Origin of the sequence: Demequina globuliformis (genome assembly GCF_000975155.1) — a bacterium.
Classification (GTDB): domain Bacteria; phylum Actinomycetota; class Actinomycetes; order Actinomycetales; family Demequinaceae; genus Demequina; species Demequina globuliformis.
Window position 1 is genome coordinate 57,301 of sequence record NZ_BBRG01000001.1, and the last position, 56,777, is coordinate 114,077.

Sequence of the window (56,777 nt, forward strand, 5' to 3'; positions counted from 1 at the left end):
AACTGCTGGGAGAAGCGAATATCGCCCTCAACCATGTCGCGCATGTCCTTCACGCCGTGGCGGAACATGAGCGTGCGCTCAATTCCCATGCCGAACGCGAACGCCGTGTACTCGTCGGGGTTGATGCCCGCGGCACGCAGCACATTGGGGTGGGTCATGCCGCAACCGCCCCACTCGATCCATCCGGTTCCCGAGCAGGTCCGGCACCCAGAGTCATCGCCGCCGCACACAAAGCAGCGCAGGTCCATCTCCGCGCTGGGTTCGGTGAACGGGAAGAAGCTGGGGCGCAGACGCGTCACCGCATCGGGCCCAAAGAGGCTGCGCGCGAACGCGTCGAGCGTGCCCTTGAGGTGGGCCATGGTGAGGCCCTTGTCGACCGCGAGTCCCTCGATCTGGTGGAACACCGGGGTGTGAGTGGCGTCCAGCTCATCGGTGCGGAACGTCTTGCCGGGGCACACCACATAGATGCCACGCCCATCCTCGACGAGCCCATCCCGGCGCTCGAGCGCCGCGCGGATCTGCACCGGCGAGGTGTGGGTGCGCAGCAGCAGGCCAGCCTCAGGCGGGTCGATGAAGAACGTGTCCTGCATCTCGCGCGCAGGGTGATCGGGGTCAAAGTTGAGGGCGTCGAAGTTGAACCACTCCGCCTCCATCTCGGGTCCCTCAGCGACTTCCCAGCCCATTGCGACAAACGTGTCGCACATGCGCTCCTGCATCGCCTCGAGCGGGTGGCGTGCGCCCACGACGTGCCTGTTCACAGGCAGGGTGACATCGACGGTCTCTTCCACGAGCACGCGGGCGTCGCGCTCAGCTTCGAGTTCCTCTTGGCGGGTGGCGAGCGCCGTGTTCAGGCGGCCGCGAGCGGCGCCCATGGTCTTGCCAGCGGTGGCCTTGTCTTCCGGGGCCACCTGGCCAATCTGACGGTTGGCGAGGGTCAGCGCCGCCTTGTCACCCGTGTGCGCGAGGCGCGCTTCCTTGAGGGCGTCCAGGGAGTCTGCGGCGGAAATGTCCGCCAGGGCAGCGGCTACGGCCGCATCGACGCCAGCGGCGTCCAGTGGTGAGAGCTCAGTCATCGCTGCTTTCCAAAGAGCTGGTGCGGGGTCTGCGAGGAAGTCTACCGGCGCAGGCTGGCACGCATGGTGGGGCCTGGCCACGTGGGCCCAGGGGTTCTCCCTGGGCCTAGATAAACAGCGAAGGTGCGGTGCGCGGCGGCGCCACCGACTCCCCTGCCGGCGCGGCACGACGAGCCTGGGTGGCGGTGCGCGCGCTGGAGTTCATATGTTCAGGGTACAGGGCCGATGCCGCGGCGGCTTGCGCTGTGGAGTGGCACATTTTGGCTGGTGAAGCGCCGCTAGACAGCGAAATGGAGCCATCTGGCGGGATGTGGGGCGGGCTGGCGCTTAGGCAGCGCCGATGATCGAGGGAATCAGCAGCAAGATCATGACACCGGCCGCCGTGTTGATCAGCGGCAGAGCAATCCGTAACGCACGGGGCATCGGCTCCAACTTCACCACACGCACGGACATAAAGAACAGCACGAGGCCCAGGATGAGTCCCAGCAGTCCCCCGATGAAGGCCAAAAGTAGTGGCGCGAACATCACCGCACGCTCCACCGGCGAAGCGTGAGAGCCGAACGCGAACACCTCCTCGCCCTGCCATCCCAACTTTTGGAACCCAGGCAAGATGCCCGTCGAACGCAACTCACCCACGTCTCCCCCGCGCATCGGAATCCGCCACGCACCCTTGGTGCGGGAGACAGGTTCGCCGTCGAGCAGAATCGAGTAGAAGATGCCCTGGGCGCCGCGAATCTGCACTGTGCCCTGAGCTCCGGGCAAATCCAGATCGGTGATGTCGTGACTCATGTGTACCTCGTTTCCAGGCTGAGGCTACCAAGCCTGTGTTTCCGGGCCGTGACGGTGATGGAGCCTAGAGTTCGGAGGGCGTGTCGTCATCCTGGTCTGGGCCATACACGCAGCCCTTGGCGATGCGTTTGCCTCGCACCAACCGCGAGTCTGCCCGCGTCAGCAACTCGCCCAGGTCCAACGTGGTGTCGGGACCCACGAGTGCGATTCCAGCCGTGACCCCCACATCCGACGAGCCGGGCGTCTGGCGGTGGATCTGCTCTTCGATGGCCTCGCGCAGGCGTTCAGCCAACGCGAATCCATCGTCCACATGGCGCACCACATGCAAAGTCACAAACTCGTCCCCGCCAAACCGCGCGGCGACGTCGCGGCCACGCGTCGAGGCACGCATCGCCTCGGAGGTGGCGAGCAGGGCGCTGTCTCCCGCGTCGTGACCAGCGGTGTCGTTGAGTGCCTTGAAGTTGTCAAGGTCCAGCACCGTCGCCACCACAGCGTCCCCTTGTTCTGCCGCACGGTCCAACAGGCGTGTGCCCCGCCGGAAGAACTCCGCGCGGTTGATCAGACCCGTGAGCGGGTCACGGGATGCCTCGGAGTGCACCCGCCGGAGCGGGCGGCGCACACGCCACACCAGGAGCGCAGCCAGCACCGTCACGGCGAACGAGTACAGCGCGATCCAGCCCAGCATGTTGCTGAGGCCGCCAAGCCCGGAAGACAACTGCGAGTCGTCGGCCGTCATGTGGACGTACCAGTCGACGTTGTCGGTGGAGGGGAAGGTCTGGTCGAGGATCATGACGTCGCCGTCGCTCGAAAACTCGACCGTGTCGTTGCCCTCCGGACGACCGGACGTCGCGATGCCGAGATCGTCCGCGTACGGCACGGAGTCGTTGGCGATCACGTAGTTCTCGAACTCCTCGGTTCGAGCATCGGGCACGGCGATCACCTGAGATGTCGCCGACAGCACAAAGGCTTCGGCGCCGGCACCGAGGGGGAGATCGCTGAGCACCTCACCGAGGGCGTCCAGACTGAGGTCAGCGCCCACGACGGCCACGGGATCCCCTGTGGGCCGCTCACGCGCGGCGAGCGCCACAGACACGAGGGCCGCGTCGCCTTCGAAGGCGACGTAAGGGTCGGTCCACTCAATGTGCTGCCCCTGCTCGCCGGCGATGTACCACGGGCGGGTACGCGGGTCATAGGTGCTCTCCACGACGACCGCGTCGCCTACCTGTGTGAACACGCTGTCGTAGCGCACGGACGTGACCTCACCTGGCGCGGACGTATAGCGCGCGAGATACCCACCCCCGTCCCGCTCCACCGTTCCCACGGATCCGTCGGGCCAGCCGATGTACATGGCGCGGATATCCGGCGACGCCAACATCCGTTGATACAGGGAGTTGAGAAGTTCATCGTTCGACGGGGACTCGTCTCCGCGCGTGATCTGCAGCGCGGTCGTGACCACGGCGCTTTCCGCGAACTCCGCGAACCGTCCCACACGTTCAGTGGTGAGGTCACCAACGTAGGCGTACGTATCCAGAGCAGCGTCCTGCACCTGGCGATTCGCGGCGACGGCCATGACTGCCGTCGCTGCTCCCTGAACGACCGCGATCGAGGCAATGAGGACCAAGGCGATGAGATACCCGCGTGCGCGAGTAAGTCTCCAGCGCCTACGAATACCCATTAGTCGAGGATAGTCAACCGCCCCTGGGCGAACTCGCCAGTTTCGTGTGAGATTCCTGACTCACAGCGCCGCGGCGCGCTGCGCCTGAGCAGACGCGTACAAGCACACGCTAGCGGCCGTAGAGAGATTGAGGCTCTCCGCCCGGCCATAAATGGGAATGCGGACCACGTCGTCGACGAGCGCCAACTCGTCATCGCTGAATCCCCAAGCTTCGTTGCCGAAAACCCACGCCGTTGGCGCGGACAGGACCGTGGCATCGGCCCCCTGCTCGCCTAGCGTCATCTGGCCTGAGCCGTCCGCCGCCAGCAAACGCAGCCCCGCACTCGACAACGCCCCTAGAGCGTCTTCGTAGGGCAGGGACCGCACCACGGGAAGGTGGAACAGGCTGCCGGCTGTGGCGCGAATCACCTTCGGGTTGGAGATGTCGACGCTCTGTCCGGCGAGCACGACGGCATCTGCCCCTGCGGCATCGGCCGCCCGGATGACGGTGCCGGCGTTGCCGGGGTCGCGGACGTTGCTCAGCACGGCGACGAGCGTTGGCTTGGCAGCCACCACATCGTCAAGCGACGTGCCCGCGTCATCCATGACCGCAACGACGCCCTGCGCGTCGCGGCTCATGGCCTCAATGACCTCTGGGGTGGCGAGGTGAACGTACCGCTGCGCGGCGAGCGCACGCTGGGCAATTTCGGGGTGGCGCTCGTTGACCTGTGCGGTCAGGTACAGGTCGCGCACACGCTCGGGCGCGCACGTGACGGCTTCGCGCACGGACTGCGGCCCCTCAACCAGGAGCGCACCTGCCCGTGAACGCGCAGAACGCCCCGCAAGCGCGGCGACTTTCTTCACTCGTTCGGCCTTGGTGTTGGCCATCGTGAGCGACAAGTCTGCCGGCGATGCGGGGCGTTCTGTCATGCGATTCAGCCTTACGCGGCCGGGGCGTTCACGTCCTCGGGGAGCGCCTTCTTGGCGGTCTCCACGAGCGTCGCGAATGCGGCCTCGTCGCTAACGGCGAGCTCGGCGAGCATGCGACGGTCAACCTCGATCTCCGCAGCCTTGAGGCCCTGGATGAAGCGGTTGTAGGTCATGCCGTTGGCGCGAGCAGCGGCGTTGATGCGCTGGATCCACAGCTTGCGGAACTCGCCCTTACGAGCGCGACGGTCCCGGTAGCTGTAGACCATCGAGTGGGTGACCTGCTCCTTTGCCTTGCGGTAAAGGCGCGAGCGCTGGCCACGGTAGCCAGCTGCCCGCTCGAGGGTGCTGCGGCGCTTCTTCTGGGCGTTGACTGCCCGCTTGACGCGTGCCATGAGTTACTCCTTGCGTTAAACGGGCGTTACTTGCCCAGCAGCTTCTTGATCTTCTTCGAGTCGGCGTCGGACAGAATCGCGTCCTGTGCCACGCGGCGCTTGCGCGAGGAGGTCTTCTCCTCGAACTTGTGCACGTTCATTGCGTGAGCGTGCTTCACCTTGCCGGTGCCGGTGAGCTTGAAGCGCTTCTTGGCACCCGAGTGGGTCTTGTTCTTCGGCATGATCTGCCCTTTCTTGACATCAGGTCCGGCCTAGGCCGGACGCGTCTGTACCCGGCTTATTCGCCGGACGACTTCTTGGCGGCCTTAGCGGCTGCGCGTTCTTCACGCTCGGCCACCGCCGCGGCCTTCGCCGCGTCGCGCGCCTTGCGCTGCTCTTCCTTGGCTTCCGCCTTCTTCTTCAGCGGACCCAGAACGAGCGACATGTTGCGGCCCTCTTGCGAGGGCGCGTTCTCGACGACGCCGTACTCCTGGAGCTCGTCTGCCAGCTTCATCAGCAGGCGGCGGCCCATCTCGGGACGGGACTGCTCGCGACCGCGGAACATGATCGTGACCTTGACCTTGTCGCCGCCCTTAAGGAAGCGGATGACGTGGCCCTTCTTGGTCTCGTAGTCGTGCTCGTCGATCTTGAGACGGAATCGCATCTCTTTGATTTCCGTGTTGGCCTGGTTGCGCCGGGCCTCACGTGCCTTGACAGCCGCCTCGTACTTGAACTTTCCGTAGTCCATGAGCTTGACGACCGGGGGGCGCGAGTTCGGAGCGACCTCGACAAGGTCAAGCTCAGATTCCTGCGCCAGACGGAGCGCATCCTCGATGCGGACAATGCCGACCTGCTCGCCCTGCGGTCCAACCAAGCGGACCTCAGGAACGCGGATGCGATCGTTGATGCGGGGCTCGTTGATGAGTGGCTCCTTTTACGTGGACGTTGCGGTCTTAACTCCCCGGGCAAGGAAAAAGGCCCTCACCCGAACACGAGCGAAGGCCACCGTCACATCTTGATCAGGCACCCGCGGCTGCGAGTTCCCCACCAAGAGGTGGAACCCCGGCCCATCTGCTGGCCCTAGGGTGGGAGGTGGACTCCACTTGCGCGCCGGAAATTGTCTTCCCGGCCGGTCGACTCACAAGGATATCACGATGACTGACTCAACTCCCGCCAACGATCCCCTGGGCGCGGCTTCTGCCGACGCCGCCCGCGACATCGCGGACGTGACGGCGGTGGAACTTATCTCTACTGTAAGCGTTCATCTGTTGAGCGCCGCCGCGCTCCGGTGTGGATTGGCCGATGAAGGCGAGCAGCACCAGGATCTCGACGAGGCACGCACCCTCATCAACGCCCTGGCTGGTCTCATCACTGCCTCCGCCCCGGATTTGGGCGACACTCATGCCCGCGCACTGCGCGACGGGCTGCGAAGCGTACAGTTGGCGTTCCGGGAGGCTTCGGTCATTCCCGACGCACCGGGCGAAGGCCCGGGTGAGAAATACACGGGGGCCGTGAGCTAAATGGATCGAACTCCTCAGGAGACACCTTCCGAGGCCAGCGAAAGCGTTGGCAACGTTGGCGTACCCGAGGAGTCTGCCGAGTCGACTCAGGAACTCGCTCCGGTCCGGGATGAGCCCGACGGGTCACACGACGCAGAGCAAGACGCCACCGCCGGCTCTGCTGACCTCAAAGGCGGCAGCGGAACTCACCCCAAGGACAGCGACACCGGGCCTGTACGTGCACCATTGGGCACGGTGCCCATGACAGGCCCCATCCCTGTGGTCGGCGACGCCCTGCCCATCACCGGCGCGGTTCCCGTCATCCGGCCCATCTACCCCCCTAAACGCCGCCTGCCGTGGATCATCTCCACGGTTGCCCTCGCGCTCCTCGTTCTGGGCGGCGCGTACCTGGGCTGGAGAATGTACGAGGTCAATACTGAGTGGCAGGCATACGCCGCAGACCTCGAGGACGCCAACTACGAGCTGGGTTCCCAGATTGCCGTTGAGCAGGGAAACGTGATGGACAAACAGGCCGAGGTGGACCTGCTATCCGAGCAGCTGTCCACCTCGAATGACCGCTTGCTTGACCTCGCCGACGAGAAGGCGTCGGCCGTGGACGGCCAGGAGTTCAACGAACAGGTCATTGAGCAACTGCAGACCACGTTGAACCTCGGCACGGCCGCGACCGCCTCCCTCAACAGTTGCATCGACGGTCTCGAGCAGCTCAATGAGTACCTCGCCGCACCTGAGGACGAGTACGACCCGGAGGAAATCCAGGACTACGCGGACGGCGTCAACGAGCTATGCACCGACGCCAACTCGGCGACGTCCACCTTCCAGCGCTCGTTGACTGAGAGCACCACCGAATGAAGCGCCTCCTCGCCGCAGGACTCGCCGCTGCGCTGACGCTCGGCGGTTGCGCGGTCCTGCCCGCCTCTCCCGCACCCATGCCCACTGACTGGGTCCCAGAGCCCTCAGCCGAGCCCGAGCTCAACAACGTGGCGCTGTCCCCCGACGGCTTCAGCGCTGCACAACGCATGACGGTACGTGTGAGGAACATCGGCTGCGGCTCTGTCTCGACGGGCACAGGGTTCGCGCTCGACGCCTTCCACCTGGTGACGAACCGGCACGTGGTGTCGAACTCGCAGTCGGTCGAAGTCTCGACTCACGATGGCAGGTCCATCGACGTGGAGACCGCGTCAGTCACCACGGTGGCGGACATCGCGATCGTCACCACGGAGACGTCAATGGGAGGCGCGTTTGCGGTGCGGGCCGACGAGGACCCAGCCGCCGGTGACGCGATCACCGTCGTCGGCTACCCCAACGGGGGCCGCCTCACCACGACGACCGGCGTGGTGCTTGGCCCGGCTGAAGACCCGATTGGTGGGTCCGTCGGTACGGTCCTCGCGACCTCGGCCGTGGTGCAGCCGGGGTCCTCCGGTTCGCCCGTCCTTAACGAAGAGGGCGAAGTGGTGGGTGTCGTGTATGCGAAGAACGACTCTCACCAGAGCTTCATTGTCCCGGTCTCGACGCTCAACTCGCTGCTGGCACAGCCAAGTCTTCTGGTCCCCGAGCCTGCCGGCTGCCAGGGGTAGCGCGCTGCTTACGCCTGCGTGAGCTTCATTTCGACGCTGTCGACACGCTGCGCCACCACATCCGACTGGGCGAGTTCGCGCTGGACGCGCTCGAGGACCGCGTCAACCTCCGGACGGGTGAGTCCGGCCACCAGCGCCAACACCACGGCGACCTCGGCCCCCGCACCTGCTCGAACGGACACCGCCACGAGCGCACTGTCGAGGGTGACAGCATCCTGCACCGCGTCGACGATGTCGGGATGCACGGCCCCGTCCACCACGGCTGGTTTCCAGTCGTGGCCTTGACCAAGCGCCCATACCGCCGGCCGCGGGACGAGCACGGTCTCCATGCCTGGGTTGATGACGAGCGACGACCAGTTCTCGGCGATCGCGGCGAGTGCGGCGCGGGGGCCTTCTGCAGGAATCGGCCGAGCCTTGTCGTTCCACGCCTTGACGGCGTCGACGTCGGTGAAGACTGGCAGCGCGGCGCGCCCATCCGGCATCTGCACCGCGACCACACCTGTCGAGGCGACTGCGTCTTGCTCGAGCCCGTGCTCGCCCACAAAGCGCTGCTCCCCGGTAGCGAGCACAGGGATCAACACCCTGGCGTACGCCAGCGCGTCCACCACCTCAGCTAGCGGAGCATGTCCGTGCGAGTGGCGAATGAGCACCTGCGCGAGGCGGGCATCGGCCGTGCCGTCATCGTCAGAGAAGACGGACTCGGGAATCTCCTTCATGGGCTCATCACTCATGCCCCCGATGCTACGCGCCAGCAGTGACGCGGAGGCTACGGCCGGCCGGCGATGTCCAGGGCCTGCGGCAGGGTGAAGTTGCCGTTGTAAAGTGCCTTGCCCACGATCGCGCCCTCCACGCCGATTCCGGTGAGCTCTCGCAGCGCCGCAATGTCGTCCAGGCTCGAGATGCCTCCCGAGGCTACGACGGGACGGTCGGTGGCCTCGCATACCTGCCGCAGGAGCTCAACATTGGGCCCGGACAGCATTCCGTCTTTCTTCACGTCCGTGACGACGTAGCGCGCGCACCCCTCGGCATCCAGCCGCGCGAGGACGTCCCAGAGATCCCCGCCGTCGCGGGTCCAGCCGCGCCCGGAGAGGGTGGTGCCGCGAACGTCGAGGCCTACCGCGACGCGATCGCCGTGCTTGGCGATAGCCGCAGCGGTCCACTCAGGATTTTCCAGGGCCGCGGTCCCAATGTTGACGCGCGCGCATCCGGTGGCCAAGGCACGCTCGAGCGACTCGTCGTCGCGGATTCCACCGCTCATCTCCACCTTGATATCGACGCTCTTCACCACGCTCTCGAGCAGCGCAGCGTTCTCGCCACGCCCAAAGGCGGCGTCGAGGTCAACGAGGTGGATCCATTCGGCGCCGCCGTCGACCCAGTCCTGAGCCGCAGACAGTGGGTCGCCGTAACTGGTCTCGGAGCCAGCCTCCCCTTGCGTCAGGCGGACGGCCTGACCGTCGGCGACGTCAACAGCGGGCAGGAGTTCAAGGCGGTCAGCGGTGGTCATGGTCTCGCTTTCATGAGGGCCAACGTGGGGCGGCAACAGGGCCGATGCGCGTCCCAGGCTACCGGCACCGGCGACAGTACAGCGAAACATGGACAGTTCATCACTTCGTGTATTAACGTGTGCGCATGAGCACTGTTGACACTGCGCCCCCACATGGCGCCGGCCGCGTCGCGACCGCTGCCCATACTGCCGCCATGGCCCACCTGGGCCATGCGCTGTCCGACGCGACTCGGTCCGCGATCTTGTTGTCACTGCGCGATGGCGCCCAGTGCCCCGCCGACCTCGCTGAGGGTCTTGGCGTGAGCCGGCAGCGCATGTCCAACCATCTCGCGACGCTGCGCGGATGCGGGCTCGTTGAGGCCGAGCGAACGGGGCGCCATGCGCACTACAGGCTCGCGCACCTCGATGTCGCGGCGGCGCTCGACGCGATGCTGTCACTGGCCCTCGCCCTCGACCCCACCTGCTGCGACAACCAGGAGTGCACCTGCTGATGACAATGACGGCCCTCTCCCCCACCCGCTCCGCCCTGCTCAGGCGCCGCATCCGCTGGATCGTGGGTGCCACGATCGCCTACAACACTCTCGAAGCGATCATCGCTCTCAGCGCCGGAGCGGTCGCCTCCTCGAGCGCGCTCATAGGATTCGGGCTCGACTCCGTTGTCGAGGTAGGCTCCGCCGCCGCCGTCGCATGGCAGTTTTCCGCGCCCGACCCACGCAAGCGCGAGCACATCACGATGCGCATGATCGCCGTCGCTTTCTTTGCGCTTGCTGCCGTGGTGACGGCCGATGCCCTCCGCAGCCTGATCTTTGCCGCTCCGCCGGAGACCTCGACCGTTGGAATCTGGCTTGCTGCGGTGTCCCTCGCAATCATGCCCACGGTCGCCTGGTACGAACGCCGTACGGGAGAAGAGTTGGGATCCACGACCGCGATCGCCGACTCCCGTCAGCTCATCCTGTGCTCGTACCTGTCTGCGGCGCTGCTCGTCGGATTGCTGCTCAACTCGACCTTGGGCTGGTGGTGGGCAGACCCCATCGCGGCGATCGTGATCGCAGGCTTCGCCATCCGCGAGGGCCGCGAAGCGTGGAAGGGTGATGGCTGCTGCGCCACCTCAGGCGCGCTTCTCCACGCTGATGCGGAACCTGGCTGCGCCGACGACTGCTGCACTCCCGCTTAGCGCCCGCCGAGGGCATCGACAGACCCGGTCCCCCTCACTAGGGCGCGAACTCCATCGCGGAGTGTGACATGCCGCCTGGCGCACGGCAGTTACGAGCTGAGCGTCTGCACCCAATTTCGCAGCAACTGCAGCCCCGCCTCGCCTGACTTTTCCGGGTGAAACTGCGTGGCCTTCAACGCGCCGTTCTCGACGGCTGCGACGAACCTGTCTGATGCATCGGCCGTACCCGCGTGCGACCACGTCACCAACGGCGCTGCGAAGCGCCCCGTGTCTTCCGTGGTGCCCAGGGGGAACTCGCGCGCGGCGTACGAGTGCACAAAATAGAAGCGCTCGTTCTCCACGCCTGCGAACAACTCGGACCCCTCTGGCACCTCAACCGGCGCCCAGCCCATATTGGGGACGACGGCGCTGTGAAGTTTTTCGACCACGCCGGGCCACTGGTCAAGACCATCGGCCTCGCGACCGTGTTCGACTCCGCGCTCAAACATGACTTGGTGACCCACGCAGATACCGAGGACCGGCCGCCCACCGGACAGACGGCGACCCACAATCTGGTCGCCCCGGACCCGCTTGAGGCCTTCCATCACGGCCTCGAACGCCCCCACCCCAGGAACGACGAGCCCGTCAGCGTTCTCCGCGACCACTCGGTCGTCGGTGAGCACGACCCGTGCACCGACGTGCTCGAGCGCGCGAACGGCGGAGCGGACATTGCCAAATCCATAATCCAAGACAGTTACGAGAGGTTGTGCCACGACACCAGCCTAACGACAGCGTTAGGGTCAAAGGGACGGGGTCTCCCGCTACCAGGAGGTCGGCATGGACACTACGCAGGTTCTCATCATCGTGGCGGCAGTGGCACTCGTGCTCCTGCTCATCGTGATTGCTCTTCGCGTGAGCCGGTCCCGGAAGGTCAAGGCTATGTCGCCCGAGCAACGCGATCTGCATTATGCCCAGCGGGCACACAAGAAGCGCGTCGCAGAACTCAAGGGGGACTACAAGGCGGTCGAGAAGGACACCGAACGCGCCGTCAAGGAGGCGCGAACCCGCCTGAAGGACGCACTCGCGATCGGCTCAGACAAGGTGGATGCAGTGAAAGGCGTGGACGGCACCGTGACGCTCACGTCGACGACCCTCACGCTTCCCCACGGCGAACACGAACTCACATCCGACGTCACCGCGACGGCCACGACCGAGGGCTCCGCACCTGCGAGCGAGGGCGACGAGGACACGCGCCAGACAATACTCACCGTCACCCACGGCGGCGAGGCTACCGTGGTGCACTTCAAAGCCGACCAAGAAGACGCCGTGCGTGCCATGGCGGCCAAGATCAACTCAGCGGCCAGTCACGTGGACGAGGTACGTCGCCAGCGCGACGAGGCCACGGCGGAGGCGGAAGAAGCCATCTCGACCGCCAATGAACAAGCGACCGTACGGCTCAACGAGGCGCAGCGGGTCTACGATTCCGGAATCGCCGAATCAGAAGCGAAGGTCCGCGCGGCCGAGGACAAGGTACGCAAGACCCGCCTACGGTGACGGGCCCTCCAGGTCGATCGTCTAGGAGCCAGACCCGTCGGGGTTCGGGTCCGTCTCTCGCTTCATCTTTTCCATCGCCTTGTAGCGCTTCTTGGCGTCCTTGGCAGCCGACCTCAACTCCTTGAAGGCCTGCATCTTGCTCATGCGCGCCTCGAACACCTTGCCCGGGTGAGTCATGGCGAGCTCGTCCACCGTTTGCACACCGGTCATCAGCGTTTCCAACACCCCAGGGGCGTTGTCGAGCGCCAATCCTGGCGGTACCTTGCCGTGGTCCTCTCCTGCGAGCCACCGCGTGATGGTGATCTGCCCGGCACGGCGGTCCATCTGCAGCACCGGTTGCGTCTTCACGAACGCGGAGAGCGCCTGGCCGGCACGCGACGCACTCTCGGGGGACGTGTCATCCAGCATCACGAGCGCTCCCGCTGACGTCTCGATGCACCGTCCGCGGACCTCATTGAGCGAACACACCGCGGCGAGCAGGCGTCCATTGGCGACCGGGGTGAAGATCGCGCTCACGGCCTGCTCTACGTGGCGTCCGCTCTCCCCTTGCGGCGGCGCGGAGTCCAGGCCGGACAGGTCGTCAGGAATCTCGACGCCCTCGGGCAAGTCGTCGTGCTCGCCCGTCACAGCGCACCCTTGGTGGACGGGATCCCCTGAACCCTGGCATCGGCCGTCACCGCGAAGCGCAAAGCGCGAGCGAGCGCCTTGAACTGTGCCTCAACGATGTGGTGCGGGTCGCGGCCAGCCAGCACCCGCATGTGAACGCAGATGCCCGCGTGGTGTGCAATCGACTCAAGTGCGTGGCCCGTCAGCGAGCCGGCGTAATTGCCGCCGATGAGGTGCGTGGCCTGCCCCACTGGCTCACCTACGTGCACAAAGTAGGGCCGGCCGGACACATCGACCACGCACTGGGCGAGGGCCTCGTCGAGCGGCACCAAGGCGTCCCCAAAGCGGGAGATTCCCGCCTTCGTTCCCAACGCCTGCTTGAGCGCCTCCCCAATGCAAATCGCGACATCCTCCACCGTGTGGTGCGAGTCAATGTGAACATCGCCGGTCGCCTTAACCGTCAGGTCCATCAGCGAGTGCTTGCCGAGCGCCGTCAGCATGTGGTCGTAGAACGGCACTCCTGTGCTGATCTCCGTGATCCCGGAGCCGTCAAGATCGAGTTCGACCAGCACCTCCGACTCGCTCGTCTTGCGCTCGATGCGTCCCGTACGCGTGCCCGGGGCGGGTGCGTCGCTCATGCAGTGACCTCCATAAGTGCGCTGCGGAACAGCGCCATCTCCGTCGCGGTGCCGATTGACACACGCAGCCATCCTTCGGGCCCGGTCACGCGGATCAACACTCCCCGTGCCAAAAGCCCCTCAAACACCTTCTCACGGTCCTCGAACGGACCAAAGAGGCAGAAGTTCGCATCCGTCTCCGCGACCACATAGCCCTGCGCCCTGAGCCACTCGACGGTGTCGTCACGCTCGGCGCGAATCTCGTGCACCTGCGCTTGGAGCTCACGGTAATGGGCGAGCGCGGCGCGAGCGACGGCCTGCGTCACCGCACTCAGGTGGTACGGCAGGCGCACCACCCGCAGTGCATCCACGAGCGGCTCGTGCGCCACCAGATACCCCAGCCGACCGCCCGCGAGCGCGAACGCCTTCGACATGGTGCGGCTCACCGCAAGGTTGCGGTGCGTCGGGATCAATGTCGCGGCACTCGGGACACCGGAACGGCGGAACTCCGCGTACGCCTCATCGATGACGAGCACGCAGCCGCCCTCCACCTCCTCGGTGGCGGCATACAGCGCCCGCACCTCGTCGAGCGTCAGCGCCGTCCCGGTGGGGTTGTTCGGACTCGCGACGATCACCAGGGTGGGCTGCACCTGCCGGATCTGCTCAGTGGCGGCCTCGATGTCGATGGTGAAGTCCGCATTGCGGGGCACCGCGACGTACTCGGTCAGGCTGTCGCGCGCGTACTCCGGGTACATCGAATATGTGGGCGCGAAACTCATGATGGTCCGCCCAGGCCCACCGAAGGCCTGGTGGAGGTGCAGCATCACTTCGTTCGAGCCGTTCGCCGCCCAGATATTGCGAGCCTCAACAAAGTCCACGTGGCTCTCTGCAGCCAGGTAGCTTGCGAGGTCTTGACGCAACAACGTGAAGTCCCGGTCCGGGTAGCGGTTCAGCCCCTCGGAAGCCTTGCGCACGGCCTGTGCAATCGCGTCCACGACTACTGGCGGTGGCGCGTAGGGGTTCTCGTTGACATTGAGGCGCGCGGCGACCGCGAGTTGAGGGGCGCCGTAGGGCTCCAGCCCCGCGAGGTCGGGGCGCAGGGGCAAAGTCATGGTGGGCAGTCTAGTGGGGTGCGTGGAGCGGGCCGATGCCGGGGTTGCGCCGGGTGTCACCGGTCACCTTTACGGTGGGTGACATGACGGACAACTCGCCCGGCCCCGCTTCCGCGTTCGCCGACTCTTCTACGCCGGCCTCCGCGAGTGGCGAGGACCTTCGGGCCGACGGTGAAGCGGCGCTCAAGCGGCTCGTGGGGCGCGAGGACGCGCGCCTTCGAGAAGACCAGTGGCGAGCCATTGAGGCGCTCGTCGACCGCCACGCCCGTGCGCTCGTGGTGCAGCGCACTGGGTGGGGAAAGTCGGCCGTGTACTTTGTCGCGACTGCGCTGTTGCGCGCGCGTGGCGCTGGCCCCACCATCATCGTTTCTCCCCTGCTCGCCCTCATGCGCGACCAGATCGCGGCAGCCGGCCGCGCGGGCGTGGAGGCCGCCACGGTGAACTCGGCAAATGTGACGGAGTGGGACGACGTCCACGCATCCATCGCCGCCGGGGAGATCGACGTGCTGCTGTGTTCACCCGAACGGCTCAACAACCCCCAGTTCCGCGATGAGGTGTTGCCCCAGCTGGCCGCCAATGCCGGGCTAGTCGTGATCGATGAGGCCCACTGCATCTCCGACTGGGGTCACGACTTCCGGCCGGACTACCGCCGCATTCGCACGCTGCTGAGCGAGCTTCCTCACGGCATCCCGGTGTTGGCCACCACCGCGACTGCGAATGCGCGCGTGACAGCAGATGTTGCGGAGCAGCTCGGAGTCTCTCGCGAGGATGGCCTGTCTCGCGAGGATGTACTCGTGTTGCGCGGTGAACTCGATCGCGAGTCCCTGTCGCTCGGCGTGGTGCCCCTCCCAGACGCCGCGACTCGCATTGCGTGGCTCACGACGGCGCTGCCACAGATGGACGGGTCGGGGATCATTTACTGCCTGACCGTCTCCGCCGCGGAGGAAGTCGCGTCCCAGCTCCGGGGGGCAGGCATCGACGTCGCGTCCTACACGGGCAGGACCGAACCCACCGAGCGGGAGTCACTGGAAGAGGACCTCAAACACAATCGTGTCAAAGCCCTGGTGGCGACGTCTGCACTCGGGATGGGCTTCGACAAGCCCGACCTCGCATTCGTCATTCACGTAGGCGCGCCGTCGTCGCCCATCGCGTACTACCAACAGGTGGGTCGCGCGGGACGTGGCGTTGACCGAGCGGTCGTTGCGCTCCTTCCCGGGCCAGAGGACCAAGCAATCTGGGACTGGTTTGGCTCTCAGTCCTTTCCCGACGAGGACCAGGTACGCGCCGCACTAGGCGCGATGGACCCCGTCGCACCCATGTCCGTCATGGCACTGGAGACTCAGGTCGACCTGAGACGTGGCCGTCTTGAGGCGATGCTGAAGGTGTTAGACGTGGACGGTGCGGTGCGTCGCGTGAAAGGCGGGTGGGTCGCGACCGGCGCTGAATGGCACTATGACGCCGAGCGCTACGGGCGCGTTGCGCAGGCACGGCATGCAGAGCAACAGACCATGCTTGAGTACGAGTCGCTCACCGGGTGCCGTATGGCGTTCTTGCGCAGGGTCCTCGATGACCCCGACCTCGCTGACGACTGGGCCTGCGGCCGGTGCGACAACTGCGGTGCGCTCACGCTTCCCGGTGCGCCTACCTCAGAAGCAGTCACGGCGGCACGAGCAGACCTGGACCGAGTAGGCGTAGAGATCACGCCGCGACGCCAGTGGCCCAGTGGACTCGACCGCATGGGCGTGGACCTACGCGGAAAGATTTCATCCGGCGAACAGGCCGGACCAGGGCGCGCCATTGCGCGTCTGGACGGCCTGGGTTGGTCGGGGGCACTGCGCGAGCTTCTCGATACGCGCGATGCCGACGGCGCGGTGCCGGATGGGCCCACACCCGTCCTTTTACGCGGAGCCGCCACCCGGGTCCTCGACGAATGGGAGGACCTGTGGAGTGGATCCGGACTGACTCGCACCCGCACCATCGAGGCCGTCGTGGGCATCCGCTCGTTCACGCGACCCCAGCTACTCGAGCACCTTGCACCGGGCCTCGCACGGTACCTCGAGATCCCCTTTGCTGGTTGGCTCGGGGCGGCCCCCGGGCTTGAGGCGCCGGGACGTCACGACCTCAACTCCGCGCAAAGGCTCGCGGTCGTCTCGCGGCGCTTGGGAGTGGAAGAGTCGACGCGGGCCTCCCTCGGAGGACGCTCAGTACTCCTTGTTGACGACTACACCGACTCCGGATGGACCCTCACCGTGGGAGCGAGGCTACTGAGGCAGGCCGGTGCGCCCGCCGTGTACCCCTTCGTGTTGGGCGTGCGCTAGTTCTCGAGTCGCGCCTGGATCGCCTGTCCGTGCGCCGGGAGGTTCTCGGCATTGGCGAGCGCAATGACCTTGTGACCGATCGCGCTCAGCGCATCGGCGCTGTAGTTGATCGTCGACACCGCTTTTAAGAAACTGTGCGCGCCCAAGCCGGAAGCGAAGCGTGCCGTCCCTCCCGTGGGAAGAACGTGGTTCGACCCGGCCATGTAGTCACCCAGCGGCACAGGACTGTACGGACCCACAAAGATCGCTCCCGCGTTGCGGATGCGCGCCGCCACGGCGTCGGCGTCGCGCGTGTGAATCTCAAGGTGTTCCGCACCATAGGCGTCCGCTACCTGGATCGACTGCTCAAGGGAACCGGTCAGGATGATCGCGCTCTGACGCCCCGACAGTGCTTCCTTGGTGCGTGCCAAGTGCGTCGTCGCGTCGACGAGGCCCAGCAGCTCCGTCTCCACGGCATCGGCCAGTTCCTGCGAATCCGTGATGAGCACGGACCCCGCCATGGGGTCGTGCTCCGCCTGGCTCAACAGGTCTGCGGCAACGAAACGCGCGTGTGCAGAGTCGTCCGCGATGATGGCGATCTCCGTTGGGCCTGCCTCGGAGTCGATGCCCACCACGCCGTTGACCGCGCGCTTAGCCGCGGCGACGTAGACGTTCCCTGGCCCAGTGACGACGTCGACGGGATCGCACAGGCCCTCGACCCCATACGCGAGCATGCCGATCGAGTGAGCGCCGCCAACGGCGTACACCTCGTCAATCCCCAAGAGTGCGCACGCGGCCAAGATTGTTGGGTGCGGCTGGCCGCCGAACTCCCGCTGCGGTGGCGTAGTGACCGCGATGGACTCCACTCCTGCCGCCTGCGCCGCGACTACGTTCATGACGACCGAGCTGGGGTACACAGCGAGCCCGCCCGGGACATACAGGCCTACGCGGCCCACAGGGATCCAACGCTGGCTCAGCATTGCGCCGGGCGCTACCTCTAGCTCAACCGCCGGCGGCACCGTCGCTTCGTGGAAGGCGCGCACGCGCACAATGGCTTCCCGCAGCGCATCGACCACCGCAGAGTCGAGGGTGTCCAAAGCGGCTTCGATGTCCGCCGCGGGAACCCGCAGGTGCTCAGGGTTGACGCCGTCGAACCTCTCGCCGTACTCGCGTAGCGCCGCTTCGCCACGCTCCCGCACGTCTGCGAGCATCGGCTCAACGACGGTGAGCGCGTGGCTCACGTCGACATCCGCGCGGGGCACGATGTCGAGAAGTTCACGGGCGCTCGGGGTGGACTCACGGAGATCGATGCGGCTCAACACACTCGCGAGTCTAGTGTCCCCTCCGCCCGTCTTCCCCTGGCCGTACATACACGGCGGGGTTCTGAGCCTTGGGAGGTCCTGGCCGTCACTTCTCGTCGGCGTGTTCCGCCTGCGCGGGATTCTAGTCGTCCAGATAGCGCCTGACCGTGTCGCGAATCGGCTCGATCAAGGTGTAGATCTCTTCAAGGCTGTCGATGGGGACACGGGTCTCGTTCTTGTTCTCATCGAATACGCCCACATACTTCTGACTCTTGTTGTTAAACCACAAGCGAGCGATTGGGCGTCGGTTATTGTCATCGAGAAGAATCGCGAAGTAGCTCTTCGCGTCTCGGTGAGCGATCCGCTGTGGCTTAACCTCGCTGCATGCGATCGCCTTCACAATTTGGTACCCCTCGAGTTCCTCGAGCGTAGTTTCAATGTCAGAGGCCGTATCCAGATCTCCTTCGGCAACGGCCTGACTGGTCACCGCCTCGGCACTGTGGCCGTCTGGCACGGCGCCCGCAGACTCGGCGGCCGTTCCCCCGCCAGCCCGCAATGCTGTCTTCAGTCGATCATTCACCCGTTCGTTGGTGTACTGCACAAGCGCCTTAGCGACAAGGCCGCTGAACTGTGCTCGAACATCCTGAGTTAGACGGCCCTCATACACCTGTGACGCGAAGTGCTTGACAAAAGCTTCGGAGGGCTCGCGAAACTCCGCAGATACCGCCCGCTTCAGAGCACCCACATACTTCAGCTCCTCTGCCGCGTTAATCACCGAGGTCAGGTCGAAGGAATCCTTGGTCAGCTTCCTCAACTCAGGGACCAACGTCGGGTCGATGTCGAGCATATCCAACACGAGGAAAGGCCGATCATCCATCTTGTTTGGGCTGTCAAGGTCAGTGTAGAAGTTGTATACCTGCCCGTTCGTTAGAACCGCAATGCGCGCGTTGGTCACCGAGAAATAGCGGAAAAGCTGTGAAGCGTGCTCAATTTTCAACGGACCCGTGGTGGGCTTGCACTCAATGAGCATTTGAATCTCACCATCGCGAAGCACCGCATAGTCGACTTTCTCGCCGCGCTTCGTCCCCACATCAGCAGTGAACTCCGGTACCACTTCGAGCGGATTGAAGACGTCATAGCCGAGGACTGACGCGATGAAGGGCATTACAAAAGCGTTCTTCGTGGCCTCCTCAGTCTCGATTGCGTGCTTCTGTTCGCCAATTTTCTTTGCGAGTGCAGCGATGCGCTCTTCGAAGTCCATTCCATACTCCCTCAACGTCGGTATCCAGGACCATACCGTTGACGTGGTCGGCCAGGCAGCAGGACACAGGGGATAGACCAAAACGTTGAACTGTCGCAGAGGCCCTGAACAGGATTGCTACAGTGGCCCGATGCAGACCTTGTGACTCGCTCAGCGCACCGCCGCGCCGACCATTTCCACTCACAGAACAGGACTGCCATGACCCATCTCCCCCTGTCCGGACGGACCGCACTGGTCACCGGAGTTTCCCGCCGGCGAGGCATTGGCTACGCCGTCGCGTCACGACTACTCAAGGACGGCGCCTCCGTCTTTGTGCAACACCACCGTCCCCACGACGAGGCACTGCCGTGGGGCGGCGACGACATCGAGGCGCTGGTCGGCGAACTGTCGGCGATCGCCACCCCGGGCGCACGCGTGGGCCACGTTCCCGCAGACCTCAGCGACCCCGAGGCGCCACACGCCCTCGTGACGCGCGCCGCGACGCTCACGGGCACGCTGGACATCTTGGTGTGCAACCAAGCCAAGAGCGGCGACGACGGCTCCATCCACGACATGACCGCACAGCGCCTGAGCGCCATGTGGGACGTCAACACGCGCGCAACACTCCTAATGACGAGCGCCTTCGCCGCACTTCACGGTGGCGAGGCAGCTTCGGCACGCCCGGGAGACCGTGCGGACCGTCAACCGCTCGTGGCGCCAACGGGACGGGTGGTCTGGATGACGTCGGGCCAGGGCGACGGGCCGATGCCCGGTGAGGTCGCATATGCGGCGTCCAAGGCCGCGCTCGCGGGGGTGACCGCGACGGTGGCTGCCGAGCTGCTGGATCTTGGCATCATCCTCAACACCATCAATCCCGGCCCGGTCAACACGGGGTACCTCGACGCCGACTCCACCGACCGCGACTTGGGGCCGATCGACGAGTGGCGGCAACGCACACCATTCGGGCGATTTGGCGAGCCAGCAGACCCCGCGAACCTCATCGCGTGGCTGGTCTCAGATGAGGGCGCATGGGTGGCCGGTCAGGTCTTGAAGTCTGACGGCGGGCTCAGCCTGTTCTAGCAGCACCGCACGCTTGTGGCACCGCACACTTGTGGTACCTCGCGCTTGAGGCACCTTGCGACTGGTCCGCCTCGGACATCCCCAGAAACCGACGGCCAGGAGCCGCCGACCCCTCAATCCCCGCCGAGTATGTTCGGCCAGGCGGAAAGGGCGGGCGGCTAGGTCGCGAGGCAGCTAGGACCGAAGGCAGCCTTCAAGTCGCCATACAGCGCGGACGAGCGCGAGACCCTGAACTCGTCCCCGAGCCGCATCGTGATCGAGTCGCCCGCTCCGGTGAGCACCATTCGCACCTCGATGTTGCCGGGGTTAGCCGCGAGGATGGATTTCAGTTCTTCCACGAGCGCGGCGTTGACGCGCGTGGCCGGCAACGTGATCACCAACGGAGACGTGTCTTGCACCTGGAGGTTCGGCACGCGCACGTCGACGGCAGAAAACTGCAGGCCGCCATCGCCGCGTTCACGGGCCCTGACCTTGATCGCCAACACCGCGTCGTCAGTCAGATCGCGCGCGTAGGTCTCGTAGGTCTTCCCGAAGAATGAAATCTCAGTCTCTCCGGTCAGGTCCTCGAGGGTCACAATCGCGTAGGCGTTGCCGGACTTCGCGACACGACGGTCAACCCGGGTCAACAGGCCCGCGAACGAGACTTGCGATCCGTCGGCCACACCTGCGGCGGGCGTTGCATTGAGAATCTGATGCGACGCTTCAGAGCGGATGATGTGGTCGAGCCCCGACAGGGGGTGGTCAGAGACATACAGACCAAGCATGTCGCGTTCCAAGTTGAGTTTGGTCTTCTTGTCCCACTCTTCAAGGTCGGGGACGGACACCGTGACTCCCCCGCCCAACTCGTCGTCGCCGCCAAACAGATCGAACTGACCGGTCGCCTCTTGGCGCTTCACGCCCACCACCGAGTCGATGGCCTGCTCGTGGATCGCGTTCAGGGACCGGCGCGAGTGACCGAGCGAATCGAACGCTCCTGCCTTGATGAGCGAGTCGATGGTGCGCTTGTTGCACACCTGCGCGGGCACCTTGTCGAGGAAGTCCTGGAACGAGGTAAACGCACCCTTGTCGGTGCGCGCTTTGATGATGCCCTCCACGACGTTCGTGCCGACGTTACGCACGGCAGAAAGCCCAAAGCGCACATCGGTGCCGACTGCGGAGAAGAACGCAATGGACTCGTTGACGTCCGGCGGCAGCACCGTGATGCCCATGCGGCGACACTCTGCGAGATACATCGCGGACTTGTCCTTGTCCGCGCCTACCGAGGTCAGCAGTGCTGCCATGAACTCGGTGGGATAGTGCGCCTTCAGGTAGGCGGTCCAGAAGGACAACACTCCATAAGCGGCGGTGTGCGCCTTGTTGAACGCGTAATCCGCGAAGGGCAACAAGGTGTCCCACAGTGCCTTGATGGCAGCGTCGGAGTACCCGTTGGCCTTCATCCCGGCTTCGAAGGGCTCGAACTCCTTGTCGAGGATCTCCTTCTTCTTCTTGCCCATCGCGCGTCGCAACAGGTCTGCGGCTCCGAGGGTGTAGCCGGCCACGATCTGTGCGATGCGCTGGACCTGCTCCTGGTAGACGATGAGCCCATAGGTGATGCCCAGCACCTCGCGGAGCGGCTCGTCCAGTTCCGGGTGAATGGGCGCGATGGGTTGGCGGCCGTTCTTGCGCTCCGCATAGTTGGTGTGCGAGTTCATGCCCATAGGACCGGGCCGGTACAGGGCCAGGACTGCGGAGATGTCTTCGAATGTGTCCGGCTTCATCTGGCGCAGTAGCTGGCGCATCGCGTTGCCATCAAGTTGGAAGACGCCCAGGGTGTCGCCGCGTCCCAGGAGCTCGAAGGTCTCCTTGTCCTCGAGCGGGAGTTCCTCGAGCACCAGCGGGGCCTTGCCGTTGTGCTCGATGTTGTACAGCGCGTCGTCAAGGATCGTGAGGTTGCGCAGCCCCAGGAAGTCCATCTTGACCAGCCCCAGGCCCTCGCAGGTGGGGTAGTCGAACTGGGTGATCACCGCGCCGTCCTGCTCGCGACGCATGATGGGGATGATGTCGATGAGCGGGTCCGAGGACATGATCACGCCGGCCGCGTGCACGCCCCACTGCCGCTTGAGTCCCTCGAGACCTTGCGCGAGTTCAAAGACCTGTTGGGCTTCGGGATCCGCCTCCAAGAGAGCACGGAAGTCCTGGCCTTCGTGGTGCCGCGCGTGCTTGGGATCGGTGATGCCGATAAGCGGCATGTCCTTGCCCATGATCGCCTCGGGGTATGCCTTCGTCAGCTGCTCACCCACCGCGAACGGCTTGCCAAGCACACGAGCGGCATCTTTGAGCGCCTGCTTGGCCTTGATGGTGCCGTAGGTCGCGATCATCGCGACCTTCTCCTCGCCGTACTTATCGCTGACGTAGCGGATCACTTCGGAGCGCCTGCGCTCGTCGAAGTCAATATCGAAGTCGGGCTTGGACTCACGTTCGGGGTTGAGGAAGCGCTCGAAGTACAGCTGATGGACGATGGGGTCGATGTCGGTGATCTTCATCGCGTACGCGGCCATCGATCCCGCACCGGATCCACGTCCGGGCCCCACGCGGATGCCGTTGTCCTTCGCCCACTGAATGAAGTCGGCGACCACCAGGAAGTAGCCCGGGTAGCCCTTGCCGGCGATGACCTCGATCTCGAAGTTTGCGCGCTCTTGCACCTCCGCGGGAATGGTCTCCCCGAAGCGCTCGTGCAGTCCCTTCTGCACTTCCTTCACGAACCACGAGTGCTCGTCTTCGCCCTCGGGCACGTCGTAGACCGGCATGTAGTCGGCCTTGGTGTTGAACTCGACCTCGCACTTTTCTGCGATCTCGAGCGTGGAGTCGCAGGCCTCCGGTAGCTCCCGCCACAGCTCCCGCATCTCAGCGGCGGACTTGAGGTAGTAGCCGTTGCCGTTGAACGCGAAGCGCTTGCCGCCCTGGTCATAGGTGGGCTCGTTGAGGTTGGAGCCCGACTGCACGCACAGCAGTGCCTCGTGAGCGACAGAGTCGTCCTTGCGCACGTAGTGCGAGTCATTGGTCGCGACCAGTGGCGCCCCTAGTTGGTGGGCTAGGCGCAGGAGATCCTCGCGCACGCGCTTTTCAAGGTGGAGGTCGTGGTCCATCAACTCCACGTAGAAGTTCTCCGCGCCAAAGATGTCCTGGAACTCGCCGGCCGCCCGCAGGGCTTCGTCGTATTGACCCAGCCGCAGGCGCGTTTGGACCTCTCCTGACGGGCACCCGGTGGTCGCGATGATCCCATCGGAGTACCGCTGCAGGAGGTCGCGGTCCATGCGGGGCTTGTGGAAGTGACCCTCGAGCGAGGCGTAGGAGGACATGCGGAACAAGTTGTGCATGCCGGCGGTGTTTTGGGCCCACATGGTCATGTGGGTGTAGGCGCCGTTGGCAGAGACGTCGTCCTTCTCCTGGCCGCGTTCGCCCCACTTCACGCGCGTCTTGTCCTGCCGCGCGGTTCCTGGCGTGAGATATGCCTCGACACCGATGATCGGCTTCACACCGTGCTGTTGGCCCTTGGCCCAGAAGTCGTACGCGCCAAAGATGTAGCCGTGGTCCGTGGTCGCGATGGCTGTCTGACCCAGTTCCTTCGCGTGCGTGAAGAGGTCGTCGAGCCGAGCCGCGCCATCCAGCATCGAGTATTCGGTGTGGACGTGGAGGTGCACAAAATCGCTGCCGGGCATGGCCACGATTCTAGGGCCGTCCACCGACATGGCAGCCCGACAACCGGCACTCGGAACCGATTGGGGGACCGACACGCCCGCGACCGTCGGCCTTCACCCGCCGCGACCGGCGTGTCGCCCCATCCGTGGCGCGAACTGTCCAGGGGGTGAGCCTGAGACAATGACGAGGTGAGTCAGTCCCCGTCCCGTCCTCGTCGCGCGCGCCGCGAGCGCGACCCGCACCGGCGCATCGGCCCTCGTGAACTCGAGGCGGCCGCCCAGGCGCGCCGGGACGTGACGCTCGCCCCCCTCACGTACCCGCCTGAGTTGCCTGTGTCCTCCAGCAGGGAAGACATTGCTGCCGCGATTCGCGACCACCAGGTCGTGATCGTGGCGGGCGAGACGGGATCCGGCAAGACCACCCAGTTGCCTAAGATCTGCCTCGAACTCGGCCGGGGCCGCGAGGGACAAATTGGCCACACGCAGCCCCGCCGCATCGCCGCGCGTTCCGTCGCCGAGCGCATCGCGGAGGAACTGGGGACCACCCTCGGTGACATCGTCGGCTACCAGGTGCGCTTCACCGACGAATCCTCAAGCACCACCCTCGTCAAAGTGATGACGGACGGCATCCTGCTCGCTCAGATTCAGCGCGACCCTGACCTACGTGCGTACGACACGCTGATCATCGACGAGGCCCACGAACGTAGCCTCAACATTGACTTCATGCTCGGGTATCTCACAAACCTGCTCCCCCGCCGCCCCGACCTCAAAGTCATCATCACGTCAGCGACTATTGACTCGCAGCGCTTTGCACGTCACTTCGCGCCAGGAGGTCCGCTTCCGCCATTACCAGCGGATGCGGCCGATCCTGGGGCAGGTTCCGCATCTGCGTCACCGGATACTGACGGCCAGGAGCCCGCTGGGGAGGATTCCCCGCCGAGCATGTTCGGCCAGGGGGAAGGGGCGAGGACGGCGCCGGTCGTCGAGGTCACCGGGCGCACCTTCCCGGTTGACATTCGCTACCGGCCCCTTGCTGGCGAAAGCCGCGGCGATGAGGTCGACCAGGTGACGGGCATCGTGTCCGCCTGCGATGAGCTCATGGCCGAGGGGCCGGGTGACATCCTGGTCTTCCTGTCAGGCGAGCGCGAGATCCGCGACGCGGCCGACGCTCTCGAGGGTCACCTGGGTCCGCGAGCGCGCGACCTCAAGCACCCACGGGCCGTCGAGATCATCCCGCTCTACAGTCGCCTCAGCGCCGCAGAGCAGCACCGTGTCTTTGAGCGTCACTCCACCCGTCGCATCGTCCTGGCCACCAATGTTGCGGAGACGTCGCTGACGGTCCCTGGCATCCACTATGTGGTGGACCCTGGCACAGCCCGCATCTCCCGCTACTCGAAAGCGACCAAAGTCCAACGGTTGCCCATCGAGCCCATTTCTCGCGCGAGCGCCAATCAACGTTCGGGCCGCGCCGGTCGCATCGCGGACGGTATCGCCATCCGCCTGTACAGCGAAGAGGACTTCGAGGGTCGTCCCGCCTTCACGGAGCCGGAGATCCTTCGCACGTCGCTCGCGTCCGTGCTCCTTCAGATGATCGCCGTCGGCGTGGTGTCCTCCCCTGACGACGTCGCGGCGTTCCCCTTTGTCGAGCCGCCGGACACGCGGGCCATCCGCGACGGCGTGAATCTGCTGACGGAGCTGGGCGCGATCGAGGTCCGCGACGGCGCCACGACGCTGACGTCAACGGGCCGGTCACTCTCGCGTCTCCCGATGGATCCGCGGGCCGCGCGCATGGTCGTCGAAGGTGCCCGCCACGGCGTTGCGCACGAGGTGGCCATCATCGCGGCCGCCCTCAGTATTCAGGACCCGCGGGAGCGCCCCGCAGAGCACCGCGAAAATGCGGACGCCCTTCACGGGCGTTTTGCGGACCCGACCTCTGACCTGTTGAGTTACCTCAACCTGTGGGAGCACCTGCGTGATCGCCGCGAGGCACTGTCCGGCAACGCCTTCCGCCGGGAGGTGAAGGGCGAGTTCCTCAATTACCTGCGCATCCGCGAGTGGCAGGACGTGGTCACACAGATTCGACAGACCGCCAAGCCGCTGGGCATCACCATGAAGCGCCACGAGCCTCAGGCTGCCGAGGCTGACAAAGCGACCGCGGTGCGCTACGTGTGGAACGAGGAGGCCATCCATCGATCCGTCCTCGCTGGCCTCCTCAGCCAAATCGGTATGCAGGTCACACACGACCCCAAGGCGTCCGACTTCACCCACCTGCGTGGCGGCGCACGCGAGGCCGCGATACGGCGCGCCAAGAAGGCGGGCCGCAACGAGTACCTAGGCTCACGGGGCGCACGGTTTGCCATCTTCCCCGGCTCTGCGCTGTCGAAGAAGCCGCCGTCCTTCGTCATGGCGGCGGAGCTTGTCGAGACCTCTCGGCTGTGGGCCCGTGACGTCGCCGCGATCAAGCCGGAGTGGGCGGAGGAGCTCGCCGGGGCACTCGTGAAGAAGACGTACTCCGAGCCCGTGTGGTCCGCCAAGCGCGGCGCAGCGGTCGCCACGGAGAAGGTGCTTCTGCACGGCGTGCCCATCGTGACTGATCGCGTGGTGCTGTGGGGCCACACCCATCGGGAGGAGGCGCGCGAGCTGTTCATTCGCCATGCCCTTGTAGCCGGCGAGTGGCGCACCCACCACCACTTTTGGCGCGACAACCAGCGAATGCTGGCGCAGGCAGAGGAGCTCGAGGCGCGGACTCGCTCACGCGGCCTGATGGTCGACGAGGACACCCTGTTCGACTTTTACGACGAGCGCATCCCTGACTCGATCGTGGCGCAGCGCCACTTCGATCGGTGGTGGAAGGACACGCGACGGCACGACCCGGATCTCCTCACGTTCTCCATGGCAGATGTCGCGCCAGCCCACGAGGAGGTCGATACCTCCGCGTTCCCCGACCGGTGGCCCCAGGGAGACCTGTCGCTGCGCTTGACCTATCAGTTTGAGCCAGGCACGGCGGCCGATGGCGTCACCGTGCACATTCCTGTCGAGGTGCTGGCGCGCGTGGTGCCCGACGGCTTTGACTGGTTGGTCCCCGGGATGGCGGATGACCTTGCGACAGGCACCATTCGCGCGCTTCCCAAAACCGTGCGCCGGCTCCTTGTGCCCGCGCCCGACACGGCCAGGGAGGTGGTGTCGTGGCTGGAGCGCGAGACTCCTACCTGGGAGGACCGCGCACGCGCGGCAGACATGGCCGAGCCGTACTCCGTGGCGTTCACTCGAGCCGTCCGAGCCATCCGCGAGGTCGAGATTCCCGACAGCGCGTGGGAGGAAGCGGCTTCGCGTCTCTCTCCACACCTGCAGGTGACGTTCAAGGTCGAGGACGGCACGACCACGCTGGGAGAGTCCACCTCCTTGCTCGCGCTCCAACGCCGCCTGGCACCTGAGGCCCAGGCGGCTGTCGCCGCCGCAGTCGCCACCCCCGCTGGGGTCGCACACCGGCGCGCGGCGGGCGGCGCCGATGAGAGGAACCGCGAGCACCGGGCCGATGCCAACGCACCCCACGCACGGGGCTCACGGACCGTGGCCGGTGACCTGGAAAAGACGGGACTGACGTCGTGGCCTGTGCTCGGCTCGGAGGCGGCTTCGCACGCCGAAGCCCTGCCGCGGGAGGTGACAGTTCAGGTGCACGGCGCGACCGTGCGCGGCTATCCGGCGCTCGTGGCCGAGTCCGACGCCGTGTCGCTACGCATCCTCGCCGACGCCTCACAGGTAGAAGGGACTCACCGGGAGGGCGTGCGCGCCCTGCTGCTGAGTGAACTCGCGCTGCCAACCAAACGGATCACGACCCGATGGTCGACGCAGGATGCCATGAACCTGGGAGCATCCCCCTATCCGTCGACTGATGCGCTCGTCACCGACCTTCATCGCGCCGCGCTGGTGCGGTTGACCAGCGGCGACCACGATGTCTCGCGGGTGACCACGAAGGCCGACTACGAGCAGGTGCGTGCGCGCGTGCGCGATGCCCTCGAGAGCGAGGTCCATGCTGTCGCTACCGTGGCGTCGGCCGCCTTGGCCGCCCACCGCGAACTGGAACGCGACATCTCCCACGCGAACTCCTTCGCATTGCTTGCGACGGCCACCGACCTGCGCGCCACCACGGGCGCGCTCATCACCGATGGCTTTATCTCCCGGACTCCGCCGCTGTGGCTCGGCCACCTGGAGCGCTATCAACGCGCCGGCAGCGCACGCCTGTCTAAAGCCTCAACGGACCCTCACCGCGACGCCGTGCTGGCCGGTCAGGTGCGCGACGTGGAAGACACCGTCAAGGGCGCACTGGAAGCGTACGAGCGTGGCCGGCCTGACCCTCAGCGCGCCGCGCGGCTGGAGCGGGCGAGGTGGCTTGTCGAGGAACTCCGCGTCTCGCTGTTCGCCCAATCTCTTGGCACGAGCGAACCCGTGAGCGCGAAGCGCATTCTGAAAGAACTGGCATGACACGGTCCTCGGCCTCGACGCGCGGGTCGAAGGCTGTGGCGCCTGGCTGGCTGCAATGGCTCGAGACCCTGACGGCCATGGCGGGCCTTGGGGTGGCGGCGTGGGCGTGGTTGACGAGCACCGGCGGCGTGATCCATAGCCACCCCGCCTACTTGGTGTTGCTCGTCGCCACCGCAGGGGTCTCGCTCATGGCGTGCACGGTGCCGCTCATGCGCGGCCGGCGGCCGTCAAAGCGGGGTTGGCCACGCGCGTTCCGGGTGTGCGGTGCGATTCTCGCCGTCGCGTGGGTCGCGTTGATGGCTTGGCTGCGCCCCTTCAGCGCGATCGAGCCCGCGCTGGAAGCCATGCGGTCGGACGCGGCCGTGTCCGTCACGGAATCGGCCACCACCATCACCTTGACGCCCGCGGCATCGACCGCAGGCACGGGTGTGCTCTTCCACCCTGGCGCGTTGGTCGACCCACGAGCCTACGCCGCGGTGTTGCGCCCGCTCGCGGAGGCCGGCCACACAGTGATCATCACCAAGGATCCACTAGGAATCGCCTTCCTCAACACCGGCGCGCTTGATGACGCCCGGGGCTCCCACCCCGACGTCGCCCAATGGGTCGCGGGCGGTCACTCTCTTGGCGGAGTGGTGGCATCGATCGAGGCTGACCGCGACGATTCCCTGACAGCCGCTCCTGCGACGGGGCTACTGCTTTTCGCGTCGTATCCCGCGGCCGACCTCTCACGCACGCTCACCGCGAGCGTCGAGTCCATCTCCGGCACCGAGGACGGGCTGTCCACGCCCACCGCGATCCAGAACTCACGCGGCGATCTGCCGGCCGCCACCGACTTCACGATCATTGACGGCGCGAGCCATGCGCAGTTCGGTGACTATGGCCCGCAGCCCGGCGACGGGGTGGCCACGATCACCGACGATGAGGCTCGGGCGCGCATCAGCGACGCGGCCGTGACCTTCGTCAACGCTCAGTGAGGTCCTTGTACGCGTCCCTATGCCAGATGCCCTCGTCGAGATAACGCGGCCCATGGATCGTGTAGCCGAGTCGTTCGTAGAACGCGATGGCACTCTCTTGAGCCGACAATTCGACGCGAACTGACTGGGCTACGGCGTGACGCCGCAGCGCCTCACCCTCAAGCGCCTCCATCAACGCCCGTCCGGCGCCCGTTCCCCGAAGGCGAGCGGTGACCGCCAGGCGCCCAATGTGGACGGTACCGGGGTCCATGGAACCGTGACCGGTCCCCTCACCGTGGGCGGTGTCCGTGTGCGGCGCAAGGAGGCGACCCGCACCGCTAGGGACCCCGTTATCGTCGTAGGCGACCAGATGCACGGTGCGCGGGTCGTCGTCCAAGGCATCCCGTTCGCCTTCAGGCGACACGCCCTGCTCACCGACAAAGACGGCGAACCGCACCGCCATCGCGTCCTCGAGCTGCGCCGCATCCGCGACGGTCACAATCCTCACGGTCAGCCTCGTAGCAGCGCCAGCGCGGATGCGAGGTCCTCGGGATATGGAGACGTCACTCGTACCTCATCGCCGTGGGCGGGATGCGCAAATGCCAGCTCCCGCGCATGCAGCCACTGCCGTGTGAGCCCCAAGCGCTTCGCCAAAGCAGGGTCAGCACCATAGGTGAGGTCGCCTACGAGCGTGTGACGCATGGCAGTCATGTGGACCCGGATCTGATGAGTGCGGCCCGTCTCCAGGTGCACTTCGACCAAGGAGGCTGCCGGGAACATTTCGAGCACCTCGTAGTGCGTGATCGAGGGCTTGCCGTCCTGCATCACCGCGAACTTCCAGTCCGACCGCGGGTGCCGGCCGATGGGGGCGTCGATGGTGCCTTCCGTGGGGTCCAAGTGGCCCTGCGCGACTGCGTGGTAGATCTTCTCCACGGTGCGTTCCTTGAAGGCGCGCTTCAGCGTCGTGTACGCGATGTCCGAGCGGGCCACCACCATCAAACCCGAGGTTCCTACATCCAGCCGGTGCACGATGCCTTGCCGCTCCGCGGGACCCAGCTGCGACACCGTCACGCCTGCCGACGCGAGCCCGCCCACCACGGTCGGTCCGGTCCAGCCTGGGCTGGGGTGCGCGGCGACACCGATGGGCTTGTCGACCACCACCACGTCATCGTCCTGGTAGGCGATCGTGAGGCCACCGGGAAACTCTGGCTCAGGGCCGGCCTCGCGCTCATCGGGGAGGTCGACGGCGAGAATGCCATCGGCCACACGGTCAGACTTTGCGAGCACCTTGCCGTCCAAGAGGACGGCGCCATCGGACAGCAGCTGCGCGGCTTTGGTGCGACTCACGCCAAGCATGCGCGACAGCGCGGCATCCGCGCGCTCGCCTACGACGGCATCGGGGACAGGGAGGTATCGGGTATCAGCCACGGTCCCCATTGTCCTGGGTCGCGGCGTCAGACGACGCATCGGAGTCGTCACCGTCGCGTGATCGCTCCTGAGAGGCAGCCTGGGCGCGGCCCGCCGGCGCCAACAATTCTGTCCCACGCATGCTCAGCACAAGCACCACGACCGCAACGCCCACGATGGCGATGTCAGCGACATTGCCCACAAACCAGTCGTTGTAGTTGATCATGTCAACGACGTGGCCTTGCCCAAAGCTCGGGTCGCGGAAGAGCCGGTCGATCAGGTTACCGACGGCGCCACCGAGTCCAATACCAAAGAGCGCGACAGCCAGAGTGGACTGTGCGCGCTTGGCGTACACAATGATGCCGACCGTGATGGCGAGCGCCACAAGGGTCAAGACCCACGTGAAGTTATCGCCAAGCGAGAATGCCGCGCCGGAGTTGAACACCAACTGGATCGACAGGAAGTCGCCCAGAACCTCGTGTTTCTCGTATGGCTCCAGGTTGTTCAAGGTCCACTGTTTGGTGGCTTGATCAACGAGAACGACCGCGAGGGCGACCAGCCAGAAGGCCGGTCGCCAGGTCAACGACGCTCCTCGCGCTGCTTGCACGTGACGCAGTGGGTGGCGCGCGGGAACGCCTGGAGGCGCGCCTTCCCGATGCCCTCGCCACACGACACGCAGGTGCCGTACGTCCCCTTCTGGACCCGACGCAGGGCATCAACGCTCTGCTCGAGCATGTCGCGCGTGTTGTTGACGATCGACATTTCCTGCTCGCGCTCGAGAGCGGACGAGCCGATGTCGGCCTGGTCGTCGCCGGCGCCTTCAGACGTGTGGAGCAACGCGTCCAGTTCGTCTTCCACACCACGGTATTCGGCGACGAGGCGCTCAACGTCGTCGTTCAGCGTGGTGACGATTGCGCGGAGCTCGGCGAGCTTCCACGAGTCGTCTCCCTCGCGCACTGCAAGCTTCTTGGCGTCGCCGGCCTTGAGTTCGGCCGGGTCGATCACGATAACCGTGACTTCTGTGCTGGACATGCCCATCCTCGTTTCGAGTAGTGACGCGAGACTAGTCCCCTTCGGACGGCTGCGCAAAGCGCCACGCCCCACACGTGAAAGCGGCGCCGTCACCGGAACAATCTCCGGTGACGGCGCCGCGTCACTTTTCGTGCGTACGCACGGTGGACTTACTTGGCGTCCTCGCCGTTGTCGGCCTGGAAGCGCGGGGTGTACTGCGAGGCACCCCACGGGGTCGTGGTCTCGTCGACACCACCTGCGCTGGGCGAGCTAGCGGGGCGAACCTGCGCCCACGGGCTCGGTGCGGGCTCCTCGGTCTCACCCTGCTCCTGCACCTCAGGCGCGGGCTCATTGGCACTGTCCTCAACGGCGTCGGTGGCCTCGTCCGATGCGGATGGTGCGGACACCACCGAGGTGTCGGCCGCAACCGCGTCGGCCGTGCCCTCGGCAGCGAAAGCCGAGGCAAACGGGACGCGCTCAGGCGTCGCGTCCTGAGCCGGAGCGTCGGCTGACCCGCTCGAGCCGTGATCGAGGTCACCCAGCAGGTTCTCGAGGTAGCCCTTGAGACGCGAGCGGTAGTCGCGCTCGAAGCGGCGCAGATCGTCGATCTTGCCCTCGAGCTCGGTGCGCTCGGAGGCGAGCTCGTCGAGGCGGCTCTTCGCGTCCGTCTCGGCCTGACCCACGATGGACTCGGCCTTGACCTTGGCCTCGTCGATCAGACGGTCGCGCTCTGCCTCGCCCGCGGAAACATAGTCATCGTGCAGCTTCTGCGCCATGGCAAGCATGCCGGTCGCAGTCGGCGGCGTGGGGTCAGTGGCCGCCTGCAAGAGGTTCTCGCTCTCGCTCGGCTCTGCGGTCGCGGCCGCAGGCGTCGCGGCCTGTCCGGCCTGCGCCTGAGCGAGACGCTGCGCGAGGTCGTCGCGCTCCGCAGTGAGTGCGGTCACCGTCTGTGCGACCTCGTCCAGAAAGTCGTCGACCTCGTCCTGGTCAAATCCTTCGCGGTACTTCGTCTTGGAGAACGCCTTATTCAGGACGTCCTCTGCAGTCAGCAGTGCCATGTGTCGACCACCTCGTGTCACGCCCGGGCCGCAGGTGCCGACCCAGACTGGTTGTACTTCACTTTATATACGTATCGGCACAAGCATGAGCCGGCCGAAGAAGATTCGCTACGTGAGCCTCATGATGACCTGGCTCAGCAGTCCGTCGACCACGATGCATCCGATGAACAGCACCAGGAATGCCAGGTCCAGCTGGACGCCACCCATGCGCAGCGGTGGGATCACGCCACGGAGCGCGCGCAACGGCGGGTCAGTCACCGTCAACACGGACTCAACGACCACGAGCATCACGCCCGAGGGCCTCCAGTCGCGGGAGAACACCATGACCCAGCTGATAATCATGCGCGCGAACAGCGTCAGCATGAACAGGTACAGCGCGAATTTCAGCGCGGCAAGAATGAAGACCACGCAGTGAGCCTAACGGAGTCAGTGCTCGTTGAAGAATTCGCTGTCGACGCGAGCCGGGGGCTCCTCGTCGATGCCAATCTCCACGTGCGCGGGCGACAGCAGGAACACTGCGGTCGTGACGCGCTCAATCGAGCCGTGCAGACCGAACGACAGACCGGCGGCAAAGTCGACAAGGCGCTTGGCGTCGCCGTCGGACATCTCGGTCAAGTTCATGATGACCGGAACGCCCTGGCGGAACGCTTCGCCGATCAAGCGAGCGTCGTTGTAGCTGCGGGGCTTGACGGTCTGGATGCGGCGCAGGTCGTTCTCCGACACCGACGAGGCCGCGCGTCGGTTCTCGTGACGCCCCCGGGCCTCCGCCTTTTCGCGCACGTCGGAGACGTCGTGCAAGTGCGTCACAGGAGCGAGCTCCTCGTCCGCGTAGTCATAGTCCTCGTGCTGCGACGTGTCGAAGCCGAGGTACTGGATCGCCTTGCGCATGGCGCTCATGGCCCGCTCCTTACCCGTGTCTGCCTGGTGGTTGCTCTCACGGTACGGCTGGCGCGAGCACCCATCCGGGAGCGACACGCCGCGCACCCTCAAGGGTGGACGATCACCCCGGCATGACGGCCGGTCACGCCGTCGCGTCGGTGCGAAAACAGGCTCTCGTCCTCCCGAGTGCACAGGGGCACTCGGACAATGGCGGTGACGCCCAATTCCCCGAGCCGCGTTTCCACTGCACGCGGCAGATCCAAGGCTGGCGTACCCCAGGACGTCGTCGAGAAGGCCGCTCGGTGGCGCGCTGACACCTGCTCGCGAAGGTCGTGCGGAACCTCGTAGCACCGACCACAGATCGCCGGGCCAATGGACGCACTAAGGGTGTCGGACGCAGCGGCTCTGCCACGCACATCGATGAGGGCCGCCATGGCGGCGTCGATGGCGCCTGCGTAGACGCCGGGGCGGCCCGCGTGAATCGCCGCCACAGCTCCGGATGCCGCGTCGTGGATCAGCACCGGGACACAATCCGCGGCGATGGCGCCAAGCGCTACACCCGGCGTGGTGCTGATCAGCACGTCCGCGGGCGGGGGCTCGGCGCCCACCTCAGTGACCCATGCGACCCTCACGCCGTGGGCTGCGTTGAGAAACGTCACGGGAGCCCCCGCGGCCTCGCTCACTACCCGCCGGTTGGCGACGACCGCTGTGGGGTCGTCGCCAACGTGGGTGGCGAGGTTGAGGCTCGCGTAAGGTTCCTGTGAATGCCCGCCGTCGCGCGTCGTGAAGAAGGCGCGGACCGGCAGACCCGCGTCGATCACGACTTAGCGCAGGAAGTCGGGGATATCGAGAGCATCGGCTTCGCGGGTGCGGGCCTTGCTCACGTCGATTGCGTCGGTCTCCGGAGCCGGCTCGTCCGCGTCGATCGCCTGCGGCACGGGGGCCGCAGCGGGTGCGGTTGACCGCTCGACCGGGGCTTCGACGGGTGCGGTCGCGGCGGCCTGAGGGGCAGGGGTCGCCCCTTCGATGCCGCCGAGTGCACCCTCGTGCTTGCGCACCGTGGGCTGCCCCCCATCGAAACCTGCGGCGATCACGGTGATGCGCAGCTCGTCACCGAGCGAGTCGTCGATGACGGTTCCAAAGATGATGTTGGCCTCGGGGTGGGCGGCCTCGCGCACCAAGCGCGCTGCGGTCTCTACTTCCTTGATTCCGAGGTTGGTACCTCCGGCGATCGACAGCAGCACACCGTGCGCGCCCTCAATCGACGCTTCCAGCAACGGCGAGGCGATGGCGCCCTCCGCGGCCTGGAGCGCGCGGCCTTCGCCGCGTGAGGAGGACACGCCCATGAGGGCCGTGCCCGCGTCCTTCATCACGGACTTCACGTCATTGAAGTCGACGTTGATGAGGCCGGGAGTGGTGATGAGGTCGGTGATGCCCTGGACTCCGCCTTGCAGCACCTGATCGGCGGCCGCGAACGCACCCAGGATGCTGAGTTCGGAATCGGAGATGTCGAGCAGGCGGTCATTCGGGATGACGATGAGGGTGTCGACCTCCTCGCGCAGGCGCTGAATGCCCGAGTCCGCCTGGTCGGCGCGGCGGCGACCTTCGAAACCGAATGGACGGGTCACCACGCCGACGGTCAGTGCGCCTAGGCCGCGTGCGATCTTGGCAACGACGGGCGCGCCGCCGGTGCCGGTTCCGCCGCCCTCGCCGGCGGTCACGAACACCATGTCCGCGCCCTTGAGCGCCTCGGCGATCTCGTCCTCGTGGTCCTCCGCCGCCTGGCGCCCCACCTCGGGGTCGGCGCCGGCGCCCAGGCCGCGGGTGAGTTCGCGACCGATGTCCAACTTGACGTCAGCATCAGACATGAGCAGCGCCTGAGCGTCAGTGTTGATCGCGATGAACTCGGCCCCCTTGAGGCCAACGTCGATCATGCGGTTGACGGCGTTCACGCCGCCGCCGCCCACGCCGACGACCTTGATGGCGGTGATGTAATTCTGCGGTGCGGCCATGAGCCCTCTCCCAACCTTAACCTTCTACTTGAAGGTTATAGTTATGTCAACTAGTTCCACCGATGACGGTACGGTCCGCCCCCGGCTTTGCCGTGCACCGCGCCGCGCGTGTCGCGTGTTGGAGCCCCACGCACTTGCCGTCTGCGCGCGAACGCGCCACAGTGGCACCCATGAGCGCAGGCGCGTCCCACGACCACCAGCCCGGCACTGGGCCTCACCTGCGCGGCGCACGCATCACCACCTACGTCCTCACCGGCATCGGCGCCATCGCGGCCCTCGCCTTCTATCCCCTGTTGCCGGACGCCATTCCCATTCACTGGGACGCCACGGGGACCGCGGACAGCTGGGGTTCGCCGGTCATGATCGTGGTGCTGGTCGCGCTGTGGGTCGGCATCGTGATCGGTGTCGACGCCCTCTCGCGGCGGCCTCACATCTTGAACTACCCCATGGAGGTCACGAAGGAGGCCGCACCGCGCCTGTATGCCTCTGCCACTCGCATGCTGGTGTGGATGAACGTGGGACTCACCGTGTTGTTCGGCTCGCTCGTCCTGCAGTCGTACGGGATCTCGGCGGCGGTCCTCACCGGGGCGGCCGCGCTCGCCATCCTCGTGGCACTCGCCGTGGGCCTCGTCCGCATGCTGCGGGTGCACACGCGCTAGTCGGTCGCGACGGTGGGCAAGGTGGGCGCGGACACGTCGATGACTGTCGCCCCCTCAGCTTCCTCGGAAGCGAGCAGCACCTCAAGGACATCGGCCTTCACTGCGGATGCCTCAACCGACCCCCACTCCACGCGCGGACCGTCACGCAGCACAAAGTGGATCGAGTCCTCCGTGTCTGCCTCAACGTTCTCGATGCTCTCGCGCAGCGCCACCGGAGTCTGCTCCAGGACTCCTAGCACGCCGGAGAGGATCCGCTCGTGCTCCTCTCCCACCGGCACCCGGACCACGGGCAAGTCGGCGGGCGCGTCCTCGGACTCCGACACCTGCTCCCCCGTCTGCGTCACCAGCGCGAATCCCTCGTCTGCTGGAATCGCGGCCACCGGCTCCGATGGCGTGAGGGTGACACGCAACCCCGTCGGCCAGACCTTTTCCACCTGCGCAGCACTCACCCCCACAATCTCGGTGAGCTGGTTCTCCATGTGCGAGGTATTCAAGGTGGCCAAGGCGACGCCGTCAAAGGCAGCCACGACGTCATCGACCTCGACCCGGTCCACGACGCTACCGAACCCTGACGCCTCGACCGCATCCGAGTCGAACTCGAGAAACGGCGACATCAGCACCACATACGCTGCGCCGGCTGCGGCGCCCGCAATGGCCAGCCGCTTGCTCCAGCGAATCGCGCGGACCCGCCGCTCGACCGAGCGCCGCTCCTTGAGACGCTCCTGCATGCGCAGAGTCACCACAGCGCTCGACAGTCGGGTGCTCACGCGGGCCCATGGAGTCCCGACCGTGGTCTGCTCCGCGGCTGCTGGCACCGTGCTCGGCGTCGGATCACCACCGCGCGTGCGCTTCAGCGACCGCGCCCACAGTCGCAACCGGCCCGCGCGGGGCGCGGCCTGAGCGGCTGGAGACGTCGTGGGTACCGCGCGTGAGGGGGCCGATGCGCCGGACGACGCGCGCGAGGAGCCCGCTGGTGTGGACGACGCACGTGGGGCGGCGGCCCGCTTGGCCGTCCGAGTGGCTCCCGTGGCCGGCCGCGCATCAGTGCGCGCCTGGGTAGTGCGCGGCTGACTGGAGCGCGCCTGAGTGGCGCGCGGCTTGGCGGGGCGAGGCGTCGAGGGTCGCTGGGCGGCTGGGCGCGCACTGCGCCCCTGCGGCTCCGAAGCACCGGTGCGGTGGCCCGAGGACCGCGTGGTCGAAGGGGCAGGCGGCCGCCCCGGCGCCTTTGGACGGCGCGCGTCAGCCATCGGTGGTCTCCCGCGCGCGCAGGGCCTCGAGAATCCACTCGGCCGCGTAGGTGACCGGGCCAGACCCGACAGTCAGCACAACATCGCCGCGGTGTGCACTGGCCACCGCCTGGTGGGCTGCCTCGCGCAGGTCTTCGACCACCACCGCACTCGACGAGGCCGGTACGGTCATGTGGCTCAGGATGCTGTCAGACGTCACCCCAGGAATGGGGTCTTCGCGATCCCCGTGCACGCCAGCGATGATGATGTGCGCATCCTCGATGGACAGGGCGTTCGCAAAGTTTGCCGCGTGCAACTGAGTGCGGCTAAACAGCGCGGGCTGGAACAGGACCACGAGGTGGCCGGCGCCGGCCGCGCGGGCTGCGCCGAGCAACGCTGCTACCTCAGTCGGGTGGTGGGCGTAGTCGTCAATGACGCGCACGCCGTCGGCTTCACCGCGGAACTGATAGCGCCGCCCCGTGCCTCCGAACGACTCCAAGGCGCGGGCTGCCTGGGTCGCGTCGGCCCCGCTCTCGACCGCAGCCGCCCATGCCGCGGCGGCGTTGAGCTTCATGTGGTCGCCCGGCACGGGCACGTGGACCTCGTAATCGACGCCGCCGCGCGACCATCCCGTGTCCGTGACAACCACGTCTGCGTCCGAACGTCCGTAGGACACGACGGTCACGCCAGCGCCCCGCGCGCGGCGCGCAATGGTCATGGCGGTCGGGTCGTCCGCGCACACCACGAGCACGCGGCAATCTGACGCGAATGTGGTGAAGGCCTCGTGGAGTCGCTCCACCGTCCCGTAGTGATCCAAATGGTCGGGTTCGACATTCAGCAGGATCGCCACGTCCGGGTGGTAGCGCAGGAACGAACCGTCCGACTCATCGGCCTCCACCACAGCGACATCAGACTCGCCCGCATAGCCACCGGCGACCGCGCCTTCAATACCGAACACGCGCGCACCGACAGCGAAGGACGCGTCGATACCTGAGCCGTGAAGGGCGTGCGACACCATCGCGGAGGTCGTGGTCTTTCCGTGAGACCCGGCCACCGCCACCAGTCTACGGTCGTCAAGGGCCCGTGCCAGAGCTTCGGAGCGGTGGACCACCTCGATCCCCCGCTCGCGGGCGCGCGCCAACTCGGGGTTTGTCTCGCGCACCGCCGTCGAGATCACGACCTGGTCCACATGCTCCACGTTGGCCGCATCGTGGCCGATCGTCACGTTCATCCCGGCGTCGCGGAGGGCCTCAAAGTAATGACTCACGCGCTGATCGCTGCCGGACACCTCGTGTCCGGCGGCAGCGGTCAGCCGTGCCACGGCGGACATCCCGGAACCGCCGACGCCAATAAAGTGCACGCGGCTCACAGCGCCTCCTCCACCAGGTCCGCCACACGCGCGGCACCGTCGATCATGGCGAACTCCGCGGCCGCCTCCTTCATGTCGTCGGCGTCCGGGCCACCAAGCAGCATCCGTTCGGCCCCCAACTCCAAGACCACCGGCGACAACTTCGCATCGTCAATCATGGTGGCGGCGCCCGCCTCGACGGCGGGAACGGCGTTGAGCGCTTGTTCGCCATTGCCGTGCGGCAATGGCACGTACATCGCTGGCAAACGCATCGCGGTGACCTCGGCCACCATCCCCGCGCCCGCACGGCACACCACGGCACCGGCCGCCGAATACACCGTCGCCATATCGTGGCTGTACTCGTCGACGCGGTACATGTCCCGGTGTGCAGCGGACAGATCGCCTTTGGCGCGCTCGGCTTCCTCCGATTTGCCGCGTCCCGTGATGTGCCACACGTGCACGCCGTGGTCCGTCAGGGTGGCAGCAGCCGCAGCAGTCGCTGCGTTGAGACTGGCGGCGCCTTGTGACCCTCCCGTCACAACGAGGACGGGGGCATCAGCTGGCCACCCGAGCGCCTCACGCGCTGCAGCGCGCACGTCTCCTGCCACAAGCGGATCGCTCAACGCATCTGCAAGTTCGCGGACATGGGGCATCAACGGCATGCCTGTCAGCACCCCGCCGCGAATGGGGGTGTCGGGCAAGGTGGTTCCCACGTGCGTGGCCCAGCGCGCTCCCAGCTTGTTGGCGAGGCCGGGGCGCGCGTTCGCCTCGTGAATGATGATCGGAATCTTGCGCCGGCGCGCGGCAAGGTAGCCGGGCGTCGAGACAAAACCACCAAAGCCCACCACCGCCTGCGCTCCGGTGGCGTCGATGGCATCCTCCGCGGCGCGCACTGCGGCGCGCAGTCGGCCAGGTAACCGGAACAAATCCGCTGAAGGCCGACGCGGCATGGGTACCCGCGGCACTACGTGCATCTCGACGCCGGCCCTCGGCACGAGGTCAGCCTCGAGCCCCTCTGCGGTGCCGAGCGCGGCGACCCGGTGACCGCGTTCGCGCAGTTCAAGCGCCGTCGCAAGCATGGGATTGACATGGCCGGCTGAGCCTCCGCCGGCGAGCAGCACGCTAGCCACGGCGGCCTCGAGACATGACGGCGACCGACCGGCGCAGCACGCTGGGTCGCGCCGCGAAGGCGGCCTCCGCCCCTGGCTCTCGGCGCGCGAACGCCATCAGGATGCCAATGGCAGCGAGCGACATGATCAAGGAGGATCCTCCGGCGGAAATCAAGGGCAGGGGCACGCCGGTGACCGGCAGCAGACCAATGACCACGGCGATGTTGACAAGGGCCTGGCCGACCAACCAGGCGCCCAGTGCGGCTGAGGTGATCTGAACAAACGGATCGGTGTGGCGCTGGACCAAACGGTTCACGGCCACTGCGAGCATGCCAAACGCGATCAACACCAACAAGGTGCCGAGGAGCCCAAATTCTTCGCCAATGATCGCGAAGGCAAAGTCGGAATCCGCGACGGGAAGGTACCCGCCCCACTTCTCGCGACTCATGCCTGGACCCAGGCCCCATAGTCCACCAGATGCCAGCGCCCACAGGCCGTGGATCGACTGCATGCCCACGCCTTGCGGGTCGGCCATGTCGGGGTTGAGCCACGCGTCAATGCGCGCCGACCGCGACTCGCCCACGGTTAACGACGCGGCGATCAGCGCCGCTGCGCCCAGCGCACCGATGCCAAAGTAGCGCTTGGGCGCGCCCGCGACCCAGAACGCGGCCGCCACCATCATCACGATGACGAGGGTGGTGCCGAGGTCCTGACCTAGCATCACCAGGCCAATCACGCCGAGCGACATCAGGCCGCCAGGCATCAGAATGCCTTTGAGTGTCGTGAGCTCTTTACGGAACTTCGCGAGCACCACGCCCAGGTAGAGAGCAATGCCCACCTTGGCCATCTCGGACGGCTGAAAACTCATGGGGCCCAGGCGGATCCAGTTGCGGTTACCGCCCACCGACTCACCCAGGAAGACGACGGCCACCAGCAGCGCCATCGAGGCGTACAGGATCCACGGTGCCGCACGTTTCCAGAACGCCAGGGGCATGCGGGAGCCGACGACGAGCGCGCTCAGGCCGAGCACAAGGGCGATGGCTTGGGTAACGAACAACGAGTAAGGCGAATTGTCGCCGTCGATGCGCAAAGCGGTCACCGAACTCGCGGACAGCACCACGGCAAGGCCCACCAGAACCAGGATCGTGGTGGCGGCGACGATGAGGTAGTAGGTCGCGACAGGTGAACCGGCGGGGTCGGCGGCTGAGGGGCGGCGTCGAGATGCCGTGGCCGTCATAGACGCCTCCTAGTCGTTCAATGCCCCCACCGCTTCCGCGAAGGCGTCTCCTCGGTCCGCGTAACTACGGAACTGATCAAAGGACGCGCAGGCCGGTGACAACAGCACGGTGTCCCCGGGCCTGGCGGCCGCTCGGGCCGCTTGCACAGCCCTGACCATCACAGTCTCCCCCGGCTCGATGCGAGTCACGGGGATATCCGGCGCGTGTCCCGCCAGCGCGCTAGCCAGTGGCTCGGGATCCTCGCCAATGAGCACGACCGCACGGACGCGGCCCCTCACCTGGGCAACGAGGTCGTCGAACTCCTGACCCTTCGCCTGCCCGCCGGCGATCCACACCACCGACTGGGGGCCTTGACTACCAAACGCCGCAATCGCTGCGTGGGCGTTCGTCGCCTTAGAGTCATCCACCCACGTGACGCCGTCGAGTGTGCCGACCAGCGCCGTGCGGTGCGCATCGAGCGCGAAGCCGCGCAAGCCGTCGCGCACCGCCTCGGGACGCACGCCGAGGGCACGCGCGAGTGCCGCGGCACACAGTGCATTGAAGACGAGGTACGGCGGCACTGCCCCACCCACCAGGTGGCGCAGGTCGTCGACCTCGCCCAATTCGATCGCGCTGCTACGCCGGTCGTCGTGAAACGCGCGGTCAGCGAGGACACCCTCAACAACGCCCAGTTCCGACCGACCTGGGGCACCCAGAGTGACTCCGACCGCTCGGCACCCGTCCACGACATCGGCCCCTTCGACCATAGCCTCCGTGACCGGATCCTGAGCGCCGTAGACGCACGCCACCTGCACGCGCTCGTACACGCGCGCTTTGTCCGCGCGGTACGCCTCCACGGACCCGTGCCAATCAAGGTGGTCCTCGTCGACATTCAGGCACACGGCCGCGTGCGGAGACAGTGTCGTCGTGAAGTGAAGTTGCAAGCTCGCGATCTCCACCGCCACGGCGTCGCGCTGCTCACGTGCTGCCGCGATGACGGGCACGCCCATGTTCCCGCAGACCGCCACGTCGACGCCGCCGGCCGCAAGGATGGCGCCCGTCATCTGCGTGGCCGTGGTCTTGCCGTTGGTGCCGGTGATCAATACCCACGGAATCCCTGGCACGCGCACGCGCCACGCGAACTCCATCTCCGAGACGACCTCGACGCCCGCATCTTGGGCGGCACGTACCCAGGGATGGTGCGGAGCGAAACCGGGTGAGGACATGCACAGGTCGAACGAAGCGACGTCGACCGACGCGAGATCGGCATAGTCGGCCTGTGCGGCGTGCGGGTCGACACTCACGGCGTGGGCCCCGAGTTCTTGACACGCCTCGAGCGCCGAGCGCCCAGCGACGCCAAGGCCAAGGATCAGGACCCGCTTGCCCGCGATGTCCGTCAACGGCTGACCTGTCATTGACCCGCGGGTAGCGTCGCTACCCATTCCGCATAGAAGAGTGCGCCACCCACCGCTGCACAGAGCGCAGCGATGATCCAGAATCTGATGACAATCGTCACCTCTCCCCAACCCATGAGCTCAAAGTGATGATGCAGGGGTGCCATCTTGAAGACGCGTTTACCGCCCGAGATCTTGAACCAGCCAATCTGGATCACCGAGGAGGCCACGATGATCACGAAGAGGCCGCCGATGATCACACCGAGCAGCTCAGTGCGCGACATGATCGTGATGCCGGCAATCGCACCACCCAGCGCGAGCGAGCCCGTGTCTCCCATGAAGATCTTCGCGGGGCTGGCGTTCCACCACAGGAACCCAAAGCACGCGCCCGCGATGGCCGCTCCCAGGATCGCGAGGTCACGCGGATCTCGCACTTCGTAACACTGGGACGACGCTGACGTAAAGCCACACCATTGGTTGTACTGCCAGATCGTGATGAGCGTGTAGGCGCCAAAGAAGATGAGGGCGGCTCCGGTGGCGAGGCCATCGAGGCCGTCCGTGAGGTTAACCGCGTTTGACCAGGCCGTAATCAGAAAGTTCGACCAGATGATGAACAGGATCAGGCCAACGGCGGGCCCCCAATACGCAAGGTCGATGACCGTGTCGCGCAGGAACGAGATCGCCGTTGAGGCGGGAGCGTCGCCGTGCTCGTTGGGGAACTGAAGCGCCAGCACACCGAAGGAGATACCCACGACCGCCTGACCCAGAATCTTCCACCGGGCACGCAAACCGAGCGACCGTTCCTGACGGATCTTGATGTAGTCGTCGAGGAAGCCGACGAACCCCAGGCCAACGATCAGGAACACGACGAGCATCGACGACGCGTACGGCGTGCGCCCCGTGAGGAAGTTGCCTCCCAGCCAGCCCGCAAGCAAGGCCAAGATGATGACGACGCCACCCATCGTCGGCGTTCCGCGCTTCACAAGGTGCGAGGCGGGGCCGTCATGACGAATGAACTGCCCGTACTGATGCCGGGTCAGGTAGCGGATGAACAGAGGTGTTCCCAGCAAGGCGATCACCAAAGAGATGCCGCCCGAGAAAATCACCGCTCTCATGCAGTTGCTCCCACCAAGTCGTCAGCCAAGCGCCACAGCCCGGTGCCGTGGGAGCCCTTGATCAAGACGGTGTCGCCGCCGATCACGCGCTCCTCGAGGAACTCGCGGGCCTCGTCAATGGTAGCGACGAACGCGGCCTCGTCTCCCCACGACCCCTCTCTGACGGCGGAGACGTACGCGGCACGCGCACCCGCGCCCACCACGAGGAGGTGATCGATGCGCAGGCGCACCGCGTCGAGCCCCACTTCCTCATGGGCGGCGAGCGAGGCCTCCCCCATCTCCAACATCTCGCCCACGACGGCGAATGACCGACCCGCATCTGCGACGTCTTTGAGGGCACGCAGCGCGGCCCGCATCGACTCGGGGGATGCGTTGTAACTGTCGTCAAGGATCCGTACGCCGTCTGGCCGGATGGTCAGCGCCATACGGTGTGGGCTCAGCGGTCGCGCGTGGCCGACCAACTCTGCCGCGTCCACGAGCGTGCGCCCGGCTTCAAGCGCGACGCAGATCGCAGCCAGCGCGTTGGTGACGTGGTGTTCGCCCACGAGCGACATCGACACGGGCGCCACCGCTCCGCCTGCGACGGCCGCGTCGAACGTGGGCCGTCCGGCCTGGGCCGCCACTCGGGAAGCGGTGACGGTACGACCGGTGCCGCCGACGCCGAAGGTCACCAAGCGTCGGTCATCTGCGGCGAGGACGGGCCTGGTCGCCATCGCGGACACGCGTGGGTCGTCGTCGTTCAGGATCGCGACGCCGCCAGGCACCAACCCGTCGAGCAGACTTGCCTTTTCCTCGGCCAACGCCTCGGGTGATCCGTAGCCCCCCAAATGAGCCGTGCCGACAGTCAGCACCACCGCGACGTCTAGGGGCGCAATCGTGGTCAGGTATGCCAGGTCTCCCGGAGCGGACGCACCCATCTCCAGTACCAGGAACTCGGTCTGGGGCTCCGCACGCAAGACCGTCAGCGGTAGCCCAATCTCATTGTTGAAGCTGCCCTGCGGGGCAATCGCCTCTGGCAACACCTGCGCGAGCAGGTCCTTGGTGGTGGTCTTGCCGTTGGAACCCGTGATACCAATCACGCGGATGTCACCCTCAGTGCGCAGCAACGCGAGGTACGCCCGCGCCAGCGCGCCGAGCGCGGCCACTACGTCATCGACCAGCACGTGCGGACCCGCAACCGGCTGGGACACCAAAGCAAGGGTCGCACCCAACTCGAATGCGCGCGGCGCATACTCGTGCCCGTCCACGCGCTCCCCCACGAACGCCACGTACAGCGCCCCAGGGGTCACGAGGCGTGAGTCCTTCTCGACACTCGTCACGGTCGTGTCAACGTCGGCAATGAGCTCTCCGCCAACAGCGTTGGCGATCCATTGCGCGGTCAGCGCCCTCATGCCTGGTCCTCTCGTTCGGCCACCATACGTGCGTGTGCCTGCAGGTACGCGTCGCGGTCGTTGTACCGGTGAAACACGCCGGCGATTTCTTGGGTGGGCTCGTGGCCCTTGCCCGTCACGATGACCGTGTCATCTGGCCGCGCCAGCCGCAAAGCCGTCTCCACCGCGAGCACGCGGGGCTCGACCTCGTGCACGTCGGCCAGTCCCGGCCGCTCCTTCTCGATCCCGGCGCGAATCGCGGCACGCACTGCGGCGGGATCTTCCGAACGGGGGTTCTCGTCTGTCAGCACAATGACGTCAGCCAGTCGCGCCGCGATCTCGCCCATCACCGGCCGCTTGCCTTGGTCGCGGTCGCCATCCGAGCCGAAGATCAGGATGAGGCGGCCAGGCGTGATGGGCCGCACGCCTTCGAGCGCAAGCGTGAGCGCATCAGGAGTGTGCGCGTAGTCAACGATCGCGAGGGGGTCCACGTCGGAACGCTCGATGACGCGCTCCATGCGACCGGGGACGCCGTGGGCGGTCGCCACGCCTTCGATCGCCTCGACGATGGGCACGCCCGCGGCCACGGCCGCGGCGATGGCTACCATCGAGTTTGAGACGTTCACGAGGCCAGGAAGTGGCGAGAATGCCTGATGTTCGGAGCCTTCCGGATCGGTGAACACAAAACGCGAACCGACGCCATCGAGCCCGATGTCTGCCTGCACTACCGTCCAGTCCGCTGGATGTGGATCATCAACGTGGGTCGACACGGTCTGCGCTGGGATCTCGACGCGCGCCGCCAATGTGCGACCCCATTCGTCGTCAACATTGATGATGCCTATGTGTGCGCGCCCCGGAGCGAACAGTTTCGCCTTCGCGTCGAGGTAGTTCTCCATGGTGCCGTGGAAGTCGAGGTGGTCCCACTGCAAGTTCGTGAAGACAGCGACGGCAAACTCGACGCCCGCGATGCGCTCGAGCGTGGCGGCGTGTGAACTGACCTCGGTGACCGCAGCGGTGACGCCGTCCTCACGCATGCGTGCCAGCAGCCCGTGCAGGACTGGAGACTCGACCGTGGTGCGCGGCGACTCCATGGCCTCGTCGCCAATGCGCAGCTCGACAGTGCCCATGATTCCCGTGTGCTCATGCACGCGCGCCAGCGCGTTCTCGATGAGGTAACTCGTGGTGGTTTTGCCGTTGGTGCCCGTCACCCCGACAAAGGTCAGGTCGCGACTGGGGTCCCCGTAGATCTGTGCAGCCGCCTCGCCCATGGCTGCACGAGCATCGGCCACCACCAGCACGGGTCCTTCGACGCCGGCGTCGCGCAACAGCGCCTCGCCCTCCGCGTCCGTGAGGAAGGCCGATGCGCCGCTTGCGGCGGCATCGGCCCCAAAGCGCGCGCCGTGAACCGTGAACCCAGGAAAGGCGCCAAACAGGTCGCCCGGTCGCACGTCGCGCGAGTCAACGCTCGCGCCCGTCAACACAACGTCATCGCTTCCGGCGGGCGCGTGCGCCCCGCAACGTTCAGCAACCGCGGCGAGCGTGGTGGGCACCGCACGCGCAGGTCGCAGCACCATGTCTGCCACTGTCACTCCCAGGTGGTCGGGTACATCTCCTCGGCAGGTCCGGACGGGGGAACCCGCAAGGACTGCAAGGCAAAGGTTGCCACGTCGGAGAACACGGGTGCGGCTACCTCGCCGCCCCAGATCGAACTTGCGGGGTCAAACACGATGACCGACACCACAATCTCGGGGTCGTCAGCCGGAGCCACGCCCACGAACGACGCCACGGTTGAATCGAGCTTGCCCGACGGCCCAACGGCCTCCGCGGTGCCAGTCTTGCCGGCGACGCGGTACCCGTCGATCTTGGCCAGGCTTCCCGTTCCGGATTCGGTCACATCTTCAAGCATCAACATGACCTGCGCCGCCGTCTCCTCCGAGACCACACGCTCGGGCTCGACCGTCTCGGCCTCGGTGAAGACCCCATCCTGGTCAGTGAAACCCTTGACGAGCGACGGCTGCACGCGCACGCCTCCGTTGGCCAGAGTCTGGTACACCTGCGACGTTTGCAAGGCCGTGACGGCGACGCCCTGGCCGTACAGAACGGCGTACTCGGTGCGGCCGTCCCAGTCTTCCCAATCGCGCAAGATGCCAGGTGACTCGGTGGGCATGCCCACACCAGTACGCGTGCCAAAGCCGAACTTCTCGAGGTACTCGTAGCGCTGCGCCTCCGACAGTTGCTCGCCAATCTGCACCGTCCCCGTGTTGGAGGACGACACCATGATCCCCGAGGTCGTGAGCTTTTGGGTCTCGTGCTCGTGCGAATCCTTGAAGGTCTGTCCGTTCTCGGTGGTGTACTCGTAGGGAACGGAGAATCGGCTCGTGGGCGTCACGAGGCCTTCCTCAAGCGCAGCTGCCACCGTGATGGCCTTGCCGGTCGAGCCTGGCTCAAACACATCCTCAACGGAAGCCGCTCCGCGATCGGAGGCGTCGGAGGCACCAGGGTCGTTGGGGTCCACGGTCTTTGAATCCGCGAGTGCGAGGAACTCGCCGGTCTTCACAGTCTGGACGGTCACGATGCCCTGGCGGCCGCCCGTGGTCGCGAGCGCCTCGGCAAGGCGCTCCTGCGCGTAGTACTGGATGTCGCGGTCGATCGTCAGCACCACGTCCTGGCCCGGTGTAGCCGGGTCCTCATCGAGCACTCCCGTCGGGATGACGGTGCCTTGCCCGCCACGCTCATAGGTCAGCGAGCCGGGCTGGCCGAGCAAGACGGATTCGTAGGACTTCTCGACGCCCGCCAGGCCCCAGTTCACCCCGACTGCGTCTTCCTTGCCGCCCACGAAGCCCACGATGTTGCCCGCGACGTTGCCGTTGGGGTACTCGCGCTCCGACACCGGCTCGTAGTCGATGCCCGTAATGCGCTCTTCGCTGATGAGGTCCCACGTTTCCGGGGTGACGTACTTCGCGATGTACTGGAAAGTCTTGTCACCCACCAAGTCCGCGGCGAGTTCCGACTCGCTCACGTCGAGAATGGGTGCGAGGATTCGCGCGGCGTCGAGTGCGCCCTGCGCCACGACCTGACCGTTTTCCGTCCGCTTCCACTCGTCAGCGAGCTTCTGCTGGTTCACAAACACGTGATAGCGCTGCGCTGAGGTCGCCAAGACAGTGCCGTTGCGATCCACGATGTCAGCGCGCTGCGTCTCGATGGTGGTGGTCGCTAGCCGGTTCTGCAGCGCCTTAGCCGACAAGTCCTCGGCATTGACCACCTGGACCATGACCAGCCGCACCGCGAACACGGCGAGCACGATGAACACCACGAACAACACCGCGCGCTGGCGGTTGACGGGGTTGCCTATTCGCATGGCGGGGGCCGACGCCCTCGCCTGCTGTGGACGTCGTCCCTGAGGGCTGCGTACTCGAGCCGACTCCTGCGCGGCGGGACGACGGCGCTGGCTTGGGCGCGGCCCCGAGGCGCGCGGCGGCTGACGGTCCGTCATCAGTCGCCCTGGTGCAGGACGGTGGAGTCCTCAATTGAGATGAAGCCACTGGCCGACGCAGGCACCATTCCGAGCTCCTCTGCCGCAGATGCAAGGTAGTTGGGCGCGGAGAACGACTCCAGCTCGCTCACGAGCGCCGCCTGTTGCTGATGAAGCGAAGCAATCTCGATCTTAAGGTCGCGTCGCTCAAATGCGCCTTGAGTCATCTGCGTGTTGATCAACAGCACGGAGGCCAACGCTGCCAGCACGATCGCCACGCAAGCGATGGCTAACGGGGCAAGCGACCGCGCCTGCTCAGGCGCGGCGACGGCATGCAGGTGACGACGGGGTGCTGGCGCGCTTGAGGCACCACGGCTACGCGAAGGCTGACTCGCACTGACAGGGCGGGACTGTCGAAGGGGTGCGGCGCTCATGATGACCTCCTGTGGCGCGTGGTGGGAGTGGGACGGGTGCGTTCAACCGCTCGCAGGCGGACGGGCTTGGAGCGGGGATTCGCGTCTGCCTCGTCTTGCGAGGCCTTTTCGGCGCCTCGCGTCAGCAGGCGCAGGTAGGGCTGGTCCTCGTCGGGCACGATCGGCAGGCCCGGCGGCGCGGAGGACGTCGCCCCTTCCGCGAAGACGCCCTTGACGATCCGGTCCTCAAGCGAGTGGTAGGACATGACCACCACCCGCCCGCCGGTGTTGACCGCCTCGACGGCCGCGGGGATGGCGCGTTCGAGGATCTCGAGTTCGCGGTTGACCGCGATGCGAAGTGCCTGGAAAGTGCGCTTGGCGGGGTTGCCGCCTTTGTCTCGCGTCGCGGCGGGGATGCACGCACGCACAATGTCGACAAGTTCCGCACTGCGCTCGATCGGGGCCGTGCTGCGACGCGCCACGATGGTCTCCGCGATGCGCCCGGCGAACCGTTCCTCGCCGTAGACGCGCAAGATGCGCGCGAGCTCCTTCTGGTCGGCCTCGCGCAGCAAGTCCGCGGCAGTCACGGTGTCCTCGGAGTTCATCCGCATGTCCAGTGGCGCGTCCTGCGCATAGGAGAAGCCGCGCTCGGCCTCGTCGATCTGCAGCGAGCTCACGCCCAGGTCTAGCAACACAGCGTCGGCATGTGAGACGCCAGCGGCCGCGACAGCCCCGGCCATGTCGTCATACTCGGCGTGGTGAGCGATGAATCGATCCCCAAAGTGTGCGAGCCGCTCGGACGCCAGCGCGATCGCCTGCGGATCGCGGTCGATGCCCACCACGCGGGCGTGGGGGCACTGCGTCAGGATCGCCTCAGTGTGGCCGCCCATTCCTAGCGTCCCGTCGATGACGACTGAGCCCGGGTGCTGAGCGGCAGGTGCGAGGAGGTCAACGCAGCGCTGCAGCATCACCGGCTGGTGTCGAGAAGCCGCGTCCGACATGATCCCTCCTTCCTGTCGCTGCTGACCGTGTCTCCCGGTCTCCCTCCGGCTCTCTGGCGGGGGGAAGTCCGCCAGAGCCGCGCGGGAGGAGGCCGCGGGACACGGGTCACTTACATGGCGTCGAACACCTCGGCCGCAGTAGCGGCGTACTCGTCCTCGCCTCGTTCGAGGTAGTCCTCCCAGGCCTGGGCATCCCACACCTCAACGCGGGAACCCATGCCCACCACGGCGACGTCCCGGTCCAGGCCGGCGTACTTGCGTAGAGCAGAGCTCAGCAAGATGCGCCCCTGCTTGTCGGGGATGTCATCCGAGGCGTGACCCAGGAAGTTACGCAGATAGTCCCGAGCGCTCTTGTTCTCCAGCGGCGCGCGTCGCAGGCGGTCGTGAACGACTGCGAACTCGTCGAGGGGAAACAAAAAAACGCACCGGTCCAGCCCGCGCGTGGCGACCAGACCCGACGCCAACCGCCCGCGGAACTTCGCGGGCAGGATCAGTCGGCCCTTGTCATCGAGGCGAGGCGTGAACGTGCCGAGGAAGACCCCAGTGGGGCCCAGACCGTGCGCCAGTGCATCTGACACGCGATCACCTCCTCAGCGCCACGACTCGCCCGATGCCCCCACTTTACTCCACTTCTCCCCACTTTGGGCGAGAAATCACGCGAATCTCAGCAATTCGAGCTCGAAAGTGCAGGTAGACCTCCAGATAGCGCGGTGGGGGGATTTCTCAGCCAGGGGGCACTTCATCGCGCGGCACCCTGTTGCCACGCCCGGAAGTCCCCTAGGCTCGACGAGTACGACGCAAAGGAGCCCTCCATGACCGTGACCCCACCCACCGCGGCCGAACTCGAGCAGGTGCAGCGCTTCACCAGCGCCATCGAAGAGTCGATGAGCGCAGTGGTCGCGGGGCAAGGGGACGCCATCAGGGCGATCATCACGACGGTGCTGGCCCGCGGGCACCTCCTCATGGAGGACGTCCCCGGGGTGGGCAAGACGACGCTGGCGCGAGCGTTCGCCGCGAGCATCGACGCCTCAGTGGGGCGCATCCAATTCACCCCTGACCTACTCCCCGCAGACGTCACCGGGGTCAGCATCTACCGCTCCGACGAGCACGCTTTCGAATTCCGTCCTGGACCCGTCTTCGCGCATGTGGTCATCGCGGACGAGATCAATCGCGCTTCGCCCAAGACTCAGTCCGCGCTCTTGGAGTCCATGCAAGAACGCGCCGTGACTGTCGACGGCACCACGCGCGCGCTGCCTAACCCCTTCACCGTGGTGGCGACTCAGAACCCCATTGAAATGGAAGGCACCTACCCCTTGCCTGAGGCTCAGCGCGATCGCTTCATGGCTCAGATCTCTGTGGGGTACCCCAGCCGCGAGGCGGAGATGGACATGCTGATGGGGCGCGACGGCGGGGTCGACCCGCTTGCGGCGATTGTGCCGGTGGCACACACGCAGGATGTCACCCTGGCCATCGGCACAGCCAACAAGGTCCACGCCTCGCCTGCCGCCAAGCAATACATCCTGGACCTGGTGGGCGCGACCCGTGAGCATGCGGCCCTGCGCCTGGGGGCGTCGCCGCGCGCTTCCCTCCAGCTGTTGGCGGCCTCCCGCGCCACGGCCGCCCTCCACGGCCGCGGCCACATCATCCCCGAGGACGTGCAAGAACGTGCAGTGGCCGTCCTCTCCCACCGGCTCCTGCCCTCCCACGAGGCCCGAGTCGCGGGGCTGTCCACCCGGGACATCGTCGAGGAGATCGTGCGCGCGACCCGCGTCCCAGGGACCCCCCGCATGAACACCCGCGAAGCCGTCGCCGCCCGCCCGTGACATGACCTCCGCGCAACCTGCTCGCCAACGCCGCCTCACTCCCACCCGGCGCGGCACCGGCGTCGCCATCGCAGCTGCCACCATGCTCATTCTCGGCATTGGCTTCGGCTCTGCCGCACTGACGTACCTAGCCGTTGCCACGACCGCTGCGGTGCTCGTCGCATGGGTCTGGGTCGCCGTGATCGGGATCAGCCTGCCGAGCCGGCTCGCACGTGTGTCGCGGGCCATCGGTCCGCAGCACGCCATGGTGAACGTCCCCGCGTTCGTGACAACATCCATGACCGCGACACGCTGGAACGCCACATCGCACATGCTCATCCGCGGCCTCGGGGTCAGTGAACAAGCTGCTGCGGAGATCACCGGCACTGCGCATCAACGCGCCGCCGTCACGCGTGGCGAACGCGCGCTGACACTGACCTACCCGATTCGCCCCACCCAGCGCGGCTGGTGGACGCTGGGCCCGTGCATGGTGGCGACGACGGACCCCTGGGGACTCGTCAACGCAGAATGCTCGGTCGGAGCCACCGACACCGTGGCAGTCTGGCCAGCGGTGGTGGACCTCGTCGACGTCGCCCGCGCCGTGATGGGAGTCTCGGAGCACCGCTCTACGGGGGTCGTATCAGCTCAGGCGGACGATTCCTCGCTACGCGAGTATCGACAGGGCGACGACTTGCGGCGGGTCCACTGGGCATCGTCCGCGCGGCGTCAGACCATGCTCGTGCGCCACGATGAGCACGAAGGCAAACGGCCTGCCACAGTCATCCTCGACTTGCCGGGCTCTGCCGCCGCAGCGGAATGGGCGATCTCCGCCGCCGCATCCATCGCCTCTGCCGTCCTGGAAACCGGACATGAGGCGGTGACCGTCGGCGCCGGGCTCAGCCACGACCCCAGCATTGCGGCAACCGGTAACGCTGAACGCGAGCGCCTCCTGGACTCCTTGGCCGCCTTAGAGGCGCGTCCGATTGACCGCGTCGGCGATCCGACGGGGAACGTGGGGGACGCCGCGGCGATCGCCGCCGACCGTGAACGGTATGGAGCGGTGACGTTCGCCATCATGGGAGCGCCCCCAGAGGCGGCGCTCGCCGACTTGGCGCGTCTGGGCCACTCCGGATCCGCGTGGGCCGTGATCGTGGACACCGCCGCGCGCGGGACACAAAGCGCCACTGACGCACTGCGGGCGGCCGGTTGGCGTGTCGTGGTGGCGAACCCGCACGAGCCCGTCGGGCGCGCGTGGCAGCTTCTTGCTGGCGAGGCGGCACACGCATGAACGCGCCGCGAGACGGGTGGATGAGCGCCGCCGCGACCCTCTCCATCGCGGCCGCCGTCTACCTGAGCCTTGGTGCACTCTCCGGCTGGATCAACGTCGATGACCTGCGCGGCGTGGCCGCTGCTGTGCTCGCGATGACCGCCGGCGTCGTCGTGGCGGTGCGTGCGGTGACACGGTCTCTGTGGTGGCCAACGGCCGCCGGCCTCATTGCCGCGACCGTGATCTGCGTACCTGTGTTCACGATGCACGATGACGGGGGCCGCCAGTGGCTTCCTACTCCCGGCGCCCTCGCTGACCTCGGGCGCGTGTTCGCCGAGGGGCTGACGTATGCGGGAGCCACGGTGGCGCCCGCCCCCGTGGTGCCACCGCTCGCACTCGTGATCCTGGCCGGGCTGATTCCGCTGTTCCTTGTGGCGGATGCCCTCGCGGTAGGTGCGCGGTGGGTGGCAACGTCAGGCGTGGTCCTGCTCGCGCCGTGGCTACCGGCGATTGTCATGGAGCACGTGGTCCATATCCCATCGATGCTGGCGGCGTTCGGAGTGTGGCTCATCGCGCTCGGACTCTTGCGCCGGCCGAGCGCGATCCGCTCCCGGGCACCGGTGGCCGCTCCCCTGGTGACTGCCACGGCCGTGATCGCCGCCGCGCTCGTCGTGACACCGCTGCTTGTCAGCGGTCCCGGGTGGGACCGCCTGCCCCGGATCTCCAGCGCCGGCGGCGCGAGCACCACCACCCGCCTGAGCGTGGAACTCGACTTGCGCGAGTCACTGGGGGCGCGCTCCACGTCGCCCGTGCTGCAGTACACGAGCGACGGCGGCCAGCCGGACGCATTCAAGCTGCGCACGCTCACCGACTTTGACGGCACGTCATGGGAGCCCGCGGCGAGTTCGCGGTCGGAGCGACCCCGCGAGGGTGACGTCGTGTGGACCGTGCCAGTCGACAACCCTGCGGACTATGAGGCGACGACCGTCACTGTCGAACCCGTGGGCGCCGCAGAGGAGAACATCCCCTTGCCGAACGCGCCCCGATCGATCGCGATCGATCGCGCGTGGGATTACGACGCGGCGCTCGACGAGGCCACGCTGGCACGAGGCCGCATCACCGGCGCCACCTACTCAGTGTCGCTGCTGGACGACTTTGTGACGGGCGAGCGACTCCTGGCTGCGGAAGATGGGATCGGAACCGACAGTGACGATGTGGGCGAGCGCTACCTCGCCATTCCCGACGCGATGGATGCCGAGCGCGTGGCGACACTCGCGCAGGAGGTGACGGCGGAGGCCACCAGCCGCTACGGCACCGCGGTGGCTCTGCAGCAGTACCTGCGCAACCCGACGACGTTTACGTACGACACCTCGGTTGAGCCCAATACCGCGGATACGGTGAGTACGTTCCTCGATACGCGTACGGGCTACTGCATTCAGTTCGCCACCGCCATGACCATGATGGCCAGGACGTTGGACATTCCCGCGCGGATGGCGGTGGGGTACTTGCCGGGAAATCAGTTGGGGTCAGGCACGTACGTCGTGGACGGATCGCAGGCTCACGCGTGGCCCGAGCTTTGGTTTCCCGGCGCTGGGTGGATCCGCTTTGAGCCCACGCCCGCCGTCCAGACGGGCTTTGCGCCCACCTACGCTTCGAACTACGCCGTCGAAGCGGCCTCAGGCGTCGAAAGCGACGCCGCGGACCCCGTGGCACCGGCCGAACCCGAACGTCCCGAGGAGACTCAACAGCCGGAGCCGGAGCACACCGGCGCCGCGACGTCACCGAACGATTCCACCACTACCGCGGCCCCCTGGTGGCTCCTTGCCATCGGCGTGGTGTTGGTGGCGGGAGGTGCAGCGTGGGCCCTGGCACGGCGTTCAACGGCCGACGCCGCGCTCGACGACGCCGACGCGATATGGGCAGGCCTACGGCGCCGGCTGCCCGCCGCCGCCCGGTGGCCCGAGTCCATGAGCCCCGCGCAGGCCGTGCGCTTTTCGTGCGACGCGCTTGCGACGGAGGGGCTGCTGTTGCCGGCCAATGCCAGGGCGGCCTTTGAGACGCTCGCGCAGGACGTCATGACACACCGCTACGCCCCGGATCCGTCGACGGTGGCGCTGTCGCACATGCGGGCCTGCCGTGATCAGGTCCTGCACGGCGTCAAAGCGGCCGCTCGGACGTCTAGCGGCGCTCGCACCTAGCCCGCGCACCGCACGGGCGCCAACGCACAAAACCCCGGCCACCTGGGCCGGGGTCGTGCTACGAGGTCGCGGTGAGTGTCGCGGGCTTAGAACTCGCCGTTCTCACGCCTGCGGTCAAAGCGGTCCTCGAACCGCTGCATGAAGTCCTTGTTCTCCTTCGCGGGCTTGCCTTGCGGCGCAGGACGCGGCTTCGCGGCGTCGGATGCCTTCGGCTCTTCCTTCTTCCCGCCGGCCAGGAGCGTCCACAGTGCAACGCCCGCCATCAGCACAAAGCCCACGATGCCCAGGATCGGCATCTGGAAGGCCACTCCGGCCACGACGATACCGAGGCCGGCGATGACGCCGACGATGCCCAAAATCACCCGCGTGGGGGTGTGCGAGGAGCGGTTCATGGCACGGTGAAGCGTCGCGTCGCTACCGAGCTCCTGCTCGAGCTCGTCGAGTACGCGCTGCTCATACTCAGAAAGCGGCATGATGCCCTCCTCCAACACAGTCTGTGGCGTAGACCCTAGTCTAGTTCGCGTCGCCCTCGCACACTAGTCCTCCTGCCGAAAGGCCCCCGTGACTCCACGATCCAGTTCTGAACGCGTCGCCGACGGGGTTGCTCGCGGCGTCACCATCCCCACCGCGAGCGCAGAAGTTCGGCTCGAGGACGAGCCTGATGGGTCAACGACTGTATGGGTGGGTGGAGTTCCCAGTTCGTCCATGCGCCCTGAAAAGGATGTCCTTGACTTCGAGTACATGCGCCACGAGGCGGCGGTGGTCGACGCATGGGCGAGGCCTGAGCGGTTCCTCGCGCTGCACGTGGGCGCGGGCGTGTGCACCTTGCCTCGCTACCTCGCCTACCGCTACGACGACTCGCGTCACATCGCCGTGGATGTGGATGCCGACTTGCCGCTCCTGGCGCGCCAGTGGTGGGACCTCCCGCGCGCCCCGCGTCTGCGGATTCGCGAACAGGACGGGCTCGACGCCGTGGCGTCCAGGCATGACGCCAGCGTGGACCTGATTGTCCGCGACGCCTTCGCTGGCGACGAGACTCCACAGTCGCTGGCGGATGACGTGTGGTGGGCACACGCTCGTCGTGCATTGCGTCCGGGCGGTCTCGTGATCGCAAACATCGGCACGCGCCCTGGCGGGCAGGCACACCGCGCGGACGCGGCAGCAGCCGCAGCACACTTCACGGGCCTCGTCGCGATCGGTGAGCCTGCAGTGCTCAAGGGACGGCGCCGCGGCAATGTCATTCTCGCCGCCGCTCCCGCACTCAACGTTGATAGCCTCAGGCGCTACGCGGCATCGGCCCCCTTGCCGACCGGGGTCTCCACCCGCTGGCCG

The 56,777-nt window shown here is 66.5% G+C and carries 53 protein-coding genes (2 of these 53 only partly in view); 15 read left to right on the forward strand and 38 right to left on the reverse strand.

Translation table 11 applies throughout. The features are described 5' to 3' along the window. The 7 genes from pheS to infC form a co-directional block, all read right to left on the reverse strand. Positions 1–1,073 carry the 5' portion of a phenylalanine--tRNA ligase subunit alpha gene (pheS, locus tag AOP75_RS00250; protein ID WP_062076399.1) on the reverse strand. Its footprint begins 16 nt before the window's first position, so 1,073 of the gene's 1,089 nt are visible here — the first part of the coding sequence; it begins with the start codon at positions 1,071–1,073; the stop codon falls past the left edge of the window. A 327-nt stretch (positions 1,074–1,400) separates the two neighbouring features. Continuing rightward, the gene (locus tag AOP75_RS00255; RefSeq protein WP_062076400.1) at positions 1,401–1,862 is read right to left on the reverse strand and encodes a hypothetical protein; all 462 of its coding nucleotides are present in this window, start codon (positions 1,860–1,862) and stop codon (positions 1,401–1,403) included. 64 nt (positions 1,863–1,926) lie between these two features. After that, positions 1,927–3,537 (reverse strand): sensor domain-containing diguanylate cyclase, encoded by a 1,611-nt coding sequence (locus tag AOP75_RS00260; protein ID WP_083966575.1) that lies wholly within the window; start codon positions 3,535–3,537, stop codon positions 1,927–1,929. A 60-nt stretch (positions 3,538–3,597) separates the two neighbouring features. Next, positions 3,598–4,446 carry a TrmH family RNA methyltransferase gene (locus tag AOP75_RS00265; RefSeq protein ID WP_236683041.1) on the reverse strand — a complete coding sequence of 283 codons (849 nt, stop codon included), beginning with the start codon at positions 4,444–4,446 and terminating at the stop codon, positions 3,598–3,600. Positions 4,447–4,457: 11 nt separating this feature from the next. After that, complete coding sequence (gene rplT / locus AOP75_RS00270; protein WP_062076402.1) at positions 4,458–4,838, reverse strand: 50S ribosomal protein L20; 381 nt, start codon at positions 4,836–4,838, stop codon at positions 4,458–4,460. Between the two features lie 26 nt (positions 4,839–4,864). Next, positions 4,865–5,059: a 50S ribosomal protein L35 gene (gene rpmI / locus AOP75_RS00275; protein ID WP_062076403.1), complete on the reverse strand. Its 195-nt coding sequence runs from the start codon at positions 5,057–5,059 to the stop codon at positions 4,865–4,867. A 56-nt stretch (positions 5,060–5,115) separates the two neighbouring features. Next, positions 5,116–5,691, reverse strand: a complete 576-nt coding sequence (gene infC / locus AOP75_RS00280) for a translation initiation factor IF-3 (protein ID WP_236683042.1) — start codon at positions 5,689–5,691, stop codon at positions 5,116–5,118. A 280-nt stretch (positions 5,692–5,971) separates the two neighbouring features. On the opposite strand from infC, the gene AOP75_RS00285 reads away from it, so the two are divergent. The 3 genes from AOP75_RS00285 to AOP75_RS00295 are packed head-to-tail and all read left to right on the forward strand — an operon-like array spanning position 5,972 to position 7,911. Next, a complete protein-coding gene (locus tag AOP75_RS00285) occupies positions 5,972–6,337 on the forward strand; it encodes a DUF1844 domain-containing protein (RefSeq protein ID WP_062076405.1) in 366 nt (121 codons plus the stop codon). Continuing rightward, a complete protein-coding gene (locus AOP75_RS00290; RefSeq protein ID WP_062076406.1) occupies positions 6,338–7,186 on the forward strand; it encodes a hypothetical protein in 849 nt (282 codons plus the stop codon). It begins immediately after the preceding gene. Then, positions 7,183–7,911 (forward strand): S1 family peptidase, encoded by a 729-nt coding sequence (locus AOP75_RS00295; protein WP_062076407.1) that lies wholly within the window; start codon positions 7,183–7,185, stop codon positions 7,909–7,911. Before AOP75_RS00290 ends, AOP75_RS00295 begins: the two co-directional genes overlap by 4 nt. Before the next feature lie 8 nt (positions 7,912–7,919). On the opposite strand, the gene AOP75_RS00300 is transcribed toward AOP75_RS00295, so the two are convergent. Together AOP75_RS00300 and priA are read right to left on the reverse strand one after the other, a co-directional pair. Beyond that, positions 7,920–8,642, reverse strand: a complete 723-nt coding sequence (locus tag AOP75_RS00300; protein ID WP_062076408.1) for an SseB family protein — start codon at positions 8,640–8,642, stop codon at positions 7,920–7,922. A 35-nt stretch (positions 8,643–8,677) separates the two neighbouring features. After that, a complete protein-coding gene (priA, locus tag AOP75_RS00305) occupies positions 8,678–9,415 on the reverse strand; it encodes a bifunctional 1-(5-phosphoribosyl)-5-((5-phosphoribosylamino)methylideneamino)imidazole-4-carboxamide isomerase/phosphoribosylanthranilate isomerase PriA (protein ID WP_062076409.1) in 738 nt (245 codons plus the stop codon). A 125-nt stretch (positions 9,416–9,540) separates the two neighbouring features. Between priA and AOP75_RS00310 the strand changes: the two genes are divergently transcribed. Further along, positions 9,541–9,906 (forward strand): ArsR/SmtB family transcription factor, encoded by a 366-nt coding sequence (locus AOP75_RS00310; protein ID WP_062076410.1) that lies wholly within the window; start codon positions 9,541–9,543, stop codon positions 9,904–9,906. Further along, complete coding sequence (locus tag AOP75_RS00315; protein ID WP_062076411.1) at positions 9,906–10,589, forward strand: cation efflux transmembrane domain-containing protein; 684 nt, start codon at positions 9,906–9,908, stop codon at positions 10,587–10,589. Before AOP75_RS00310 ends, AOP75_RS00315 begins: the two co-directional genes overlap by 1 nt. 89 nt (positions 10,590–10,678) lie before the next feature. Here AOP75_RS00315 and hisH read toward each other — a convergent pair whose 3' ends face one another. After that, complete coding sequence (hisH, locus tag AOP75_RS00320; protein WP_062076412.1) at positions 10,679–11,341, reverse strand: imidazole glycerol phosphate synthase subunit HisH; 663 nt, start codon at positions 11,339–11,341, stop codon at positions 10,679–10,681. Positions 11,342–11,405: 64 nt separating this feature from the next. Here hisH and AOP75_RS00325 point away from each other — a divergent pair, with 64 nt between their 5' ends. Beyond that, positions 11,406–12,122: a hypothetical protein gene (locus AOP75_RS00325; RefSeq protein ID WP_062076413.1), complete on the forward strand. Its 717-nt coding sequence runs from the start codon at positions 11,406–11,408 to the stop codon at positions 12,120–12,122. A gap of 21 nt (positions 12,123–12,143) precedes the next feature. On the opposite strand, the gene AOP75_RS00330 is transcribed toward AOP75_RS00325, so the two are convergent. The 3 genes from AOP75_RS00330 to AOP75_RS00340 are packed head-to-tail and all read right to left on the reverse strand — an operon-like array spanning position 12,144 to position 14,457. Further along, entirely contained in the window at positions 12,144–12,749 is a 606-nt protein-coding gene (locus AOP75_RS00330) for a hypothetical protein (protein ID WP_062076414.1), read from the reverse strand. Next, positions 12,746–13,366 carry an imidazoleglycerol-phosphate dehydratase HisB gene (gene hisB / locus AOP75_RS00335; RefSeq protein ID WP_062076415.1) on the reverse strand — a complete coding sequence of 207 codons (621 nt, stop codon included), beginning with the start codon at positions 13,364–13,366 and terminating at the stop codon, positions 12,746–12,748. The genes AOP75_RS00330 and hisB overlap by 4 nt, the downstream gene beginning before the upstream one ends. Continuing rightward, positions 13,363–14,457 carry a histidinol-phosphate transaminase gene (locus AOP75_RS00340; RefSeq protein ID WP_062076416.1) on the reverse strand — a complete coding sequence of 365 codons (1,095 nt, stop codon included), beginning with the start codon at positions 14,455–14,457 and terminating at the stop codon, positions 13,363–13,365. Before AOP75_RS00340 ends, hisB begins: the two co-directional genes overlap by 4 nt. Before the next feature lie 83 nt (positions 14,458–14,540). Between AOP75_RS00340 and AOP75_RS00345 the strand changes: the two genes are divergently transcribed. Continuing rightward, positions 14,541–16,775, forward strand: coding sequence for a RecQ family ATP-dependent DNA helicase (locus AOP75_RS00345; protein WP_062078236.1), 2,235 nt, complete (start codon positions 14,541–14,543; stop codon positions 16,773–16,775). Here AOP75_RS00345 and hisD read toward each other — a convergent pair. Further along, positions 16,772–18,076 (reverse strand): histidinol dehydrogenase, encoded by a 1,305-nt coding sequence (gene hisD / locus AOP75_RS00350; protein ID WP_062078238.1) that lies wholly within the window; start codon positions 18,074–18,076, stop codon positions 16,772–16,774. The genes AOP75_RS00345 and hisD overlap by 4 nt on opposite strands. Positions 18,077–18,197: 121 nt before the next feature. Then, positions 18,198–19,316, reverse strand: a complete 1,119-nt coding sequence (locus AOP75_RS00355; protein WP_062076417.1) for a type I restriction endonuclease — start codon at positions 19,314–19,316, stop codon at positions 18,198–18,200. A 198-nt stretch (positions 19,317–19,514) separates the two neighbouring features. Here AOP75_RS00355 and AOP75_RS00360 point away from each other — a divergent pair, with 198 nt between their 5' ends. After that, positions 19,515–20,375 carry an SDR family oxidoreductase gene (locus AOP75_RS00360; RefSeq protein ID WP_062076418.1) on the forward strand — a complete coding sequence of 287 codons (861 nt, stop codon included), beginning with the start codon at positions 19,515–19,517 and terminating at the stop codon, positions 20,373–20,375. A 158-nt stretch (positions 20,376–20,533) separates the two neighbouring features. Here AOP75_RS00360 and dnaE read toward each other — a convergent pair whose 3' ends face one another. Next, positions 20,534–24,073 carry a DNA polymerase III subunit alpha gene (gene dnaE, locus AOP75_RS00365; protein WP_236683043.1) on the reverse strand — a complete coding sequence of 1,180 codons (3,540 nt, stop codon included), beginning with the start codon at positions 24,071–24,073 and terminating at the stop codon, positions 20,534–20,536. Between the two features lie 168 nt (positions 24,074–24,241). On the opposite strand from dnaE, the gene AOP75_RS00370 reads away from it, so the two are divergent. Both AOP75_RS00370 and AOP75_RS00375 read left to right on the forward strand, forming a co-directional pair. After that, positions 24,242–28,534: a DUF3418 domain-containing protein gene (locus AOP75_RS00370; protein WP_083966578.1), complete on the forward strand. Its 4,293-nt coding sequence runs from the start codon at positions 24,242–24,244 to the stop codon at positions 28,532–28,534. Continuing rightward, on the forward strand, positions 28,531–29,508 hold the full coding sequence (locus AOP75_RS00375) for an alpha/beta hydrolase (RefSeq protein WP_062076420.1): 978 nt from the start codon (positions 28,531–28,533) through the stop codon (positions 29,506–29,508). Before AOP75_RS00370 ends, AOP75_RS00375 begins: the two co-directional genes overlap by 4 nt. Here the strand turns inward: AOP75_RS00375 and AOP75_RS00380 are convergent. From AOP75_RS00380 to ftsZ, 9 genes are all read right to left on the reverse strand, one after another. Then, positions 29,495–29,995 (reverse strand): GNAT family N-acetyltransferase, encoded by a 501-nt coding sequence (locus AOP75_RS00380; RefSeq protein WP_236683044.1) that lies wholly within the window; start codon positions 29,993–29,995, stop codon positions 29,495–29,497. The two genes, AOP75_RS00375 and AOP75_RS00380, sit on opposite strands and share 14 nt — an antisense overlap. 2 nt (positions 29,996–29,997) lie before the next feature. Next, positions 29,998–30,915, reverse strand: a complete 918-nt coding sequence (locus AOP75_RS00385) for an RluA family pseudouridine synthase (RefSeq protein ID WP_236683045.1) — start codon at positions 30,913–30,915, stop codon at positions 29,998–30,000. Next, the gene (lspA, locus tag AOP75_RS00390; RefSeq protein WP_152649888.1) at positions 30,908–31,477 is read right to left on the reverse strand and encodes a signal peptidase II; all 570 of its coding nucleotides are present in this window, start codon (positions 31,475–31,477) and stop codon (positions 30,908–30,910) included. Before lspA ends, AOP75_RS00385 begins: the two co-directional genes overlap by 8 nt. Next, entirely contained in the window at positions 31,474–31,926 is a 453-nt protein-coding gene (locus tag AOP75_RS00395) for a TraR/DksA family transcriptional regulator (RefSeq protein WP_062078242.1), read from the reverse strand. Before AOP75_RS00395 ends, lspA begins: the two co-directional genes overlap by 4 nt. A 149-nt stretch (positions 31,927–32,075) precedes the next feature. Beyond that, a complete protein-coding gene (locus AOP75_RS12980) occupies positions 32,076–32,963 on the reverse strand; it encodes a DivIVA domain-containing protein (protein WP_083966580.1) in 888 nt (295 codons plus the stop codon). Positions 32,964–33,071: 108 nt separating this feature from the next. Next, the gene (locus AOP75_RS00405; RefSeq protein WP_083966581.1) at positions 33,072–33,371 is read right to left on the reverse strand and encodes a YggT family protein; all 300 of its coding nucleotides are present in this window, start codon (positions 33,369–33,371) and stop codon (positions 33,072–33,074) included. A gap of 18 nt (positions 33,372–33,389) precedes the next feature. Further along, positions 33,390–33,860 (reverse strand): cell division protein SepF, encoded by a 471-nt coding sequence (locus tag AOP75_RS00410; protein WP_062076423.1) that lies wholly within the window; start codon positions 33,858–33,860, stop codon positions 33,390–33,392. A gap of 89 nt (positions 33,861–33,949) precedes the next feature. Continuing rightward, positions 33,950–34,663 (reverse strand): peptidoglycan editing factor PgeF, encoded by a 714-nt coding sequence (gene pgeF / locus AOP75_RS00415; RefSeq protein ID WP_062076424.1) that lies wholly within the window; start codon positions 34,661–34,663, stop codon positions 33,950–33,952. A 3-nt stretch (positions 34,664–34,666) separates the two neighbouring features. Beyond that, positions 34,667–35,854 carry a cell division protein FtsZ gene (ftsZ, locus tag AOP75_RS00420; protein WP_062076425.1) on the reverse strand — a complete coding sequence of 396 codons (1,188 nt, stop codon included), beginning with the start codon at positions 35,852–35,854 and terminating at the stop codon, positions 34,667–34,669. Positions 35,855–36,024: 170 nt separating this feature from the next. Between ftsZ and AOP75_RS00425 the strand changes: the two genes are divergently transcribed. Continuing rightward, positions 36,025–36,513 (forward strand): DUF1648 domain-containing protein, encoded by a 489-nt coding sequence (locus AOP75_RS00425; RefSeq protein ID WP_161794511.1) that lies wholly within the window; start codon positions 36,025–36,027, stop codon positions 36,511–36,513. Here the strand turns inward: AOP75_RS00425 and AOP75_RS12585 are convergent. The 12 genes from AOP75_RS12585 to mraZ all read right to left on the reverse strand — a co-directional run bounded on the left by AOP75_RS12585 (position 36,510) and on the right by mraZ (position 50,756). Then, positions 36,510–37,280: a cell division protein FtsQ/DivIB gene (locus tag AOP75_RS12585; protein ID WP_161794512.1), complete on the reverse strand. Its 771-nt coding sequence runs from the start codon at positions 37,278–37,280 to the stop codon at positions 36,510–36,512. The two genes, AOP75_RS00425 and AOP75_RS12585, sit on opposite strands and share 4 nt — an antisense overlap. Positions 37,281–37,752: 472 nt before the next feature. Next, entirely contained in the window at positions 37,753–39,108 is a 1,356-nt protein-coding gene (gene murC / locus AOP75_RS00435) for a UDP-N-acetylmuramate--L-alanine ligase (protein WP_062076428.1), read from the reverse strand. Further along, on the reverse strand, positions 39,105–40,217 hold the full coding sequence (locus AOP75_RS00440; RefSeq protein WP_062076429.1) for a UDP-N-acetylglucosamine--N-acetylmuramyl-(pentapeptide) pyrophosphoryl-undecaprenol N-acetylglucosamine transferase: 1,113 nt from the start codon (positions 40,215–40,217) through the stop codon (positions 39,105–39,107). Before AOP75_RS00440 ends, murC begins: the two co-directional genes overlap by 4 nt. Then, positions 40,210–41,433 (reverse strand): FtsW/RodA/SpoVE family cell cycle protein, encoded by a 1,224-nt coding sequence (locus AOP75_RS00445; RefSeq protein ID WP_062076430.1) that lies wholly within the window; start codon positions 41,431–41,433, stop codon positions 40,210–40,212. The genes AOP75_RS00440 and AOP75_RS00445 overlap by 8 nt, the downstream gene beginning before the upstream one ends. Positions 41,434–41,442: 9 nt before the next feature. Continuing rightward, complete coding sequence (gene murD, locus AOP75_RS00450) at positions 41,443–42,855, reverse strand: UDP-N-acetylmuramoyl-L-alanine--D-glutamate ligase (protein WP_062076431.1); 1,413 nt, start codon at positions 42,853–42,855, stop codon at positions 41,443–41,445. Next, on the reverse strand, positions 42,825–43,922 hold the full coding sequence (mraY, locus tag AOP75_RS00455; RefSeq protein WP_062076432.1) for a phospho-N-acetylmuramoyl-pentapeptide-transferase: 1,098 nt from the start codon (positions 43,920–43,922) through the stop codon (positions 42,825–42,827). The genes murD and mraY overlap by 31 nt, the downstream gene beginning before the upstream one ends. Further along, positions 43,919–45,313: a UDP-N-acetylmuramoyl-tripeptide--D-alanyl-D-alanine ligase gene (locus AOP75_RS00460; RefSeq protein WP_062076433.1), complete on the reverse strand. Its 1,395-nt coding sequence runs from the start codon at positions 45,311–45,313 to the stop codon at positions 43,919–43,921. The genes mraY and AOP75_RS00460 overlap by 4 nt, the downstream gene beginning before the upstream one ends. Next, on the reverse strand, positions 45,310–46,866 hold the full coding sequence (locus AOP75_RS00465; RefSeq protein ID WP_062078246.1) for a UDP-N-acetylmuramoyl-L-alanyl-D-glutamate--2,6-diaminopimelate ligase: 1,557 nt from the start codon (positions 46,864–46,866) through the stop codon (positions 45,310–45,312). Before AOP75_RS00465 ends, AOP75_RS00460 begins: the two co-directional genes overlap by 4 nt. Before the next feature lie 11 nt (positions 46,867–46,877). Then, positions 46,878–48,650, reverse strand: a complete 1,773-nt coding sequence (locus AOP75_RS00470) for a peptidoglycan D,D-transpeptidase FtsI family protein (protein WP_062076434.1) — start codon at positions 48,648–48,650, stop codon at positions 46,878–46,880. Positions 48,651–48,784: 134 nt separating this feature from the next. Then, on the reverse strand, positions 48,785–49,198 hold the full coding sequence (gene ftsL, locus AOP75_RS12460; RefSeq protein ID WP_152649891.1) for a cell division protein FtsL: 414 nt from the start codon (positions 49,196–49,198) through the stop codon (positions 48,785–48,787). Further along, entirely contained in the window at positions 49,195–50,178 is a 984-nt protein-coding gene (rsmH, locus tag AOP75_RS00480) for a 16S rRNA (cytosine(1402)-N(4))-methyltransferase RsmH (protein ID WP_062076436.1), read from the reverse strand. Before rsmH ends, ftsL begins: the two co-directional genes overlap by 4 nt. A 110-nt stretch (positions 50,179–50,288) precedes the next feature. Continuing rightward, positions 50,289–50,756, reverse strand: a complete 468-nt coding sequence (gene mraZ, locus AOP75_RS00485) for a division/cell wall cluster transcriptional repressor MraZ (protein WP_062076437.1) — start codon at positions 50,754–50,756, stop codon at positions 50,289–50,291. Positions 50,757–50,990: 234 nt separating this feature from the next. Here mraZ and AOP75_RS00490 point away from each other — a divergent pair, with 234 nt between their 5' ends. The 3 genes from AOP75_RS00490 to AOP75_RS00500 are packed head-to-tail and all read left to right on the forward strand — an operon-like array spanning position 50,991 to position 55,445. Then, entirely contained in the window at positions 50,991–52,001 is a 1,011-nt protein-coding gene (locus AOP75_RS00490; RefSeq protein ID WP_062076438.1) for an AAA family ATPase, read from the forward strand. A gap of 1 nt (position 52,002) precedes the next feature. After that, on the forward strand, positions 52,003–53,268 hold the full coding sequence (locus tag AOP75_RS00495) for a DUF58 domain-containing protein (RefSeq protein WP_062076439.1): 1,266 nt from the start codon (positions 52,003–52,005) through the stop codon (positions 53,266–53,268). Then, positions 53,265–55,445, forward strand: coding sequence for a transglutaminase TgpA family protein (locus AOP75_RS00500; RefSeq protein ID WP_062076440.1), 2,181 nt, complete (start codon positions 53,265–53,267; stop codon positions 55,443–55,445). Before AOP75_RS00495 ends, AOP75_RS00500 begins: the two co-directional genes overlap by 4 nt. 86 nt (positions 55,446–55,531) lie before the next feature. Here the strand turns inward: AOP75_RS00500 and AOP75_RS00505 are convergent, their stop codons facing one another. Then, positions 55,532–55,918, reverse strand: coding sequence for an SCO2097 family morphological protein (locus AOP75_RS00505; protein WP_062076441.1), 387 nt, complete (start codon positions 55,916–55,918; stop codon positions 55,532–55,534). Between the two features lie 88 nt (positions 55,919–56,006). Between AOP75_RS00505 and AOP75_RS00510 the strand changes: the two genes are divergently transcribed. Beyond that, positions 56,007–56,777: the 5' portion of a spermidine synthase gene (locus tag AOP75_RS00510; RefSeq protein WP_152649892.1), read on the forward strand. The gene runs 6 nt beyond the window's last position; only the first 771 of its 777 coding nucleotides appear in the window; it begins with the start codon at positions 56,007–56,009; the stop codon falls past the right edge of the window.

Bases quoted from the DNA above. Each gene is read 5' to 3' on its own strand.
- AOP75_RS00295 (WP_062076407.1), top strand. From the start codon at position 7,183: ATGAAGCGCCTCCTCGCCGCAGGACTCGCCGCTGCGCTGACGCTCGGC.
- rplT (WP_062076402.1), bottom strand. From the start codon at position 4,838: ATGGCACGCGTCAAGCGGGCAGTCAACGCCCAGAAGAAGCGCCGCAGC.
- ftsZ (WP_062076425.1), bottom strand. From the start codon at position 35,854: ATGGCCGCACCGCAGAATTACATCACCGCCATCAAGGTCGTCGGCGTG.
- AOP75_RS00505 (WP_062076441.1), bottom strand. From the start codon at position 55,918: ATGCCGCTTTCTGAGTATGAGCAGCGCGTACTCGACGAGCTCGAGCAG.
- AOP75_RS00260 (WP_083966575.1), bottom strand. From the start codon at position 3,537: ATGGGTATTCGTAGGCGCTGGAGACTTACTCGCGCACGCGGGTATCTC.
- AOP75_RS00465 (WP_062078246.1), bottom strand. From the start codon at position 46,866: ATGGTGCTGCGACCTGCGCGTGCGGTGCCCACCACGCTCGCCGCGGTT.
- AOP75_RS00500 (WP_062076440.1), top strand. From the start codon at position 53,265: ATGAACGCGCCGCGAGACGGGTGGATGAGCGCCGCCGCGACCCTCTCC.
- AOP75_RS00255 (WP_062076400.1), bottom strand. From the start codon at position 1,862: ATGAGTCACGACATCACCGATCTGGATTTGCCCGGAGCTCAGGGCACA.
- AOP75_RS00425 (WP_161794511.1), top strand. From the start codon at position 36,025: ATGAGCGCAGGCGCGTCCCACGACCACCAGCCCGGCACTGGGCCTCAC.
- ftsL (WP_152649891.1), bottom strand. From the start codon at position 49,198: ATGAGCGCCGCACCCCTTCGACAGTCCCGCCCTGTCAGTGCGAGTCAG.
- AOP75_RS00325 (WP_062076413.1), top strand. From the start codon at position 11,406: ATGGACACTACGCAGGTTCTCATCATCGTGGCGGCAGTGGCACTCGTG.
- AOP75_RS00490 (WP_062076438.1), top strand. From the start codon at position 50,991: ATGACCGTGACCCCACCCACCGCGGCCGAACTCGAGCAGGTGCAGCGC.
- AOP75_RS00315 (WP_062076411.1), top strand. From the start codon at position 9,906: ATGACAATGACGGCCCTCTCCCCCACCCGCTCCGCCCTGCTCAGGCGC.
- AOP75_RS00355 (WP_062076417.1), bottom strand. From the start codon at position 19,316: ATGGACTTCGAAGAGCGCATCGCTGCACTCGCAAAGAAAATTGGCGAA.
- AOP75_RS00395 (WP_062078242.1), bottom strand. From the start codon at position 31,926: ATGTCCAGCACAGAAGTCACGGTTATCGTGATCGACCCGGCCGAACTC.
- AOP75_RS00375 (WP_062076420.1), top strand. From the start codon at position 28,531: ATGACACGGTCCTCGGCCTCGACGCGCGGGTCGAAGGCTGTGGCGCCT.
- AOP75_RS12980 (WP_083966580.1), bottom strand. From the start codon at position 32,963: ATGGCACTGCTGACTGCAGAGGACGTCCTGAATAAGGCGTTCTCCAAG.
- AOP75_RS00265 (WP_236683041.1), bottom strand. From the start codon at position 4,446: ATGACAGAACGCCCCGCATCGCCGGCAGACTTGTCGCTCACGATGGCC.
- AOP75_RS00345 (WP_062078236.1), top strand. From the start codon at position 14,541: ATGACGGACAACTCGCCCGGCCCCGCTTCCGCGTTCGCCGACTCTTCT.
- hisB (WP_062076415.1), bottom strand. From the start codon at position 13,366: ATGAGCGACGCACCCGCCCCGGGCACGCGTACGGGACGCATCGAGCGC.
- AOP75_RS00460 (WP_062076433.1), bottom strand. From the start codon at position 45,313: ATGAGGGCGCTGACCGCGCAATGGATCGCCAACGCTGTTGGCGGAGAG.
- mraY (WP_062076432.1), bottom strand. From the start codon at position 43,922: ATGAGAGCGGTGATTTTCTCGGGCGGCATCTCTTTGGTGATCGCCTTG.
- AOP75_RS00290 (WP_062076406.1), top strand. From the start codon at position 6,338: ATGGATCGAACTCCTCAGGAGACACCTTCCGAGGCCAGCGAAAGCGTT.
- rpmI (WP_062076403.1), bottom strand. From the start codon at position 5,059: ATGCCGAAGAACAAGACCCACTCGGGTGCCAAGAAGCGCTTCAAGCTC.
- murD (WP_062076431.1), bottom strand. From the start codon at position 42,855: ATGGGTAGCGACGCTACCCGCGGGTCAATGACAGGTCAGCCGTTGACG.
- AOP75_RS00445 (WP_062076430.1), bottom strand. From the start codon at position 41,433: ATGACGGCCACGGCATCTCGACGCCGCCCCTCAGCCGCCGACCCCGCC.
- AOP75_RS00410 (WP_062076423.1), bottom strand. From the start codon at position 33,860: ATGAGCGCCATGCGCAAGGCGATCCAGTACCTCGGCTTCGACACGTCG.
- AOP75_RS00300 (WP_062076408.1), bottom strand. From the start codon at position 8,642: ATGAGTGATGAGCCCATGAAGGAGATTCCCGAGTCCGTCTTCTCTGAC.
- AOP75_RS00310 (WP_062076410.1), top strand. From the start codon at position 9,541: ATGAGCACTGTTGACACTGCGCCCCCACATGGCGCCGGCCGCGTCGCG.
- priA (WP_062076409.1), bottom strand. From the start codon at position 9,415: ATGACCACCGCTGACCGCCTTGAACTCCTGCCCGCTGTTGACGTCGCC.
- AOP75_RS00360 (WP_062076418.1), top strand. From the start codon at position 19,515: ATGACCCATCTCCCCCTGTCCGGACGGACCGCACTGGTCACCGGAGTT.
- AOP75_RS00495 (WP_062076439.1), top strand. From the start codon at position 52,003: ATGACCTCCGCGCAACCTGCTCGCCAACGCCGCCTCACTCCCACCCGG.
- AOP75_RS00470 (WP_062076434.1), bottom strand. From the start codon at position 48,650: ATGCGAATAGGCAACCCCGTCAACCGCCAGCGCGCGGTGTTGTTCGTG.
- dnaE (WP_236683043.1), bottom strand. From the start codon at position 24,073: ATGCCCGGCAGCGATTTTGTGCACCTCCACGTCCACACCGAATACTCG.
- AOP75_RS00285 (WP_062076405.1), top strand. From the start codon at position 5,972: ATGACTGACTCAACTCCCGCCAACGATCCCCTGGGCGCGGCTTCTGCC.
- rsmH (WP_062076436.1), bottom strand. From the start codon at position 50,178: ATGTCGGACGCGGCTTCTCGACACCAGCCGGTGATGCTGCAGCGCTGC.
- AOP75_RS00340 (WP_062076416.1), bottom strand. From the start codon at position 14,457: ATGACTTTGCCCCTGCGCCCCGACCTCGCGGGGCTGGAGCCCTACGGC.